This is a genomic window from Cupriavidus sp. 86D6 (genome assembly GCF_057815095.1).
This window is the reverse complement of the sequence record NZ_JBYPSB010000005.1, coordinates 226776-284446: the sequence shown is the minus strand read 5'-3', so window position 1 is coordinate 284446 and position 57671 is coordinate 226776. Positions and strand designations below refer to the sequence as shown.

Sequence of the window (57671 nt, the reverse complement as noted above, 5' to 3'; positions counted from 1 at the left end):
GTCTGCCGGAATGCCGGGGCCGTGGTCTGCCACGCCCAGCGCCATGCCGTCGCCACGGCGGCGCGCCAACAGTACCAGCGCCTTGCCCTCCGGCGCATACTTGATGGCGTTTTCGATCAGGTTCGACAACGCCTGGAACAGCAGCGCGCGGTCGCCGTACAGCTCGCGTCCCGGCTCGGCTTCGATGCGCAGCGCCATGCCGGACATCGACACCAGCGGCGCATAGTATTCAGCCAGGTCGTCGAGCAGCCCGCGCACCTCGAACCATTCGAACGCGTGCTCGCAACGTCCGGCTTCCACTTCGCCGATACGAAGCACCGCGCGGACCATGCGCTGGATACGCTCGCCTTCTTCCAGCGCGCCAAGCACGTCGTCGCGCATGGGGTCATCGACTTTCTCCGCCAGGTTGGCCAGGCGGTTGTGCATGCGCGTGAGCGGCGTGCGCAGTTCGTGGGCCAGATGGCTGCTTACGCTCTTGACCTCTTCCATCAGACGGTTCACGCGATCGAGCACATGGTTGATGTCCTGGCCCAGCAGGTCGAATTCATCGCCATCGCGCCGGCAGGGCACCGTCGCGTCGCGTTCGCCGGTCACGTAGCGGCGCAGTGCGCTGCGGATGCGGTCCACCCGGCGCATGCTTTGCACGCTGGAATAGAGCCCGATGGCCAGGCTCGACAGCAGCACCGCGAAGAGGCCCGCGCCGGCTACCAGCGGAAACACGCGCAGCCGTTCACGCATGGGCAGGATGTCGTAGCCGCTGAAGAACACGCCGCCGTCGGCCAGCGGCACCTGCACGCCGAACAACTGGGCACGTTGCGCACTGGTATCGCCCACCGTGACATTGCGCCACTGCAAGTCGCAAGGGGGCTCGCATTGCAGCGCCGCCCTGACCTTGGCATCGCCGAACAGCAACCTGCCCGATGGCGCCAGGACCAGCGACCTGCTGCCTTCGCGTTCGCGGCCGTCTTCCTGGGTCAGCGCCACGGCCAGCTGGCTGGCGTCGGCCAAGTGATGCCTGTGTTCCTTGGCACGCACATCGGCCAGCACCATGTCGCGCACGTGGCTGTGCAGCAACACGTCGATCTGATGCGCGCTCAGCAGGACCGATCCGATGGCGACCAGCAGGAAGAGGAACGCCACCAGCGAGGCATGGCGGAAAGTCCTGGTCTCCAGCAGATGAACGCGCTCAGCCCAGGACATAGCCGACCGCGCGCACCGTACGCAGCAGCGATCGCGGGAAATTGCGGTCGATCTTGCTGCGCAGCTTCGAAACGTGAACGTCGATCAGGTTCGTCTGTGGATCGAACTGGTAACCCCAGACCTTTTCCAGCAGCATCGCACGCGTGACCGTGCGGCCGACGTTGGTGGCCAGTACCTGCAGCAGTGCGAACTCCTTCTCGGTGAGATCGATCGGTTGGCCGCCTCGCGACACGCGGCGCTCGCGCCAGTCGATGCAGAGGTCTTCAAGACGCGTGACCCAGTCTGCGCCGTGCGGTAGCGCACGCCACTTGGCCAGCCCTTCCAGCCGCGCCAACAGTTCAGTGAAGTCGAAGGGCTTGCCCAGGTAATCGCCGGCGCCGGCACGCAGTCCTTCCACGCGGTCGCTTGGCTGGTCCACGGCGGACAGCACCATGACGGGGGGATGCGGATGATCGGCCAACGCACGCAGTACGCCGATGCCATCGATGCCGGGCAGCATCCGGTCCAGCAGGACGGCGTCGAAGGCTTCGTCCCGGATCAGTTCGAGCGCGTGTTCCCCGGTGTCCGTCAGGCGGCAGGCATGCCCCTGCTGTTGCAGCCTGCGCCGAGCCAATGCCTCACCCGCGGATCGTCCTCCACGATCAGAACACGCATGACAGTCTTCCCCCCTTGCCCAAGTTCACCCGCCCGTCGACCCTTCTTTCATCCGGACCTGTTGTCATCGTCCGGTTTGGGCATGATTCTACATGCGACGCATTCTCATTTGCAGGGGAATTTGCCGGAGGGTCGTCCACCCGGACATCGGCAGTGTCAAGCCCGGAAAATCGGCTGGCACCTCAAGTTTGTGGTCCGCCTGCCGTAAGCCTCCGTACTACCATTGCTCCGTGGAAGCGCCCGTCGCGACCTGGCAATGGGCTACCGGCCGGACTGCCGGCGCGATCGCGCCAGAGTCACGCGGTGCGACAACAGGGATATGTGGAGTCGATATGCTGAGATTTTTGACGATTATCTTGCTCTCGACATTGGGTTCGTCTGCGGCCAATGCCGCGCCGGATACGGGCAGTCGGCCCCAGATTCTGAGTACCGAACGCGGAATCAGCGATGGCCGGCGTGATGCGACGGTGTTGCACACCCCGCCGCTCCCCCGGGCCGGTGTCATGGCGACCCAGCCGAACGCCCCCGCCTATGACCAGCAGGTCAACGGATCTGCCCCGTACCCGTATATCGTCGCGCCATATATTCAGATACCCGGCAATACGCCGTACCCGCCTCCCCCGCGTCCCGTACCGCACGGTCGATAAATCGCGACAAACCCGGGGAAATCCAATGGCCCTTCGCGGGGCAGGAAGGGACATTCGGCGACCTGGAACACAGGGCTACGCCAGCATCAGGTCCAGGTTCTGAATCGCGGCGCCGGAAGCGCCTTTTCCAAGATTGTCGAAAACCGCAGACAGTAGTACCTGCCCGTGCGCCTTGCTGGGAAATACGCTCAGACGCAGGTCATTCGTCCCGTTGAGCGCCTGCGGGTCCAGATGCTTCACATCGCGCGACGCTTGCAGCGGCAATACATGGACATGCTCCGCCCTGGCATAGTGGCGCGCGAGGCAGTCCTGTAACGTCGCGCCATCCACCCCCGGTGCCAGCAAACGCAGCGCCAGCGGCACCGTCAGCACGATGCCCTGCCGGAACGCGCCGTAGGCAGGCATGAAAATGGGTGGCTGGCTGAGCCCGGCATGCTGCTGGATCTCGGGCGTGTGCTTGTGCGCGAGTTCCAGGCCATATACCTGGTAGGCCGGCGCGCTGGCGGCCGCCTGCCCCTCATATTCCTCCACGCCGGTGCGTCCGCGTCCGGAGTAGCCCGATACCGCATGAATGCTGATGGGGTAGTCGTCCGGTATCAGCCCGGCCTGCACCAATGGATGCAGCAGGCCAATCGCACCGGTCGGGTAGCAACCGGGGTTGGTGACCCGGCGTGCCTTCGCAATGCGCCCGGCCTGGCCCGGCGTCATCTCTGGAAATCCGTAGGTCCAGTCCGGGTGCGTACGGTGGGCGGAGCTTGCGTCGATCACGCGAACGGCGGGATTGACAATGGTGGCCACTGCCTCGCGCGCGGCGGCGTCCGGCAGGCAGAGGATGGCGATGTCGCAGGCGTTGATGGCTTCTGCGCGACGCCGCAAGTCCTTGCGCTCCGCAGCCGCCAGCGTCATCAGCCTGATATCGGTCCGGTGACGCAGCCGTTCGTGGATCAGCAATCCGGTGGTGCCTTGGTCGCCATCGATGAAAACCACGGGAGAACTCATAGGTGAAATGCTCCGCAAACTTTGGATAAGAAGAAGCAGGACGAAGAGAAAGCGCCCCTATGTTCGGCGGACCGCTACAATATGAAAAGTTGAATTTTATAACGTGAACATTCAGTTTTCCTGAATCTGGACGCCGACATGCGAGAGATCAGCCTGGACCGCCTGCGCACTCTGGTCGCCATCGCCGACCGTGGGTCGTTCGCCGATGCGGCGCGTGCATTGCATCTGGCGCCGCCAACGGTCAGCCTCCATATCGCGGAACTGGAAAACCGCATTGGGGCACCCCTGCTGTCCCGCAAGCGCGGACATGTCAGGCCGTCGGCGATCGGAGAGGTGCTGATAGAGCGCGCGCGCCGGCTCCTGGCCGATGCGGAGCGGGCCTTGGACGATATTCAACGCCAGGTGCAGGGCCTTGAAGGGCGCGTGCGGATCGGGGCCTCGACCGGCGCCATCGCGCATCTGTTGCCGCAGGCGCTCGAGGTCTTGCGCCAGCAGCATCCCGCCATCGACATTCAGGTCGCCGTGCTGACTTCGCATGAAACGCTGTCCCGGCTGGCGGATGGGACGTTGGACATCGGGCTCGTTGCCCTGCCGCAGCCACCCGTGGCCGGGCTCGTCATCAAGCCCTGGCGGCGCGATCCCGTGATGGCCTTCGTGCCCGCGCACTGGGAGTGCCCGGCCCACGTCACGCCAGAATGGCTCGCTGCCCAACCGCTCATTCTCAATGACGCGACCACGCGTCTTTCACGCCTGACGGCCGAGTGGTTCGCGACGTCCGGGCATCAGCCTGCGCCGCGCATCGAGCTTAACTTCAACGACGCGATCAAGAGTCTGGTCGCGGCTGGTTACGGTGCCGCGCTGCTGCCCCATGAGGCGACAGCGCCGCCCCCCGACCAACGCATTGTCATGCGTCCGCTGCGGCCGGCATTGTGGCGCCGGCTCGGCCTCGCGCATCGTGCCGGGCACGTCGAGCGATCCACGCAACACGTTCTGGATCTGTTGCGCGATCTGCGACTGGCGTAGGCGCTTTGGGCCTGGCAACGTCGCTCATCCCGCGCCATCTGCTAGAAGAGATAACGCAGGCCAGCGTTGAAGAGCCATCCCTGGACACCGGCGGAGCCAAGGGCGTGCTGATACGACACGCGACCGTAGAGCGACATCTTCGCGGTAGGCATGCCGTTCACGCCGAGCGACAGTTGATACGCATCGCCCAGCTTCCCCGATTCGAACCGCATGTCGCTCACCTGCACGTTGGCGCCGCCGGTGAACGCGTGCAGCAGGTCGAAGCCAAAGTACGGTGTCAGGCGACCGGCAGAGACCGCCATCGGTTTGGTCAGGCGCACCCCGGCCCGGCCGACGACCTGGTTCTGCGAGCCGATATTGACCTCCAGGTTGTCGGCGTCGATCGTGTTGCTGAACCCCACATGCTGCCCGATCAACTGCAGTTGTGGCTCAAGGTTCATGCCGTAGGGCATGGCAAACGGGAAGCCGCCTTCGATAGAGGCCGCAAACACGCTACCGTTCATCGAACTGGTCCGGCCTCGCGCGTCGGTGCTCACATCGCCATCGAACCATCCGCCTGACACGATGCCGTCAACGTACCACCCGTTGCGGCTCTGGTAGGTGCCATAGCCGTTGATGCGGTAGATCGTGGCCCGCGTCCGGCTGGCGCCATCGACGGCGATTGGCGAGAACTTGAGCCACCCGACGGACCCGGCAACACCGAAGCGCCAGATGCCGTTGTCGCGCTCTTCCTTGAACAGGTTGCCGCCGAGCTGGATGGCCGCATAGTCGCCCGTGGCGTTGTAGCCGAACTGCTGGAACGGAACGTTCGTCGCATACCTGAAGTTTCCGCCGTAGGCCCGGAAGAACATCTCGCCTGGTCCCTTGTCGCGCGCAAGGTCGCGGTCGTCGCGCACCTCGCCAAGGCGCCGGTGCAGATTGTCCAGGTCGACAATGCCGGCATGCAGAAAGGACGCGGCGGCACTGAGATAGGACGCCACCTGCGGCGCCACCTCCGGGCGGGCATCGGCGGGTAGCACTTCGTTCGGGCTTGGCGTGACAGGCCCGTCGGGCTCGACATAGGCGCTTTGCAGCCGGTAGTCCCAGTAGCCAGAGGCATTGCCCACCAGCGCCCCGCCCGGGTCCGCCGCGCCGCCTTCGGCGCCGGGCCCGTAGGCAAACAGCCGGTAGGCGACCGGAGAGTTCGCGGCGGTGACGTAGCCGCCGGGCAGCGAGAAGCTGTTCGGCGACGCCGTGCCCGCCACCTGCACCACGGAAATCCCCTCTCTCGCATCGACGATGCCATTGGGCGAAGTCACGGACCCCGGGCTCGTTGCGACGGGCTTGATATGGAGGGATGTGGCCCCCCCGGCATTGCCGGCGACCAGCAACCGGTCCGTGAACTGCTGGGACAGCATGCCGCCGGCATCGAGGAAAGTATTGAGGGCAACAACGCCATTGTTGCCCACGTAGTCGCCCGTCACCGACACCGTGCGGTACGCGCTGCCGGGGATAGGGCTCGCGGCAAGCGTGCGCAGGCGGCCAAGGGGCAGGCCGGCTGCCGCCTGCACATCGATCAGGCTGTTGTCGTTCGCGAGGGCGGTGACCACTGAATTGCCGGTGACGTTCCACCGGCTGCCGTTTGCAAGGTTCAGCGTGGACTGGCTGCCCGCTTCGGTCAGTGCAGAGCCGGTCAGCGTCGAAGCGTTGGCATTGAGGGTGGCGATGCCAGGCGTGGACGCAGCACCGTTCGCCAGGCTTTGCACCTGGAACGCCACCGGCCCACTCATGACAGAGTGGTTGGCTGCGATCGTCGCTCTCCCGCCCAGCACCCGAATGGCTGCGCCCGCGTCCGACAAGACCGAACTGCTGTTCAGCGTGACCGCCTCGGTCCCGCCCAATGGTTCCGCGAGCGGAGTGGGCGGCGCCATTACTGCCAGGACCCCGGGCGAGCCATCGTCGTTCACCGGGGCGATGGGCGCCGTTCCCACCGTGCCGCTTGCGACCGCGCTGGCCGCAGCGGCGTCCGTCACGCCGAACATGTAAAGCCCTGCGGCATTCGCGCCTTGCGCATGCAGGGTGGCGTTCGTCGCATTGAGGCGGCCACCGGCGCCGATGACTGCCGCATTCGCGCCTGCGCCGCCGGTCGTTACGCCAACGCCGGTACCCTGGGCATTCGCCCGCAGGTCCAATGAGGCGTTCGTGATATAGAGCCCATGCGCGCTGGCGGCGGTTCCTGTATCGATCCGCCCGCCCGCAAGGCTCACTGCGCTCTGCTGCCAGGCATAGAGTCCGATCCCGCCGCCCGTGGTCGTGATATCGAAGTCGCTTCCGGTGTACGGGTTGGTGCCGCCCTCGAAGACCGCGCCATGCGCATTGGCGCCCGACGTTCGCACGGTCAGGCCCGCGATATCGGCCGACGGGACGCCAATCACGCGAATCCCATAGGCGCCCTGCCCCGTTGTATTGATCGCCAGGTTGCGCGCCTTCAGCGTGCCGCCGGTGTAGGCATAGACGCCGTAGTTGTTGGTGGCCAACGTGTTCACCGTGACATCGGTCAGGTCGAGGTTCGAACCGGCGGACTGCACGCCGCGTATCGCGCCACCACCGGCAGTGAATGTCGTGCCGCTGGCGGTCAACGTCGCACCGTCCTGGAGAAAGGCCGCATAGAGGCCCCCCGACACAGCCCCGCGCGTAAGGCTTGCCGACGTTCCCAATGCCCAGAGGCCTACGCCCAGCGCACTGGAGATCGTCGTGTCCGTGGCCGCGAACGTCGCACCGCCGGCCACATAGGCACCGTGGGCGCTTGTCCCGGCCGTCACAAGCGATCCACCGGTCATCGCCAGGGACGAGCCCGCGCCGGTGAGATAGGCTGCCGTCGCACCGACGCCCTGTGTACCGAAATCGCTCTGGTTGGCCATGGCCCGGGCCGCCGCGCTGACGTATATGCCGCGCGCGTTATCGCCCGTTGTGCCGACCGTCGCGCTGTTCAGCGTGGCCGTCGTACCGTTGTAGATCCACAAGCCGTGCGCCGTGCCGCCGATCGTCGATATCCTGCCGCCGGTGACGGACAGATTCGACGCACCCGCCTGGATTCCGTACGCGCCGGCGCCCTCTGTGTTCACGCTTGTGCCATTCAACCTTGCCACGGACGTATCGACGTAAATGCCGCGCGCGCTCTCGAGCCGCGTGTTGATCGAGCCTCCGGTGGTGTCGATCGTCGAATTGTCCGTGGCGAAGACGCCGAACGCGCCAGCCCCGGTTGCCGTCACGCTAGTGTCGATGAGCGTGGCGACCGCCCGATTCCACAAACGGATACCATGGCCGTTCGCACCAGTGGCGACGAGCGTCGAATCCCTTACGGTAGCGTCGGCAAACCCGCCATAGCCGCGAATCGCATTGGCGTCCGTCCCATCAGCGGACATGTACATCCGTGCGCCCACAAATATGGAAGGCCCCGTCTCCCCCGGAATGTAAATGCCGTGTACGGTTTGCCCGTGCCCCATCGCGTAGGTAAGACGCGAGGAGTCAGCGGTGCTGCCAAGGACGGTGAGGGTGCCATTTGCCACATACAAGGCATCGTTTGGCGCCCCCGACCGATAGTCGGACTGGATGACGATATCCCCCGGCTGGGTTCCGGCGTCAGGATCGATCGTCGCTGAGCCCCCACCGGCAACCGAGACGCCGGCCCCGCCGGCACCGAATGGATACGTGCCCGTCGGATAGATGCGCGTGCTGCCCTGGATGGTCCCGTGGGTCCCGAAAAACTGGAAGGCAACGTTGTAGTCGCCCGGCCCATAGGTGCCGGACGGGGTGACGTAGGTCTGGGCCTGTGCACAGCCGGCATAGACGAGGCCCATGACGACCTGCGCCAAACAGGTCGGACGATGCCTTCTCGCGCGCGGATGACCACACGTGGACCTGGGCTTGCTTCCCGCCCTCGTCATATCGTCACCTTTTCGGGCCGATCCCTAGCCATGCGGGGAATCGCCACCAGGCCCAGACCGTGGCTGCCCGAATCCCTGGCGGACCCGGATACCCGCATAGACCGACGCCGGCCCTGGGCCGGTGACTGGCCCGTCTATGATCTGACAAATTAGCAAAAATGCAATTTAGTAATTTTTTCGAGTAACTTGTCGTATTTCTCTGCTTGCGGTTTCGCCTGATGCCGAGACGGCCGCGCGCCATCGGGTCCATTTCGCGCAGGGCGCAGAGGCCGGCGGCCATCGAGGCATGTTTCTGACCAACGATATCCATGCGCAACCCGGGCTGTTTGCGCTTTTACCGCAGATCGTGGATGCGGTCAGCGTGCCGGTTATTGCAGCGGGTGCGATTGCCGACGGAAGAAGTATTGCGGCAGCCTTTGCTCTGGGGGCGAGTGCTGTGCAATTGGGCACGGCTCACTTGATGACGCCTCAGGCCGGCAGGTCCGGCATTCACCGCGCCGCCCTGCGCACAGCACGTGACGACATGACGCGCCTGACCAATCTTTACACGGGCCGGCCGGCACGTGGATTGTTGACGCACTTCATGCGCGAGCAAGGGCCGATGAGTGCAGCAGCGCCAACGCTCCCCCTGGCAACCGGTGCGGTCGATCCGCTTCGTTTCGCGTATGAAAAAGGCGGACACAGCGATTTTTCGATTCTCTGGGCGGGCGAAGCCGCAGCAATGGCGCGGGATGAGGACGCGGGGCTTCTCACGCAACGCCTCTGGGAGGAAGCGCAACAATGCGCCGCTGGTCTTCGCTTGCACGGCGGGTGAGACCGCGGAACAGTGGCTTACCGGTGATTGCAGTTCCCGAAACGGGCCAGGCAATGCCACACCTGCTTGAGCATCTGCGGATCGTGCTGGCCGACGCGCACGGCCTCGCCGATCCGCATCGGTGTCAGCCCGTCATCGCCTGCAAGCAACGCCGCAAGTTCAGCGACAGCCCGGCCGCGGTATTCGTGCTGTTGGCGCAGCAAATCCGCTTCTGCCCGAAAACCGGCGTGCCATTCGACGCGGCAGGGCAATGCATGCGCAAGCGCCTCGACTTCCGTATTCCGGAATGATGGGTCAAGTACGATGGCGTCCACGTCGCTCGCGATGTGCACCCCGCCGTGAACATGCGCCTCGATGTAATGGTCAAGCGGATCACCCTGCCCCGCCACGGCAGCCAGACGTTCTACAAGGGCAAAGCGGTCCGCCACGCCGAAGTGACTCGGCCCATAGACACTGTCCGGGTGGCAAAACGTCGTGCGATCCAGTACGCCGGAAGCAAGCCGCAGATGCGCCGAGCCAAAGCGTGGCGCTGCGCCGGCTGGCGCATGACCCAGATTCAGCGCGCCATAGCGCGGCCGCTCGGAAGGCGATGCGGTGTCATAGGCCTGCCCGAAGATCCGGCTTTCCCATTGCCACCGATCGCCACCGGGGTAGGCGGTCAGCCCGCCATTGCTGGTGCCAGTTTCGAATTGAGATCGATACACGCCATCCTCGGCCATCACCGCCAGCAGCGGCCGCCCCCGAACCATCCGGTCCGGGTGGAAGTTCAGCGTGACCCGCCACCCCGGATCGACCGGCCGGCCTGCAGATCTCGCGGCAACGTAGGCCCAAGCACGGGCGGCAGGGGTTCGGGCGGATGACATGGTGGCGCGGAAGTTTCACGGGAACACTTGGCCAATTTTACCGGCAGCGAGCAAGCCGGCAGCTGGGCGCCGAAGTCTAGCCCCCCGCTCAGATTCCCTGTCCGCCAGACACTTCAATTCGCTGTGCATTGACCCAGCGGTTGTCCTCCGACAGCAGGCTGGCGATCATCGGACCCACGTCGTCGGCCACCCCGACGCGCCCCAACGCCGTCATCCCGGCGAAGTAATGGTTGAATGCCGGCGTGTCGCGTACTGCGCCGCCGAAGAAGTCCGTTTCGATCGCACCCGGCGCTACGGCGTTGACCGTGATCCTGCGCGGGCCAAGCTCTTTGGCCATGTAGACGGTGAGCACTTCCACGGCGCCCTTGACCGCTGCGTAGGCGGACCACCCTTCGGCCGATACGCGCGTCAGCCCCGTCGAGAGATTGACAATGTGACCGCCATCTGCAAGCAGCGGCAGCATCGTCTGGGTGAGAAAGAACACCCCCTTGAAATGCACATTGACGAGCATGTCGAACGCCGCCTCGCGCATCTCGGCGATCGGCGCTACGTCGCCATGTCCCGCGTTGTTGACAAGGTGGTCGAAGCTGTCGCGCTGCCAGGTCTGACGCAGCACGGATCTCAGCCGTTCTGCGAACCCGGGGAAAGTGGCGATATCGCCGGCATCGAGTTGCAGCGCCACCGCCTTGCGGCCCAGCTTCCGGATCTCCGTGACGACCGCGCTTGCCTCCGCTTCGCGGCTTTGGTAGGTGAGGATGACGTCGCCGCCCTTGCGGGCGATCGACAGGGCCGTGTTGCGGCCGAGGCCTCGGCTGGCGCCGGTGACGAGAGAGATCGTGGTCATGCGTACACTCCTTGGCGTGTGAGGAAAACCGGTGTCCATTCTGTCGCCTGGCACGCCTGAATCCCTTGCCTGAATCTCTTTCTTCCTTGCCTTTTTCTCCAAACGTGGTGTCCCAGTTCGTGGGAACCCGCTACGATGGCAGGTGATGAATCGCCACCCTGCCCCACGATGAGTGACCTGTTGCTTGATGCCGTGCGCCGCTATGCGGAGGCGCATGCCGGTCCCACCGGCATTGCCCGGACTCCCATTCCGGGCCTGACAGCCATCCGGGCGACGGCCCCGAGCGGCATTGACTATGCCATCTCCAGACCGCTCGCCTGCCTTGTCCTGCAAGGCAGCAAGCGCGTGGCGATGGGCAAGCAGACGTTCGACTTCAGCGCGGGCGATTCGCTGCTGATTACGTCGGACGTGCCGACGATCAGCCAGATCACGCGCGCCAGCACTGACGCGCCGTACTATTCCCTCGTGTTGGATCTCGATGTGGCGGCTATCGCCGAATTGGCAGCCGAGATAATGCCCGGGCCGGTCGCCCCCGATTCGCCTGTGCAGGTCGAACCGTCGGACGCCGACGTCGCCGATGCAGCGCTGCGGCTGATGCGGCTGATTGCGCGTCCGGCGGCAATACCAGTGCTGCAGGCACAGCTGGTGCGCGAAATCCACTACTGGCTGCTGGTGGGCAAGCATGGCCCGGTGATTCGGCAGATCGGCCGTCCGCAGAGTCACGCTCAACGTCTGGCCCGGGCCGTGGCTTTGCTGCGCACCGAGTTCGCTCAACCGCTTCCGGTTGAACGCCTCGCTTCAGCCGCTGGCATGAGCGCGTCGTCCTTTTACCAGCACTTCCGGGCAGCGACATCGCTGTCGCCGCTACAGTTTCAGAAGCAGTTGCGCCTCATCGAGGCACGTCGACTGATGACGTCCGAAGGCATTTCGGCGAGCGATGCTGCGTTTTCCGTGGGTTATGAAAGTGTCCAGCAATTTACGCGCGAGTACCGCCGGATGTTCGGCCTACCGCCGGGAAAGGACCGGGATGCGGCAATGCAAGGAGCCCAGCCCGACCGATCCACCGCGCAGGGCGAGGGAATTGCCTGCGTGGGCGATATGTTGAACGTGCGCGCGTAGGCAACCCCCGTCCTTGCGAACCTCGATGCCCAGGGAAATCCAGTCGGCGTTTCTTCACGGAATCGAAGGTGCGTCTGTCGCGCCCATGACATCACAGTGACGGTGAAAGGGCCCGCCCCAACGCGCCACCTGTGAGCGGCGATCCCGGGCACCCAAAAAAACTGGCGAAGGTTCTATCCTTGGGAAAGGGGATGGCGGGCACGAAGCCATCCTCGCTGGATCTTGGTCAGGCAACGACACCGATGGCATCATGAAGCTCATTCACGCGCCGACCGCGCTGACCGCGGTGTGCTTGATGCTGGCCGGCTGTGTTTCAACTGGCGTGGACATACGGCCGGACCAGTTGTCGAACTTCCTGCTTGGCTTCTCCACCATCGACGATGTGACCAACCAGCTCGGCACACCCTCATCCCAGGTCACGCTCAAGACAGGGTCAACCATCCTGGTTTATTCCTTCGCCACCTCCCACCCCCACGCTGAGAGTTTTATCCCGTTCATTGGTCCGCTCTTTTCCGGAGGCGAAATCCGGTCGTCGACCGTCTTGCTCGAATTTGACGAGAACGGCATTCTCAGAAGTGAACGCCGAACCACGTCGAGCGGGACGTCCGGCCTGACGGTATTGCCCGCCAATGCAATGTAGTTCGGCTTCATCCGGCGACTCACCACCTTGGCTCTCCTCAGGTAATCAAAGAAATTGGCTCGGAATCGCCCACTCGATATCACGGATGCCATGTCGTCGGGCGGACGCTCGGGTCCCGGGAGCCGGATATTGCATAGGACACTTCCTTTCCCGCTGCCAGCAACAGATCCGCATACTCGGCCAGCTTATCCCGCGTCAGCCGGCTAATGGGGCCGGAGATGCAAAGCGCCCCGGCCAACGTCCAATGGATGCCAAACACCGGGACAGCAAGACTCGAAACCTCAGGCTCTCGTTCGCCCATTGAAATGAAATAGCCATCCCTGCGGATGGTCTCGTATGGCTCGCCGCTTTCGCCTGCGAATGCCCGCAACACTCTGCCCGGCGCCCCGGTGAGGGGAAGCCGTTCCCCGACGCGCACGTGGTGCCGCACCGCGCCCGGACCTTCCACTCGCACCAGGCAGGCCCGCGTGTCTCCTTCCCGCACATAAAAGGCCGCGCTTTCGCGTGTTTCGTAGCTGATTCGCCTGAGCACCGGCTCCACCGTTTCATTCACGCGAAAAGCAGCCTGATAGCGCGCACCGAGCCACCCTGCGGCGGCGCCGAGGCGCCATTGGCCATCTTCGCGTTGGACCAGGTACTCGCTTTGCGCAAGCGTCCGCGCCGTGCGCAGAACGGTCGATTTGCCCATCCCGACGCGTCGGCTCAACTCCGACAGGGTCAACGAAGCGTCATCGGCAGAGAACGCCTCCAGAATTTGCAAGGCGCGCGTGACTGCGATGATTGTGTCTTTATCGGCACCCTCGGGGGCCTGTGCAGGCTGGGCATTCCGTTTCATGGCACGTGTTTCGCTATGGACAACGCGATTGTATAGCACGGAACAGAAATCTATAGTCGAGGCACAAATACAAGGTTCGACTGGAGACACCCTTGAACATCATCCTTCGCGTTCTGGCGGCATGCGCCATTGCTGCAGTGCCTGGCCTTCCTGCGTACGCCGCAGATACCTATCCGACCAAGCCCATTCGCCTCATCGTGCCCTTCCCGCCGGGCGGGGCGCCGGATACCTTCTCGCGCGAAATCGCCCAACAATTTAGCCGGGACCTGAAGTGGACCATCATCGTCGACAACAAGCCAGGCGCTGGCGGCAACCTCGGCGTGGAAGCTGCGGCCAAGGCATCGCCTGACGGCTACACGCTGGTATTCGGCCAGACCAGCAATCTTGCTATCAACCCGTCGCTGTACAAGAAGCTGCCGTATGACCCGACGAAAGATCTGACGCCTATCGGCTTGATTGCCTCGGCACCGCTCGCGATTGTCACCAACAACAGTTCACCGTACAAGAATCTGACCGACGTGCTTGCCGCCGCAAAAGCCAAGCCAGGCACGGTCACCTTCGGCACACCGGGCAACGGTACGGTCGCACACCTCGCCATGGAACTCCTGCAAAAGCAGGCCGGCGTGAAGATGCAGCACATCCCATACAAGGGTGCGTCGCAGGCGCTCACCGACGTTCTGAGTGGCCAGGTGGAAATCTATATTGGCTCTGTCCCGACGGTGATGGGTCAAATCAAGATGGGCAAGCTGCGCGGAATCGCAGTGACCTCTGCGAAGCGGTCGCCGCAATTGCCCAACACGCCGACCGTAGCGGAGGCGGGCGTGAAGCAATTTGACGCGGACACATGGTTCGGCCTGCTTGCACCCGCCGGCACCCCGGCACCCATCGTCACCAGACTCAACGCCGAATTGAATCGCGTACTCCAGGTCCCCGCCGTGCGTTCCAAGATCGAGGCGGAAGGCGGACAGGTCCTGGGCGGTAGTACCTCGGCGTTTGCCGGCCTATTGCAAAAGGATCTTGCTCGCTGGCGCGTCGTGGTCAGCGACTCGGGCGCGACCATCGATTAACGCATCGGCGCGCATCCGCGCGCCGGAATCCACTTTCGCAGTTTCTCGATCCGTCAGTTGCCTTGCCAACTGCGCGGCTGGCTTCACTCGCACATTTTAGGAGCAACTATGTCGCCCACCCAGCAACTCCCTGATGTCATCCGTGATTTCGAACGCGTTTCGCCCGACATCGTCAAGCAGGCGTCCGAGTTCGCGTCTTCGATCTTTGCCGATGTCGCCGGCCGACGCGGCGGCCTGCACGGGCGGATCGCGCCACTGAGCCAAAAGAGCAAGTTCTGCGGTCCGGCTGTCACCGTGGAAGTTCGCCCCGGCGATAACCTCATGATTCACGCCGCGATGGCACTGGCCAAGCCTGGCGACGTCATCATCGTTGACGGCAAAGGCGACCAAAACAGCGCGCTGATGGGCGCCATCATGGTCAATCAGTGCATTGCTCTCGGTGTGGCGGCCGTCGTTCTGGACGCTGCTGCGCGGGACGCCGAAGAGATCATCGAGACGGGCTTCCCCATGTACTCCGTCGGGCTGAATCCCAACGGGCCGACCAAGTTCGTACCCGGCCGCGTCAATCATCCGATTCAATGCGGCGGTGTTACGGTGCGCCCGGGCGACCTCGTCATCGGCGATGCAGACGGCGTGGTCGTCATCGAACGCGAAAAGGCGCCGGCTCTGATTGAAGAGGCTGCAAAGAAGGTAGCGGCGGAGCGCAAACGCATCGAAGGTATCAAGTCTGGCGAAGCACTGCGACCATCCTGGCTGGACGATGCCCTGCGTGCCGCCGGTGTGCTGAAGGCTGGAGAAACGCTGTGAGTACGTCAGCCAAGCCCGTCATCGTTGTGACCGCGGCAAACATTGCGCCACAGGCGGTCGCGCTGCTGTCCGACTTCGAACTGGTCTATGCAGGAAAAGCGGCAACCGAAGAAGAGACCGCAGAACTTTGCCGCCGATACGCGCCTGTGGCGATCATCGTCCGCACGAGCAAGATCGGCGCCATGGCGCTCGACGCGGCGCCGTCGATCCGCGTCCTGTCGAAGCACGGAAGCGGCATCGACAACATCGACCAGGAAGCTGCGAAGGCGCGCGGCGTCAAAGTGGTGGCCGCGGCGGGCGCAAATGCGGCGGCCGTGGCCGAGCAGGCGCTGGCGTTGATGCTCGCCTGCGCAAAATCGGTGGTGACGCTGGACCAGCGCACGCGCAATGGCCATTGGGACAAATCGACGCACCAAAGTCTTGAACTGCAAGGGCGCACGCTTGGTCTTGTTGGCCTGGGTGCGATCGGCCGGCGCTTCGCGCGGATCGCCAACGCCATGGATATGAAGGTGATCGGATATGACCCCTATGCCGCCGACCTGCCGACGAGCATCGAACCCGTCAGCCTGGACGCGATCTGGGAAACCTCGGATGTCATATCGTTCCACTGCCCACTGACCGCCGAGAATCTCGGCCTGCTCAACGAGGCCAGCCTGTCCCGATGCAAAGACGGCGTGATCGTCGTCAATACCGCACGCGGCGGGCTCATCGACGAAGACGCACTTCTGGCAGCCGTTGCAAGCGGCAAAGTGGCCGCGGCAGGCCTGGATTCGTTGCAGCAAGAGCCGCCACCTGCCGATCATCCCTTCTTCGGACACAGCAAGTTCATCCTCAGTCCGCACATCGGCGGCGTCACCAGCGATGCCTTCGTCAACATGGGCGTAGCCGCTGCGAAGAACGTGCTGGCCGAACTTGCGAAGCTGCAGTAAGGAGCCGACATGAGCGAAGCACCAAGGCGGTGGCAGCGTAAGCCGGACGGCAGCAATTGGGGCGAGTTTGGACCAGACGATCAACGTGGGCGCATGAACCTCGTGGATCGCGCCAAGGTACTGCAAGGCGTCGCGGAAGTACGCGAAGGCATTACGTTCTGCCTTTCGCTTCCTCTCGATTACCCGGGCGGCCAAACCATGAACGTGCGTCGGCAGCCACCGCGGCGATTCGCCGTCGTCCGGGATGGAAAGAGCGCCGGGCAGCAGGGTTTCTGCTGGTCGTACCGTTCCGAGGATCCCGATCTGACGGACGTGGTCAATGACGATGTCGTGCTCATGAGCCTGCAGTATTCCACGCAGTGGGACAGCCTGGCACACGTGGGCAGCCATTTCGATGCCGACGGTGACGGCAGCGACGAAGCCGTCTTCTACAACGGCTTCCGGGCCGGCGAGGACATCAGAGCCGGCGTCGAGACGCAAGCGCCCGAGGCATGGGCAAGATACGAGAACCCCGAAGCCGCCGCATTGAGTATTGCCGTGCTTGCCGAGCACGGCGCGCAAGGTCGCGGCGTCATGATCGACATCGAGCGTCACCTTGGGCGCAAACGGCAGGCGGTCGGCTACGACCAGCTCATGCGCATTCTGGAAGCCGATAACGTAACGGTCGAGCCGGGCGATATGGTTTGCCTCCATACCGGGTTCGCCGACACTTTGCTATCGATGAACAAGTCGCCGGACCTCAAGGTACTTCACGAATCCGGCACCGGATTGGACGGCTACGACGCGAAGCTGCTCAATTGGATCACCGATTCGCGCCTGGCATGCCTGCTGGCAGACAATCCCGCCGTGGAACTGGTTGTGCCGAAACCGCTGACGCCGTCCCCCATTCGCGGGCCCCGACTGCCGCTGCATGAACATTGCCTGTTCAAGAATGGCATCCATCTGGGCGAGCTTTGGCATTTGACACCATTGGCATACTGGCTGCGCGAGAACAAACGTAGCCGCTTCCTGCTGACCGCGCCGCCTCTGCGCCTTCCCGGTGCCGTCGGATCGCCCGCGACGCCGATCGCAACCGTCTAAACCATAACGACAGCTACAGCTTCTGGAGACAAGAATGTTCAAGCCCGTTACCCGCGCCATTGCCAGCCTCGCACTGCTGTGCGCCGCCACCAGTGCCAGCGCCGCCTATCCCGATCATCCAATTCGCCTCGTCGTTCCCTATCCGGCAGGCGGCGCGGCCGATACGGTCGCCCGCATTGTCGCCGCACCTCTGGGCACCAAGCTGGGCCAGACCATCGTTGTCGACAACCGCCCCGGCGCAAGTGGTGTGATCGGTGCCAGCGCTGTCGCCAAGGCCGCGCCGGACGGTTACACCCTGCTGCTGGACGCCACCGCATTTTCGGTCAACCCCAGCCTGCAACCGAAGCTCCCCTACGATACCGCGAAGGACTTCGCTCCCATCTCACTTGTGGTACGCGTGCCGAACCTTCTGGTGGTGCCGCCGAACTCTCCGTTCAATTCGCCCAAGGATATCGTGGCGCGTGCGAAGGCCACGCCGGGAAAACTCACCTATGCGTCCGCGGGATCGGGCACCGCACAGCACCTGGCGGCAGAACTGTTCCGTCAACAGTCGGGGCTCAACATGCTGCACGTACCCTACAAGGGCGGTGCACCAGCGTTGAGCGACCTGATGGGCGGCCAGGTCGACATGATGTTCAGCAACATGGCAGCGTCTTACCCACTGGTCTCCGGCAAGAAGTTGAAGGTACTGGCGACCACAGGCGCGAAGCGGTCTCCCGCGCTGCCAGATGTCCCTACCATCGCCGAATCGGGGCTGCCGGGCTACCAGGTGTATGAGTGGAACGGCTTGTTCGCGCCTGCCGGCACCTCGGCGGAGATCATCGACAAGATCAACAAGGCAACCATCGAGGTCTTGACACAACCCGCCGTCAAGGAACGTCTCGCGGCGATCGGCGCGGAAGCTTCTGGCGACAAGCCCCAGGAATTCCGGAAGTTCCTTGATGCCGAGCGCGAGAAATGGGCGACAGTCATTAAGCAGGGCAATATTCGCCCGGAATGATGTCGGGAAACCAGGATGGTCTGGTCGCTCAGCGGCAGGGCGTCGATCCTCCTGGCTTTCTCGCGGACGATCGAACGCGTAAACAAGCTTGTTCGCCGGTATCTGGGACAAGGAGCGGATCGTGGCTACGGATTGCCAGAACCGACGGGAAAAATCGTCTTCTTTAGCGCAGCCGGATCGATGGGTTTCACAATGTGACCATGGAACCCCGCCTCGGCAACACGGTCCCGTACGGCTGCCTCACTGAACCCGGTTAATGCGTAGAAGCGCGTATGGTTCAGCTTTGCAAACTCCCGGAGTTCTTCGATCAACGCGTATCCGTCCATATCGGGCATCGCCAGATCGATCAACGCGACATCGGGAACAAAGGTGGAAACCTTGCGGATGGCAGACACACCATCGTAGGCGACTTCTATGGCGTGCCCTTCCATTTGGAGAAGCATGCCAAGGCTGTCTGCGGCATCCTGGTTGTCGTCGACAATGAGGATGTTCAAGCCGGCGACTGGAAACTCCGTCATACAGGGCTCTTCTGATGAAGACGTTTGCGTCGCAATAGGCAACTGGATTGTGAACGTGCTTCCCTGTCCCGGCCCGGCACTGGCGGCGCTAATGGATCCGGCATGCTTTTCGATGATCGATTTGCACAGAGACAGGCCGATCCCCAGGCCGCCGGTTGCGCTATAACCGGGTTCTTCGACTTGAACAAATAGATTGAAGATGTCCGAAAGCATATCGCGCGGGATGCCACGGCCGTGGTCGGTAATGGAAATCGTGCCAATCTTGTCCCAGGCTTTGCACTCTACAGCGATCGTCGTGCCTTCGGGAGAGAATTTCGACGCGTTGTTCAGCACGTTTTGCAGGACCTGACTAAGACGCGTAAGGTCGCCGAAGACATGGAAATTCTCGCCGCATAGTTGCAAATCGATCCGCTGTTGCTTGGCGGAAAAGAGCGGCAAGCAGGCCTCCAACCCTATCTCAATCACCGTTTGAATCGGGATGACTGCGCTTCGCAACTCCAGCTTCCCCACAGCCATCCGGCCGACATCCAACAGGTCGTCGACCAGGCGGCTCAGATGACGCAGTTGCCGGAGAACAACGCTCAGATTGGCTTTGACAAGGCCCCCATCGTCCGGATGTTTTTCAATGATCGCGGTTGCGTTGAACATCGGGGCGAGAGGGTTTCTGAGCTCATGCGCTAACGTAGCCAGGAACTCATTCACTCTTCGCGCAGACGCTTCAACTTCTTCCAGGTGCCTGCGTTCGCTCATGTCGCGGGTTATCTTCGCGAAGCCCACCAAATGATGGTGCTCGTCATAAACGGCGGTGAGCGTAACGCTCGCCCAGAATTGAGTGCCGTCCTTTCGCACACGCCAGCCTTCATCTTGCACGCGGCCCTGATCCCTCGCGATGGAGAGAAGCCGTTCCGGCTTGCCCGTCATCCGATCCTCGGGCGGGTAGAAAACCGAGAAATGCTGGCCGACAATTTCGCGGCTCGCGTAGCCTTTTATGCGGTTGGCTCCAACGTTCCAACTGGCGACGCGGCCTTCCGTGTCGAGCATGAAGATTGCGTAGTCGTACACGTTCTGCACGAGAAGTCGGAACGTCGATTCACTTTCCCGCAGTCGCTCGGAGGACTCCATCTGTTGCGTGACGTCCCGAATGACCATTCCCATGCCAATCAGTACATCGTCGGCGTTGTGCACGGCCGTGATACTGTTGCTGCACCAGAAGCGGCTTCCATCCTTTCGCATCAGCCAGCCGCCATCTTCAAGCTTGCGATGACGTTGGGTCAGAAGGAGTGCCTTCTGTGGCCACCCTCGCGCGATCGCGTCCTCGGTGTATAGCCGCGAGAAGTGCAAGCCAATAGCCTCGGATGCGTCGTATCCGAGCATGCGTTGCGCCCCCCGATTCCAGCTCGTAATGACACCATTTGTATCGAGGAGGACGATTGCATAGTCGGCCACCGTATCCACGAAGGCAAGGAACAGATCCTGTTGATCTGAGGGAATATTTGACGCGGGGCTGTGGGCGGGGGGAGACATAGGGACTCGTTGATTGGTCCACTATAGTCTCGCAATGCATGAGCATCTGATGTCGGGCGCCGTCCTACTTGAAGGACCCCGACATGGGAAGCGGGGCCCGCCATTCTCGCACTTGCGTTCCAGGCCGACCAAAAGGCGCGTTCACACGCGGACCGTGCGCGCCGCCGCTCCAGCACGTATCGCCACGTCCCTCCCTACGAATCGCAGCGGGACAGGAGCGATCGGGGTCGGTCGGGGGAGGTATCCATCGATCATTTTTCCTCTCGCCGGCACGAACGTTACTCGATTCGCCACCGCGCGACGCCGAGACTCGGACCCATCCGTCTCCACCTGCAGTCTCGGCGGGCATGACCTCCACGGAAGCTCCCCCGATTGCTGATTCTAGTCACACCGCGACATACGGCAACCCGACTGGAATGGGGAGGCTGGGCGTGCGCCACCCCACAGACATTCAGGGCCGCGCCCGCTGCCTTACACCATTGGCAGTTGCCGAACTGGATTGCCAGTGAGCTGGGCGACGGCATGTGCCACGGCGGGCGCGATTGGCGGCACGGCCACTTCACCGACGCCGCTGGGTTCGGCCGTGCTCGGCACAATGTGGGTCTCGATCAAGGGGGTCTCCGCCATCTTGATCATCGGATAGTCGGTGAAGTTGGTCTGCAGGATCTGTCCGTCCTTGATCTGAATCTGGCTGTACAGTGCGGCCGTCAGCCCGAAGATAATCCCGCTTTCCATCTGCTGGGCAACGACGCCCGGATTGACCACCGTGCCGCAGTCCACGACGCAGACAACGCGATGCACACGTGGCTTGCCGTCCTTGAGCGACACCTCCGCCACCTGCGCCACCACCGAGCCGAACGCGTTGTGCAGCGCAAGCCCGCGCGCACGCGGCGAGCCGTCAGTGTGGGGGGCCAGCGGCTGTCCCCAGCCTGCCGCTCTGGCGGCCGTATCGAGCACCCTCAGTTCACGCGGGTGCGACTTCAGCAAATCGCGCCGCATAGCCAGCGGATCGAGCCCGGCGGCAGCAGCCACGTCATTCAGAAAGTTCTCCAGGAAGAAGCCGGTGTAGGAGTGGCCGACGCTGCGCCAGAACCCGATCGGTACCGGCAGCTGCACCGTCAAGTGCGCGATATGCGCATGCTCGATTTCATACGGTAGGTCGAACAACCCCTCGACGGTATAACGATCGATTCCGAGCGACGGCGCGCCGAACAGCCGCTCCAACTCGCCAGCCATGATCGACTGACCGGCGCTGCGCGAGGCGATGGCTGTCACCCGCCCGTTCTCCACGCGGGCCCTCAGCCTTGCGATGGCCTGCGGACGATAGAAGTCGTGCCGGATGTCGTCCTCGCGCGACCAGATCACCTGTACCGGACGGCCTTCGGTCTTGCAGGCAATCGAAACGGCCTGCCCGATAAAGTCCGACTCCAGGCGCCGCCCGAAGCCGCCGCCAATGAACGGGATGTCGATATGCACCTGATCCCGGCTCACGCCGGCCACCCGGGCGGCAACAAGCTGTGCCAGGGTTGCCACCTGGGTAGGCGCCCAGAGCTGAACGCGGTCTTTGCTCACCTGGGCCGTGCAGTTGATCGGCTCCATGGCGGCATGGGCCAGGTAGGGTGCGCTGTACTCGGCTTGGACGACCATTGCGCCGTCCGTGCTGGCGAAGGCGTTCAGGCTGTCGCCCGTGGAACGGTAGGTAAAGCCGCCGTTGTCGCTGTCGAGCGCACCCACCAGTTGTTGCCGGATGCCGGCGGAATCCAGTGTGGCGTGCGGCCCCTGATCCCAGACGGGTTCCAGCGTTGCCAGCGCCTGACGTGCCTGCCAGTAGTGGTCGGCCACCACCGCTACGCCTGGCGCTCCGCCGGTCGAGCCGTCAAACGGCACGACATACCGCACGCCTGCCATCGCCAGTGCTGCGTTCGACTGGAAGCCCCTGAGCTTGCCGCCAAAGACGGGGCACATGACGACCGCCGCGTACAGCATGCCCGGCGGCCGCGCATCGATGGCAAAGCGCGCGCTGCCATCCGTCTTGCCTGCGATGTCGTTACGCGGCGCCGGCTTGCCAATCCGTTGATATTGCGCAGCCGGCTTGAGCTTGACGTTGGAGGGCGGCCCCATATCGCGGGCCTTTTGCGCGACAGCGGAGAAAGGCATCTGCCTGCCGCCTGGACCGATGAGCTGGCCTTCGCGCACGGTCACCTGTGCCGCCGGCACACCCCATTCACGCGCTGCCGCTTCCACCAGCGTGGCGCGTGCAGTGGCGGCGGCCTCGCGCACCGGCTGCCAGCCGTCGGCCACGCTGCTGCTGCCGCCGGTGATAATCAGGCCGATCTCTCGCGCGCCCTTGGCCATGATCCAATGCAACGCGCGCGCCCAGGCCTTGTCCGCGTCGTCGGGATGAAGCGGCAGCGAATTGATGTCCATCACCTCGACATTCCCATAGATGCGCTCGATGGGGGACGACTCGATGCTTACCCGCGCCAGCGGAATATCGAGCTCCTCTGCGGCCAGCATCGCCAGCGCAGTGTGGATACCTTGCCCCATCTCCACGCGCGGCATGGCCAGGATGACGTCGCCTTCCCGCGTGATCTTGATCCAGCCATTCAGCGCAATCTGACCAGACGTCCCGGGGAATGCCGCGGCGTCGCCGAGCCGGCTGCGCGGCGGCATCACGCCCCAGCCGACCACCAGCGCGCCGCCCAGGCCGAGCGCCCCAAGCAGGAAGCGACGCCGCCCGCGGCGTGGGGTAGTTGTGCCGGCGCTCATGCGCTCCCCTCCCGCAATGCCTTCGCAGCGCGCTTGATGGCAGTGCGCACGCGCGGATACGTGCCGCAGCGGCAGATGTTGGTGATGGCCGCATCGATGTCGGCATCGTTCGGGTCGGGCTGCCTGGCGAGCAGGTCCGCGGCCGCCATCAACATCCCCGACTGGCAGTAGCCGCATTGTGGCACCTGCTCGTCAATCCAGGCTTGTTGCAGCGCGTGGCGCTTGCCCGGCGCGCCAGCCAGCCCTTCGATCGTGGTAACGCGCTTTCCCGCCACGGCTGCCACGGGCAGGACGCAGGAGCGCACCGCGTTCCCCTCCAGATGCACGGTACATGCGCCGCAAGCCGCCACCCCGCAGCCGAATTTGGTGCCCGTTAGGTTCAGATGGTCGCGGAGCACCCATAACAAGGGCGTGGCCGGGTCGCATTCGACGCTGACCGGCCGGTGGTTGACGTCCAGATTCATGTATTGCTTCCTTGCCCTGATCCAGGGGTCTGATGACATTCCGCCATTCAGCCGGCGGTCGCGTGGACGTGTGATGACCGGTTATCGCCTGTCCACTACGTGGGTTCTTCCCGCCGGCGCCGGCTTGCCTTTCGAAACATGGCGACGTCGTCGGGTGCCAGGCTCGAGCCTTCCATTTCCCCGGATCGGATGCGCGACAGCACCCGCTTCGCGTTGGTAGCGCAGTCGATTCCCGCTGGCTTGCCCTCGATATCAGCCAGCAGTGCATGAATGTGCGCCTTGCTCTGAGCGAGCCGCGCCTCCATTGCCTCGATGTCACGCACCTTGTTGCGCAGCGTTTCGACCAGCGACCCATGCTGCCATTCCGCCAGATCGGGAGGCAGCAGCGCGCGAATCTCGTCGAGCGTGAAGCCTGCCTGCTGCGCGCTGGCGATCAGGTTGAGCAGCAGCACGGCTTGGGATGGATAGCTTCGGTAGCCGTTCGCCTGACGCTCGACCTTCAGGAGACCGATGCCCTCGTAGAAGCGGATTCGCGAGGGGGCGAGGCCGGTCCGCTTTGCCAGTTCTCCGATCTTCATGTCTTTCACACCCCTCGTGCAGAGTTGGTGGGGCCAAACCGGCTCCCAATGTCGCTGACCATTCCCCATGGCTGAATACGTTGAAACTGCCTTCAGTCTGAACTCTAAGGTTCAACTGAACTTGAAGGTCAAGCATCCGTCAGGCACCCGCCCCGAGAACAGGCTCCTAATAGTGCCTATTCGTGCACATATTAAGCAGGAGGCACGAGAACCCCGGCCTCCCGTGGCAACCCGCTGCCAGCCAAAAATGATGTTGACATTAAAGCTGACTTCAAACTTAGAGTCGACGCACGATCCAATGACCACTACCCAACCACATGACGATCCGAAAACTGGCGGCGGCTACCGGTGTACTTCTAAGCGCCAATTCGAGCCCTATCTGGGCCGATGACGCATCGACTATCCAGCCCGCAGAGAGCACAACAATCAATATTGCCGGCCATGAGGTCCCTGTCGTAAAAGGCGGGCTGTATGACCGCTATCGCTCCAATCCGCCTCTTTCCGTCATTGCGGCGGAAGCCCCGGACGTTGACCTGAGCTGGTTCAAGGAACTCAAGAAGGAGAAGGTGGATATTGGCTTCGAATCCTATTCGCCGAATTTCTACTACAAGAACAGCAGGGTGACGATCATCTTTACCGCCGACTTGAACAGGTTGCGGGAATTGATGCCGGCGGACGTGCTCGAGAAGGTGCAACCGCTTCAGATCTGGCCCGGCCGCGGCCTTGTCGCGCTCACCGCCTACGCCTACCACTTTTGCGATAACGACGCTTACAACGAGATGGGTCTCTCGGTCATCACGAATCGGCCGGGCAGTTCCAGCCTGGGGCCCCTTACCTTGATAAGTCAGGCGATGTCCGGTGACTTCTGGGGCTACGTACTGAAGCTTCCTGTCAACACGGAGCTGGCGAGGGTACGGGGTGTTGTCGGCTATAACCTCCCCAAATGGCTGACAGGCATCCACTACCGCGAGACCGAGAAGTCAGTCATCGTCCAGATCCTCGACAGCGAAACGGGCAAAGTCGATGTCACCATCGACGCGGAAAAGCTGGGCGATCTCTCGAGCAAGATCTCGATGGTGACCCATCGCTTTACAAACGTGGACCAGCAAGGGAAATTGACCACCGGTTTTGCAACTTCCCGGCAGCTCAGCCATGCCTCCAGCACAAATGCGGGCACGGTGAGCCTCGGCTTGACGGAAGGAAGCCTGTCGACATTCATCAAGTCCTTGAAGCTCGGCAAGATGCTCAAGTACGAGTACGTCCCGGAATTCCAAAGCGCCCTGTACTCGCCCAAGCCGCTTTGATGGAAGTTTTAGTGTCGAGTTGACACCGGTGGCATCTTACGGGCAGTCCTTTGGGCCACCGTCTTATAGCATCCTCGTCCGCGGCGGACAGTGATCTCCAATGACCACTTCAGGTTCATCCGCGGCACTGCGACACCCCGCCACACCCCTCCACCCCATCCGCCCCGCGCACGCCTCTAAGTTTTGTTCTAAACTTTCACAAATTTCTGAAAATTCAAAACAGACAATGCAGCTCTCGCCCCTGGTCCAGCGATTTGTCCTCCACTTCGGTGAGATGGGCAGCCGCTGGGGGATCAACCGCACGGTTGGTCAGATCTATGCCCTCCTCTTTACCGCCGCGCGGCCGCTGAATGCGGACGAGATCGCGGAATCACTTGGGTTTTCACGCTCCAATGTCAGCATCGGGCTCAAGGAACTGGAATCCTGGAACCTGGTGAAGCTGTCGCACCAGCCCGGCGACCGCCGCGAGTATTTCTCCGCGCCCGACGATGTCTGGGCGATCTTCCGCACGCTGGCCGAGGAACGTCGCCGGCGCGAGATCGATCCCACGTTGTCGATGCTGCGCGAAGTCCAGCTGGAGACGCCGCTGTCCGACGAAGACCGGCACGCCCAGGCCCGCATGAAGGAGATGTACGGGCTGATCCTGCTGGTCACGACGTGGTTCGGCGACATGCAGAAGCTCGATGTCGCCACCCTCGAAAAGCTGATGCGCCTGGGCTCGCGCGTCACCAAGCTGCTGGACGTCAAGGACCGGCTGACCTCTGCCATCGGCATGGGCGGCGCCGCGAAAGACAAGACTGCCAAGGCCGACAAGGCCCCGGCGAAGTCCGCCAGCAGCAAGCCCCCTGCAAAGTCTGCCCGCCCCCGCAAGGAGTAACCCGTGTTTGCAAGTGTCGATCCGGTGATACTGGCGCGCATCCAGTTCGCCGCGAATATCACGTTCCACATCCTGTTCCCCACCATCAGCATCTCGCTGGCGTGGGTGCTGCTGTTCTTCAAGCTGCGCTACAACAAGACCCGCGATGAAAGCTGGATGGACGCCTACCGCGTCTGGGTCAAGATCTTCGCGCTGACGTTCGCGCTGGGCGTGGTCAGCGGCATCACCATGAGCTTCCAGTTCGGCACCAACTGGCCCGGCTACATGGAAACCGTCGGCAACATCGCCGGCCCGTTGCTGGCCTACGAGGTGCTGACCGCGTTCTTCCTGGAAGCCACCTTCCTCGGCATCATGCTGTTCGGCATGCGGCGCGTGGGCAATCGCATGCACACCATCGCCACGCTGCTGGTGGCCGGCGGCACCACGCTGTCGGCATTCTGGATCCTGGCGCTGAACTCGTGGATGCAAACCCCGGCCGGCTTCGAGATGATCGACGGCCGCGCGCATGTCACAAGCTGGCTCGAAGTCATCTTCAACCCGTCGTTCCCCTACCGGCTCGTGCACATGCTGCTGGCGTCGGGCCTGACCGTGGCCTTCCTGCTGGCCGGCATTTCGGCCTATCGCTGGCTTCGCCACGACCGCGGCCGCGAAGTCATGCATTCGCTGCGCACCGGCGTGACGCTGGCGGCGTTGCTGATTCCGCTGCAGATCGTGGCCGGCGACCTGCACGGGCTGAACACGCTGCATCACCAGCCGGCCAAGATCGCGGCCATGGAAGGTATCTGGAAGACCGAAAAGGGCGCGCCGGCCGTGCTGTTCGGCCTGCCCAATGCGACCACGCAGTCGAATGACTTCGAGATCGCGATTCCCAAGCTCGCCTCGATCTACCTGACCCACAAGGTCGACGGCGAGATCAAGGGCATCGACGCCTTTGCCGATCGGCATCCGCCCGTGGCACCGCTGTTCTTCGCCTTCCGCATCATGGTGGGGGTTGGCCTGCTGATGCTGGCCGTGTCGTGGCTGGGCACCTGGCAGCTCCGCCGGCAGGGCGCGCCGTCGCCGTGGCTGGCACGCGTGCTGGTGGCGATGACGTTCTCGGGCTGGATCGCGCTGGTGGCGGGCTGGTATGTGACCGAGATCGGCCGGCAGCCCTATCTGGTCTACGGCGTGCTGACCACCGCCCAGGCCGCCTCGAAGGTGCCCGCCGCCATGATCGGCAGCACCCTGGCCATGTATCTGTCGCTGTATCTGGCGCTGATCGTCGCCTACATATCGGTGGTCTTCCACCTGGCCCGCAAGGCGGGCAAGTACGCCGCGTCCGGCCCCGCCGAGGGCACGCCGCAACCCGTCATCGGCCAACCCAGGAGCGCGCAATGAACCCGGCCACGATTCACGACCTGACCCAGCCGGCCGGCTGCCTGCCGCTGGTGTTCCTGGCGCTGATGGGCCTGTCGATGCTGATCTACGTGATCCTCGACGGCTACGACCTGGGCGTGGGCGTGCTGCTGCGCCGCGCCGACGATGCCGACAAGGACACCATGATCGCGTCGATCGGCCCGTTCTGGGATGCCAACGAAACCTGGCTTGTGCTCGGCGTGGGGCTGCTGCTGACGGCATTCCCGCTGGCCCACGGCGTCATCCTGACCAACCTGTACCTGCCCGTGGCGTTGATGCTGGCCGGACTGATCATCCGCGGCGTGGCGTTCGACTTCCGCGTCAAGGCGCGCGATCCGCACAAGCCGTGGTGGAACTTCGCGTTCTATGCGGGCTCGCTGCTGGCCAGCTTCTCGCAGGGGCTGATGCTGGGCCTCTATATCACCGGCTTCCGCTACGACCTGCCCAACCTGCTGTTCGCCGTGGCCGTGGGGCTTTGCCTGGTGGCCGGCTACTGCCTGCTGGGCGCCACGTGGCTGATCATGAAGACCACGGGAAGCCTGCAGTTGCGTGCCATCTACTGGGCCCGGCGCAGCCTGTGGCTGACGGCGGCCGGCGTGGCGGCGATCTCGGTGGTCACGCCGATGGTCAGCACGCGCATCTTCGACAAGTGGTTTGCGCTGCCGAACATCATCATGCTGGCGCCAATCCCGTTGCTGACGATGGGCCTTTTCGTGGTCATCGAGCGGTTCCTGCGCCGCATGCGCAACCTGCACGCCAACGGCAACGACCGCTGGTGCTGGCTGCCGTTCGCCGGGACGGCCGTGATCTTCCTGCTGGCATTCAACGGCCTGGCCTACAGCCTCTTTCCGTACCTCGTGGTCGATCGCATCGACATCTGGCAAGCGGCCAGCGCGCCGGAATCGCTGATGGTCATCCTGCTGGGCGCCGCGGTGGTGCTGCCGACGATCCTGGGCTATACGGCCTACGCCTACCGCGTGTTCTGGGGCAAGGCCACCGACCTGCGCTACGACTGACGGCCATCGCGCGGCCAACGGCCGTGGCGGCACGGCGGGTGTATGCTGGCAATAGCCAGACAACACCCGCCTTTTTCGTTCCGCACCTTGTCCGCCTCGCCCGACCCCACCCACCGTGCGCCCGCGGGCGCTACCACCGGCCCGCTCATGCGTCGCCTGCGCAGCCACGCCGGCAATCAGGTTCGCGCGCTTACGCGCAGCAATTCCGGGCTGACGCTCGACTACGACAATCCGCCCGGTGATCCCGGCCTGTTCGGTCCGGACGCTGTCTGCTGGCGCGTGCATGCCGATTTCCCGGCGATGCTGGCCGGCGGCGTCAGCGCGCTGTTGTTGCAGGCCCTACACCCGCGCGCACTGGCCGGCGTGTGGGACCACTCCAGCTTCCGCACCGACATGCAGGGCCGCCTGGGGCGCACCGCGCAGTTCATCGCCGGCACCACCTACGGCAGCCGGGCCGACGCGATGCTGCTGATCGAACGGGTGAAGCGCATCCACGCGTCGATCCAGGGCACGGCACCCGATGGCCAGCCCTACGCCGCCGACGACCCCGACCTGCTGACGTGGGTGCACGTGGCGGAGGTGTCGAGCTTCATGGCCGGATACCTGCGCTACGTGGGGCCGCTGTCCGTAGCCGAGCAGGATCGGTATTTCGCGGAAGCGGCGACGGTCGCGGCGTTACTGGGCGCACCGGACGTGCCGCGCTCGCGCGCCGGGGTCGATGCCTATCTGGAAGCCCAGCGTCCCGGTCTGGTGAACAGCGACCGGACAAAGGAAGTGGTCCGGCTGATCATGGCGATGCCGGTGGCCAACCCACTGCTGGTGCCGGCCGTGCGAACCATGGCCGATGCCGGCGTGGCGCTGCTGCCACCCTGGGCGCGCCAGATGCTTGGTCTGCACCGCCCTTCACTGCGCCGCTCGCTGGCGCTGGCCGGCATGCGCGGACTGGCGCCCACGCTGCGCTGGGCGCTGGGGCCCGGCCTGGCGGCACGTGCCAGACGGCGGGTACAGGCGCAGCCGGCCGCCTGATTACTCCGCAGTAGCCGCCGCCTTGGCTGCGGCGGCGGGGCTGCCGCGCAGCGTCGTTTCCTTCAGGCGGGCCACGAAGAACGGCGCGATCAACGAGACCGCCGCGCTCATCAGGAACAGCACGCGGAACGCATGCTCGGCGGCCACGCGCACGGCGGCGGCATCGCCCTGGTCGCCGCCGGACATCGCCCGGCGGAACATGCTCATCAGCACATCCTCGCCGCCGCGCATGTCCGATACGGCCACGCCGCTATGGCGCAGCAGCGCGATCAGCACCGTGGTAAGCACGGCCACGCCGACAGCACCGCCCAGCAGCCGCGAAAACGCTGTCAGCGCCGTGGCGATCCCCACCTGCTGGGGCGGCACGGCGTTCTGCGTCGCCACCAGCCCGCTGGGCAGCTGCAGGCCGATCGACAGGCCCAGTATGATCATCACCAGCGCCGCCAGCGTCACCGATTGCGGTGGCGTGAATGCCAGCGCCACGATGGCCACGGGCGCCACGAGGCAGCCCGTCATCTGCAGCGGCTTGTAGCGGCCGCTCCACGACATCAGCCGGCCTGAAATATATGCGCCGAACGGAATGGCCAGCGTCAGCGGCACCAGCCGCAGCGCGGCCGTGTCGGCAGCCGCCCCGCCCACCACCTGAAAGCGCAGCGGCAGCAGCACCGACATCGCGATCAGCTGGAAGAAGCACAGGAACAGCGTCAGGCAGCAGATGGCCACGGTGGGCACGCCCAGCATGGCAAGCGGAATCACCGGATCGGCGGCGCGGCGCTCCTGCCACACGAACACCACCATGCCGATCAGGCCCGCTGCCAGCAGGCCGACCGTTTGCGGTTCCAGCGGCGAATGGCCCTGCCCCAGACGGGTCAGGAACACCAGCACGCCGGACAGGCCGCCGCCGAACAGGAACGCGCCCAGGTAGTCGATCCTGTGCTTGCGGCCAGTGACGGGCAGATGGCGCAGCGCGCGGCGCACCACCACCAGCGCGATCAGGGCCAGCGGGATGTTGATCCAGAAAATCCAGCGCCACGACAGGAAGTGCGCCAGGTAGCCGCCGATCACCGGCCCCGCCATGCTGGCCACGGCCCACACGCCGCTGACATAGCCCTGGTACTTGCCGCGTTCGCGCAGCGGCACCACGTCGGCGATGGTGGCCTGCGACACCGAAATCAGCCCGCCGCCGCCCAGGCCCTGCAGGATGCGCGCGACGATCAGCATCGGCATGGTCGTGGCCAGTGCACAGGCGATCGAAGCCAGCAGGAACAGGATGATCGAGAACGTCAGCACCGAGCGGCGCCCCAGCACATCGGACAGCTTGCCGTAGATCGGCGTCACCACCGTCGACGCCACCAGATAGGCCGAAATCACCCAGGCCATGTCCTCGAAACCATTGAGCTGCAGCGCGATGTCGGGCAGCACCACGGCCACGATCGACTGTTCGAGCGCGCCGAGCAGGATGGCCAGCATCAGGCCGAAGATGACCTGCATGACGGGGACGTCAGCCGGGGGAGCGTCGGGGGAAAGCCGGGATGAGGGCGCTGCGGACATGGTGTGGCCTGGCTGGCAGATGAAGGCCCGGACGGGCTTCGCTGCTCTTTTGTCGGTGAAGGAGAGCCGCTATTTTAGGCGACTGCTGAAAACCGCGCTTGTCGTTTCCCGTTCAACGCCCGCTTTGGACCCGGAACCGAGGCGTGAAAGAGACACCATCATCACTTTTATGACAAGGGTTCACAGCATGCGCGTACTGCCTGGCGCAACCAGCGGTGGGCGGGATCGGTGTCGCGCCGCGCATGCCAGGCCTGCTGAAATGGCACCGATGGCAGCGCCACGGGTGGCGCGAACGCGCACAGCCCCGGCTGGGGCGGCGCGGCGGACAGCGTCCGGGCGGCCACCGTCAGGATCAGGTCGGTGCCGGCCACCACGTCCAGCGCCGCGCTCCAGTGCGGCAGGACCACCGCGACATGGCGGTCCAGGCCCGCTGCCGCCAGGGCGGCGTCGATATCGCTCGGCGCATCGAGCCGCATCGCCACCAGCACGTGGGGACGGGCCAGCCACGCCTCGCGCGCCAGGTCGCCGTGCGCGGGCAGTGTGGCGCCGTCCGCCACGCTAATGTAGTAGTCCTCGAACAGCAGGTCGACACAGATATCGCGCGGCAGATGCGGAAACACGCCCAGCGCCAGGTCGATCTCGCCGTCGGCCAGCTTGGCGAGCATGGCTTCGCGGCTGGCCTGCACGGCGGCCAGGTCGATGCCGGGCGCCTCGCTGCGCAGGTGGCGCACCAGCGTCGGCAGGATGATGCGCGCACCATAGTCGGACAGCGCCAGGCGGAACGTGCGCCGGGCCTGGGCCGGATCGAAGGCGGATGTGCGCAGCAGGCCGTTGAGCTGGCTCAGCGCATCTTCCAGCGGCGGCAGCAGTTCGCGCGCGCGCGCCGTTAGCACCAGGCCGGCGTCGCGCCGCACCAGCAGAGGATCGTCGAACAGGTCGCGCAACTGGGCCAGCGCGTGGCTGACCGCCGGCTGGCTCTTGTGCAGCCGTAGCGCCGCGCGCGTGACGTGCTGCTCCGTCAGCAACGCGTGCAGCGTCAACAGCAGGTTCATGTCGAGGCGGCGCAGGTCATCCATGCGGCGAATGTCTCAGGTAAGGATTGCGAATTTCCCTGGCGGCCCAGCCGCGGGCACCATGGGTGCTTCGTTCTTGAACCGGAGACTTTACATGACGGCACCTTTGGCCACGCCGCTGGCATCCACCTGGATGCCGATGGGCATCGCGCTGCTTGCCGGCGCCATGATCCCGTTCCAGGCCGGCACCAACGCCACGCTGGGCCGCTCGCTCGGCCATCCGCTGTGGGCCACGGTGCTGTCGCTGCTACTGAGCTTGCTGGTGGTACTGCCGGTGCTGTGGGGCATGCGGGCGCCACCGCCGGCGCTGGCCGGCGCCCTGCACGGGCCGTGGTGGCAGTGGATCGGCGGCGTGTTCGGCGTGATCTACATTACGGCCGCGCTGATCCTGGCGCCCCGTGTGGGCACCGCGAACTTCATCGTCGGCGTCGTGGCCGGCCAGGTGCTGGCTTCGCTGCTGATCGATCACCTGGGGCTGGTGGGGCTGCCCAGCCGGCCCGTCACCTGGATGCGCCTGGCCGGGGTGGGACTGGTGCTGGCCGGGATGGCAGTCATGCAATGGCAGCCATGGGACGTGGCCACGCAAGCAGACGGCGCCGCGTCTGGCGCCGCCTCGCTGCGCAACCACCAGCGTTAAAACGTCTCCCAGTCGCCGGTATCGGCCGTGGCCGGGGTCGGCGCGGCGGCGGGCCGACGGCGGGCGGGCGTGGCCAGCACGGGTTCCTTGCGCTGATGCGTCACTGGCGAGCGCGGCGCGGCCGGCCTGGCGCCGTGGCGCGACAGCACCGGTTCGGCCTTGGCCTTGCGCTGCACGGGCGGCCGCGTCGCGGCGGGCACGGCGGCCACGCGGGTCGGCGCCCGCGCCGTCACCGGCGCCTGTGCAGCCACCGGGGCCGGCCTGGCCGGCTGGACCGGCTTGGCTGGCTTGACCGGCAAGGCCCGCTTCACCGGCTCGGCGGCGGGCGCGGGCAATGCCCGGGCGGGCTTTGCAGCCATGGCGCGCGCAGGCCTGGCGACCGCCATCGCGGCCGCGCGCGGCGTTGCCGGCTGCCGCGCAAAGGGCTCGGCGGTTGCAATGCCGCCCTGCCCCAAGTCGAACCGCGCCACCTCGGTCACCAGGCCGCCGGCCTGCTGCAGCAGGCTTTCGGCCGCAGCACTGGCTTCTTCCACCAGCGCGGCGTTCTGCTGCGTCACGCTTTCCATCTGGGTAATCGCCAGGCTCACCTGTTCGATACCGGCGGTCTGCTCTTCGCTGGCCGACGAGATCTCGCCCATGATGTCGGTCACGCGGCGTACGGCGGTCACGATGTCGTCCATCGTCTTGCCGGCCGCCTCCACCTGTTTGGCACCGTCCTGCACCTGGCGCACGGACCCATTGATCAGTTCGCCGATTTCCTTGGCCGCCGACGACGACCGCTGGGCCAGGCTGCGGACTTCGGCCGCCACCACGCTGAAGCCCCGGCCCTGCTCGCCGGCGCGAGCGGCTTCCACGGCCGCGTTCAGCGCCAGGATATTGGTCTGGAATGCAATGCCCTCGATCACGCCGATGATTTCCGACACGCGGGCCGACGACTTCGAGATCCCGTCCATCGTATCCACCACGCTGCGCACCGCGCGGCCGCCTTCGGTGGCCACTTCGGAAGCGTTGACGGCAAGCTGGTTGGCCTGCCGCGCGTTCTCGGCGTTCTGGCGCACGGTCGATGTCAGCTGTTCCATCGATGCAGCGGTCTGCTCCAGCGAGGCCGCCTGCTCTTCGGTACGCTGCGACAGGTCGGTGTTGCCACTGGCGATTTCGCGGGCGGCGGTGTCGATTGAACCGGCTGCCTGCTGGATGCCACGCACCAGCGTGCCCAGCTGCCCGAAGGCACGTTCCAGTGCGCCGAGCATGCGGCCCATTTCGTCGTGGCTGCGCACCTGGATCGCGTGGCCAAGCTGGCCCTGCGCCAGCGCCTCGGCCGCATCCAGCGCCTGGTGAGCGGGACGCGTCACCGAACGCGCCAGCCCGATGCCAAGCAGTGCGGCGATGACGGCAGCCACCGCCGACATGCCGATCAGCACGTTGCGCGTGAAGACATACTGCGCCGAGGCCTCGTCGACCGCCGCCATGGCCATCTTGCGGCCCAGTTCGGCGGCGGCATCGAGACTGTCGAAGTACGCCGCCTGGGCCGCCGGCAGGGTCACCACCAGTCCAGCACGGGCGCCATCGAAGGCGCCGCCACGCAGTTGCTGCATGACGAGGTCGAGCTGGCCGTTGTAGTTGGCGCGCACCTGCATCAGTTGCTCGAACCTGGCACTGGAATCGGCGCTGGGTGAAGCCCGCATGACCTTGCCCAGGTCTTCGAGCGTGGCGCTGACCTGTTCCCGGATCTTGCCGATCTTCTCGGCGTTCTGCTCCGCCAGCGCCGGGTCTTCGGTCAGGGCGGTGTCGCGCACCAGGATGCCGATCGCCAGCACCCGTTCCTTGGCCAGCTTCAGATCCAGCACGCGCAACAGCCGTTGTTCCACGGCCTGGTGCATCGCGTCGTTCATGCCGCCCAGCGCCCTCACGCCTACCGTGGCCACCACGGCCAGCAGCAGCACCACCACGGCGAATGCCAGCGACATCCGCGCGCCGATCCCCATTTTCCGCAAGCCCATGACTTCGTACCTTTCGTCTGTCGGGTTGTATTTGTACGCGCTGCGTCCGCCCGAGGCGGGGCGTCGCACGGCACGGTAACGGCGGGCCGAACGCTGCACTTGAGCGAATAAATGAAATGGGGGGAAAAGTCGCTGCTCTTCCACAAATTGGGGGCGCAGCGCATGGCGTCTAATCTGCCTCAGGCACTTCGATCCCGTCGCAAATGGACGGGCGAGGCACAACGCCGGAAACGGCGGATGGCTTCGAAGGATGCGGGCTCAAAAAAAAGAAGCCCACGCGCGGGGTGCTCGTAGGCTTTCAGGACTGCTATGAAGGGACCGGCTGTACCCGGTCCCGAACCGCGAATATAAACCTGCTTACATGAGGTGTAAATCGCGTTTCTATCAGGGATTCCCCTGATGGCGGGTGTAACGCGTGCATCACTCGTATGCCAAAAGTGATGCACTAGGACACTTTTAGACTTATCGATGAATAACGGACGCTTCCCGGAAACCTTTAGCTGGCGCGGGTTGTGGAGAATGCGCTGGCCTGACAGACTCGCAGCGAATCGATATGTGCTACACGAATCACAAAAGTGCGGCAACTAAATAAGTAGAGCAAATCCTCTAGGCCCAGCCCCGCAGGGGGTTCGTCAACGCTTGTAAAACTTTGTTACTCTCCCGCCTGAAGTATTCCCCTTCTCTCCTGGCAGAGACGACCCCACCGGGTAGCAGGGCAGCGTGCATCACTTTGCTCGAACGCCTGTCCGCCGCAATCATGTCGTCGTGTCCCTGCACCGGTTCCGAGAGCGAATGTTTCAATTCTCGCCGCGATCAGGCTGCAGTAACCGTCACTTTTAGTGCGACGGCACGCAAAGTCCCTGGTAATCGGACCGTTGTCAGCCGCCAGAACCCTCGCGGGCTCTTCCGGAGAAGTTGTGAAGAAGGAAATCAAGGCTCCCAGACCCAGCAGAAAGCTGCAGCAGTTGCAGTTCGCCGCGCACAGCGCCAGCCGTGCCGCGGTGGTCGTGCATCTGTCGAATGGCACGCGGCTCAATGGCATCGTGCTGGCGTCGGACAATTACATGATCCTGCTCGGGCGGACCGCCGAGGATCCCACCCCGACATTGATCTACAAGCGCGCCATCACGGTGGTAACCCCCGCCCACGCGTCGACCGACGCCGTGGCGATGCTGGACGCCGACGTATCGCCGGATTTCGTGCGGATCTTCATTCCGCGTACCCGCAAGCGCCGCTGACCGCCCGGCCCACCGCGGGGCTGGCCGCCGCCGGCGGCATCGCCTCCGCCTCTATATATATAGCGGGCCACAACGGGCCCAATGGCGGGCAGGGCAGCCGCCATACACCAGATCGGCCTACGCCCGCAACACGCGCAAAAGTCACTCTAAAGTCTTCTCACCCACGGTCGATAACCTTTGCAACGGAGGCACTCTACGCCCTGCACTGCAGGCAGCCAACGTTACGGCACCCGCCGGAATGCCTAAAACATTGCAAATAGGAGTCGTACCATGGCGCAAGTCATCAACACCAACATTCTGTCGCTGCAAACGCAGAGCAACCTGAACACGTCGCAATCGTCGCTGAACAGCGCGATCCAACGTCTGTCGTCGGGCCTGCGCATCAACAGCGCCAAGGACGATGCTGCTGGTCAAGCCATCGCCAACCGCTTCACCGCCAACATCAAGGGCCTGACGCAAGCTTCGCGTAACGCCAACGACGGTATCTCGATCGCTCAAACGACCGAAGGCGCGCTGAGCGAAGTCAACAACAACCTGCAACGTGTGCGTGAACTGTCGGTGCAAGCCGCCAACGGCACGAACTCGTCGTCGGACCTGAAGTCGATCCAGGACGAAATCAAGCAGCGTCTGTCGGAAATCGACCGCGTGTCGGCTCAAACCCAGTTCAACGGCGTGAAGGTTCTGGCCAAGAACCAGAACATGTCGATCCAGGTTGGCGCCAACGACAGCGAAACGATTTCGATCGCCCTGAAGCAAATCACGTCCGCTACCCTGGGCGTTGCTGGCTTCAGCGTCGCCGGCCCGCAAGGCGCAACGGCTTCGATCGGTTCGGCCGCTGCTCAAGCTGCTCTGGGCTCGGCCACGCCGGTGACCGGCGCTTCGGCAACCGGCGTCTCCGCCGCCGACATCCAGCGCGCTCTGGGCCTGAACACCTCGGCTGCCGTGAACGCACAGAACGTGGTGGCTGACTCGAACGGCAACTGGTTCGTGCAAGTGAGCATGACCGGCCTGACCGCCGCCGACGACGCCGCTCTGTCGTCGAAGGGCTTCGCTGGCAACGGTACCGCCACGTCCGCCACGATGTACATCGCCGTCAAGCCGACCGACGCATCGATCAACGGCCAGACCGCCGGCTTCACGCTGACCGGTTCGTCGCTGCAAGCTTCGGACTTCCAGCAACCGGCCACGACCAACCCGCTGGCCACGCTGGACAAGGCCCTGGCAACGGTTGACAACCTGCGCTCGAGCCTGGGTGCTGTGCAGAACCGCTTCGAATCGACGATCAACAACCTGAGCACGACGGTGAACAACCTGTCGGCTTCGCGTTCGCGCATCGAAGACGCTGACTACGCAACGGAAGTGTCGAACATGACCCGCGCGCAGATCCTGCAACAAGCTGGTACGTCGGTGCTGTCGCAAGCGAACCAGACCACGCAAAACGTGCTGTCGCTGCTGCGTTAATCGCCGCGCCGCAAGAAACCGGGCCGCAAGGCCCGGTTTTTTTGCCGGAGTGTTTTGCAGGCAGACCACTGCCTGCAAAGCATTTCAACCGTAGAGTTTTTCCTGCCCTACCGGACGGAGCTGACCATGGCATCTTCCACCCCCGTATCCATGCCGGCACGCATCACCGCCGAACCCGTGGCTGTCAGCCCGGCACCCGCCGTGCCGGCCACCGCCGCCGACGCCGTGCGCCCGGCCGCCGCAGCCCAGGACACCGGCAGCCATGCCGGCTCGGGCAATACCCCCGGCAACATGGCAGCCGCCGTGGAAGAACTCGTCGACGTGCTCAAGACCACGTCGATCGGCCTGCGGTTCGAGATCGACGACACCACCCACCGCGTCATCACCAAGGTCGTGGACAAGGAAACCGGCGACCTGATTCGCCAGTTGCCCAGCGAGGAGGTGCTGCGCTTCGCGCGCGCCATCGACAAGCTCCAGGGGCTGTTCGTCAGCCACGCCGTCTGATTCACCGCAAGCCCCATCAGTTGAAGCGATAACAACAGGTAGAAAAACATGTCCGGAATCTCCTCCATCGGCATCGGCTCCAATCTGCAGTTGCAGGACCTGCTCGACAAGATCCAAACGAACGAGAACACCGCGCTCGACCAGATCAACACCGAGGCCACCAGCTACCAGTCGCAGCTGAGCGGCTACGGCACCATCAAGAGCGTGCTGGACGCCTACTCGGCCGCAGCCAAGACGCTGGCCACCGCATCGACGTTCGGCGCCGTGAAGGCGGCGGTCGGCAACAGCAGCGTGCTGTCCGCCACCACTGGCACCAACGCCGTGGCGGGCAACTACAACATCAACGTGACCTCGCTGGCCCAGGCCCAGAGCCTGGTGTCGAAGCAGGTGGCGGACCAGACCGCCGCAGTCGGCGCCGGCACGATCACGATCGACTTCGGCGCCAACCTGGCCACCGGCGGCACGCCGACCAGCACCAAGACCGTGACGATCGGCTCGGACACTTCGCTGCAAGGCATTCGGGACTCGATCAACAAGGCCGGCATCGGCGTGACGGCCAGCATCATCAATGACGGCAGCGGCACGCCCTACCACCTGGTACTGACGTCGGACAAGACCGGCACGCAGTCGCAGATGCGCGTCTCCGCGGACAACAGCGCCGTGAACGACATCGTCGGCTACGATCCGGCCGTGGCCACGCAGCCGAGCGGCATGCAGGAGAAGGTCAAGGCTGCCGACGCCGCGCTGACGATCAACGGCATCGACATCACCAGCCAGACCAACACCGTGTCCGAAGCGGCGCAGGGCGTGACCCTGACGCTGACTGGCACCGGCACCACCAGCATGAGCGTGACGCGCGACGACGCGTCGATCAAGAACGCCGTCCTGGGCTTTGTCACTGCCTACAACAACGTGCTGTCGGCCGCCAAGACGCTGACGGCCTTCGATACGTCCTCCGGCAGCAAGGGCGCCCTGAACGGCGACAGCACGCTGCGCAACATCCAGACGCAGATGCGCGCGATGCTGACCACCCCGATGTCGGACGGCAAGGGCGGCATGGTCACGCTGTCCGACATGGGTGTCGAATTCAGCCTGGACAGCTCGAACTCGGGCTCGCTGAAGGTGAACGACGACAAGCTGACGAAGGCCATCGCCAACAACCTCACCGGCATGACCGCCTTCTTCTCGGGCACCAGCGGCTCGACGGGCATGGGCAAGACCATCACCAGCTATATCGACGGTCTGAACGCCACCGGCGGCGCGCTCAGCGCAGCCACCGACAGCCTGACGACGACGCTGAAAGACCTGGAAACCAAGTACAGCGCAACGCAGACCCGGATCACCGCCACCATGGACCGCTACCGCGCCCAGTTCACACAGCTTGACCTGCTGGTCTCGCAGATGAACCAGACCAGCAGCTACCTGACGCAGCAGTTCTCGGCCCTGACGTCCAGCAGCAAGAAGTAACCACACGGAGTTTCTCAATGTTCGCGCGCCAAGGTATCAACGCCTATGCCCAGGTCGGGGTCCAGACCGGGGTGATGAGTGCCAGTCCGCACAAGCTGATCGTGATGCTGTACGACGGCGCACGATCGGCCATCGCCCGGGCAAAGTTCCATCTGGAAAACGGCGAGCTCGAAGCGCGCGGCAATGCGATCTCCAAGGCCATCAACATCATCGACAACGGCCTGCGCGCGGTGCTGGACCACGAGGTGGGCGGCGAAGTCTCCGCCAATCTCGAATCGCTGTATGAATACATGACGCGCCGCCTGATGCTGGCCAACCTGCACAGCGACGCCGACATGCTGTCCGAGGTGGACGCCCTGCTCGAGAACCTGTCCTCGGCATGGGCCGCCATCGATCCGGCCGCCCCCGCAGACGCCACGCCGGCAGAGCCCGCCGTGGCATCACCCCCCGTTTTGCAGGACAACTGATGATGTTTGCCATGTCCCCCATCGTTCGCAGCTACGAAGAGCTCCTGGTGCTCTCCGAGCAGATGCTCGACGCCGCACGCGCGTCGAACTGGGATGCGCTGACCGATCTGCAGAAGGTCTATATGGCCGAAGTGGATCGCCTGCGCCTGCTCGACCACAGCGTGCCGTTCACCGACAACGAGCGCCTGCGCCGCTTCCAGCTGCTGGAACGCATCCTGGCCTACGATGCCCGCATCCGCGACCTGACCATGCCGCGCCTGGCCGAACTGGGCAACCTGCTCAACAACTCGCGCCGCAAGCTCGAACTGACCGCCGCCTACGGCGCCCTCTGAAGCACGCGCCCACCGGCTGACGGCGGGAACGGCGCGACGCGTATCGCATCCGCTACCATCGCTGACACGCGTCCATGACCGGCATCCAGATTCCTACCAGCCTGATTCCGCATCAGGCACCCGACCCGCAGCTATCGCGTCCCGCGCTGGCCATCGACAAGCTCGCCGCGCTGATACCCGTGCAGGAGGTGTCGCAAGGCGACGTGCAGTCGTCGACCGGCGAGACCGCCCAGGCCCGCCAGCCGAACGCGCTGATGCCGGGCGGCACCGATCCGCGCCTGGCCGGGCAGACCACTTCCACGCGCGAGACGCTGAGCTTTGCCGCCAAGGCGATCCTCGATCTGTTCGAAGCCGGCGATGCCGTACCGGCGCGTGCGAATTCGCCGCTGCTGGCCACATCGCCTTCAGGCGAGCCGGGCGCCACGCAGGACCTGGCCAGCGCGCTGGCGCGCTTTGTCGACCAGAGCGGACTGTTCTATGAATCGCATCTGACGCAATGGGTGATGGGCCAGCGCCCCTTGTCCACGCTGCTGCAGGAACCGCAGGCCGCGTTGCGCAATCCGGCCCAGAGCCAGACTGCACCGCCGCAAGGCCAGCCGGCAGCGGGCTCGCCCGCCGCGCCGGCACCTGCCGCCTTGCTGCCCTATGGCGGTCCGGCCGCACCCAGCGCCCTGCCCCCGCCCAGCGCGACGATCCTGGCCGAACTGACACGCCCGGTCATCTATCCGTTATCTACCGGCGTGCCGGCCCATGGTTCGCACGGCCACCCGCACGCGGCCGAGACGGCACCGAACCTGTCCAATACCGCGACGGGACCGCAGACGCCGCAGAGCGCCGCCGCCGAGCAGCGCCTGGCCGCGCATGCATCCGCCGCCGCGCACGCCTATCAGGTCACGGCCGAGATCTCGCACGAGGGCCACCACGCCGCACAGGCCCAGCGTGCCGCTATCGTCGCCAGCTGGAATGCGCCCGACGGCAGCACCGCGGCCGCCCAGGCGCAGCCCGATCCCGGCCCGCCCATTCATCCGTCCAGCGAGGGCGTGGTGCGCCAGCAGCTGGAACTGCTGGCCTCGCAACAGTTCCGCGCCACGATCGACGCGTGGCCCGGCATGCCCGTCGACTGGGAAATCACGCGCGAGCACGACCGCGAGGCGGGTGGCGCTTCGGCCGAGCCAGCTACCTGGAGCACCCGCCTGCGGCTGAACCTGCAGGCACTGGGCAGCGTCGATGCGGTACTGACGCTGGGCGCGCAGGGGCTGGAGGCCCGCTTCGTTGCCGCCGATCGGGATGCCGCCGAACGCCTGATCCAGGGCCGCGCGGACTTTCGTACCCAGCTGGAGGCGCGCGGCATCTCGCTGCTAAACATGAATGTGTCGACCCAGGACGGCCCGTCCACGCCCACCGTCATCGCCCTGCCAGCATGAGCGACCACCCGTCCGATCGCGGCGCCGCCGTCGCGCTTTCCTACCAGACCCACGACAACGCGCCGCGCGTGGTGGCCAAGGGCTACGGCATGTCCGCCGAGGCCATCATCGCCCGCGCCCGCGACGCCGGCGTCTACGTGCACGGGTCCCCGGCGCTGGTCAACCTGCTGATGCAGGTGGATCTGGACAGCCAGATCCCGCCGCAGCTCTATGTGGCCGTGGCCGAACTGCTGGCGTGGCTGCACCGGATGGACGGTTCGGACGTCGGCGCCGCCGAGGGCATTCCCGCCCTGCGCTGAGCCCCATTTTCGTGCCATCCGCCACGCCACGCCGGGCGCCGCAAACGGCACCCCTGCGGCGCCCTGCTTGAAATAGCGCCAATTTCGGCCCGTGTTCCGGCCGCTGGCGCAGAACGTCCCTTGTTACTGTGCAGGCATCGATCAGCCCGTCCGTTTCGCACGGGTCGACACCGCGCCTTCGCACACAACGCCATGAACAAGAACGTTTCGATGGGTCCCGCGCAGCGGATGATCCAGCACGCCTGGAATGCCTACAACGCCAACAAGTATGCGGAAGCCCTGAAGCACGCGCGGGCCGCCAAGCGCATTTCCGGGACCATGCCCGATGGCTATTACCTCGAATCGCTGGCGCTTTCGGGCCTGAACCACAACGAAGAGGCACTGCGCCTGGCCGAGGCGGGGGTGCGCCGCTTTCCGAACCACTCGGGCTTCCTGGGCTTGTGCGGCGCGCTCGAAGTCCAGCTGGAGCACTACGAAAAGGGCATCCCGCTGCTGAAGCGCAGTCTTGAACTGCAGCCCGCGTCGGGCCATCTCTGGCAGACGCTGGGCACGGCCAGCTTCTACAACGGCGACTATTTCGAAGCGCGTCTGGCGGGCGAAAAGGCCGCGGCGCTGCTGCCCAACGACCCGGTCGCGGTTGGCAACTACGCGGCGGCATTGCGCGAATCGGGCAGCACGATCGAAGCGATCCCGGTCTTTCGCCACGCTTGCGCCCTCGATCCCACGCAGCGCGTGAACCGGTCGAACCTGCTGTTCTCGCTGCTCTATGACGAAACCATCGGCGCCGAGGAATTGCGCCGCGAGGCCACGGACTGGGCGCAGACACTGGCTCGCACGAAAATCGACGGCCCGGAAATGCAGCCCAGCGAAGGCGAGCGCATCCGGATCGGCATCCTGTCGAACGACCTGCGCCGCCACGCCTGCGCATACTTCCTGATCCCGCTGATCGCCAACCTGGACCGCACCCGCTTCGAGGTGCACCTGTTCTCGCTGTCGAACGTCAACGACAACATCACGAAGAAGATCCGCGTCTACGCCGAAGGCTTCCACAGCCTCTTCAAGATGTCCGAGGCCGAAGTCGTCAAGGCGGTGCGTGCCCAGCGGTGCGACGTGATGATCGACCTTGGCGGCTACACCGGCGCGTCGCCGCTGACCTACATGGTGCAGCGTCTGGCGCCGAAGCAGCTCACCTGGCTCGGCTACCCCGGCACCACGGGCATGGCGCAGATCGAGTACCGGGTGACGGACTGGACGGCCGACCCCGAAGGCTTCGACCACAACTACACCGAAAAGCTGCTGCGTGCGCCGGTGTTCAGTGCATTCCACCCGATCGTCACCAACCCGCTGAACATTTACGACGCCCGCTACCGCGTGCAGCCGACGCCGGCGCTCGCCAACGGCTATATCACCTTCGGCTCGTGCAACACCATCGCCAAGCTCGGTCCCAAGACCATGCGGCTGTGGAGCGCCGTGCTGGCGCGCTGCCCGAACTCCCGGATGCTGGTGGAAGCAGCCGGCTGCGACAAGGACGGCGTCCGCGAGATGCTGTACGAACGCATGGCCGCCTACGGCATCGACACCTCGCGCGTGGAGCTGATCAACCGCGACGGCAACAACCAGTACGTGACCTATCACCGGATAGACATCGCACTCGACACCGCACCGGTCACGGGCGGCACCACGACCTGCGATGCCATCTGGATGGGCGTGCCCGTGGTGAGCTTCGCCGGGGGGACGTTCCACCAGCGCGTGTCGGCGCCATTCCTGCACGCCGCCGGCCTGGACGAACTGATCTGCGACACCGAGGAACGCTACGTGGAAGTGGCCTGCGCGCTGGCGGCCGACGTGCAGCAGCTCGACATCATCCGCCAGTCGATCCGCCCGCGCGCCGAAAGCAGCGAAATGTTTGACGCCCCGCGCTTTGCCGCGTGGTTCGAGGACCAGCTGGCCGAGATGTGCAGCGAGACCAAGCCGGTGGCGCCACGCACCGAGCCGCGCCAGTCGGGCATCTACTTCAACGGCCAGTGGTATCCGGCCGAAACGTTGCTGATGTCGGTGGCCGCCCACATCCACCTGGGCGAATGGCAGGCCGTGCACAACGTGCTGGAAAACCTGACATCGACCTGGTATCGCCACTGGGCCGTGGCCTATGGCCTGGCCGAGTACAAGTACCACAACGGCGCGCCGGACACGGCGATCGAACTGCTGGTGGAAGCCATCGGCATGCGCCCCTACGCGCTGCCGCTGTACCGCAAGCTGGCCGCGTGGCTCGACGAGCAGCAGCTCGACAAGTCCGGCCTGGCGGCGCTGCTGCAGGAACAGTTCGGCCTGACGATGGCCGCGCTGGAAGCCTCGCCGCCGCCCAACGCCTTCGAAGTGCTCGGCATTTCGCTGGATCTGCCCGTCGCCGAACCCGCCACCGCAGAAGCAGAGGTAACCGCATGAAAGCCGTCATCCTGGCCGGTGGCCTTGGCACCCGGATCTCTGAAGAATCGCACCTGCGCCCGAAGCCGATGATCGAGATCGGCGGCAAGCCGATCCTGTGGCACATCATGAAGATGTACTCGGCGCATGGCGTGAACGAGTTCGTGATCTGCCTGGGCTACAAGGGCTACGTCATCAAGGAATACTTCGCCAACTACTTCCTGCACATGTCGGACGTGACGTTCGACATGCGCGAGAACCGCATGGCCGTGCACCATCGCAAGGCGGAGCCGTGGAGCGTGACGCTGGTGGACACCGGCGAGGAATCGATGACCGGGGGCCGCCTGCGCCGCGTGCGCGAATACCTGACGCCGGGCGAGGCATTCTGCTTTACCTACGGCGACGGCGTTTCCGACATCGACATCAGCCGCGAAATTGCGTTCCACCGCTCGCACGGCCGCCGCGCCACCGTCGCCGCCGTGCAGCCGCCGGGCCGCTATGGCGCGCTGGAACGTGGCGACAGCGAACTGGTCAGCGGCTTCACCGAGAAACCGCGTGGCGACGGCGCCTGGATCAATGGCGGATTTTTCGTGCTGCAGCCCGAAGTGATCGACTTGATCGAGGACGACAGCATGTCGTGGGAAGAGGCCCCGATGCGCGAACTGGCCCGCAGCGGCCAGATGGCCGCCTTCGAACACACCGGCTTCTGGCAGCCGATGGACACGCTGCGCGAGAAGAACCTGCTGGAGGACCTGTGGCAATCGGGCAAGGCACCGTGGAAGATCTGGTAACGGCCGGCAACCCCGCCGGCGTGTTCGCGGCCTATCGCGGCCGGCGCGTCTTTGTCACAGGCCACACCGGCTTCAAGGGCGCCTGGCTGGCCCTGCTGCTGGCGCGCTTCGACGCGCAGGTGAGCGGCTACGCGCTGGCGCCGAACACCGAGCCGAGCCTGTTCGATGCCGCCGACGTGCGCGCGGCGCTGGTGCGCCATACCGTTGCCGATATCCGTGACGCCGCCACGCTCGCGCGGGCCATGCAGGACGCGCAGCCCGAGATCGTGCTGCACCTGGCCGCCCAGCCACTGGTGCGCGCCAGCTATCGCGATCCAGCGCAGACGTGGTCGACCAACGTCATGGGCACCGTCAACGTGCTGGACGCCGTGCGCGCGTGCGCGTCGGTGCGCGCCGTGATCGTGGTCACGACCGACAAGTGCTACGACAACAAGGAATGGCTCTGGGGCTACCGCGAGACCGACCCGCTCGGCGGTCATGATCCCTACAGTGCCAGCAAGGCCGGCACCGAACTGGTGGCCGCCAGCTATCGCAAGGCATTTCTGGCCGAACGTGGCGTGCTGCTGGCGACGGCGCGCGCGGGCAACGTGATCGGCGGCGGCGACTGGTCCGAAGACCGCCTGATCCCCGACGCCGCGCGTGCGGCCGCGGCCGGAGGCACGCTGGAGATCCGCAGCCCGCAGGCCACCCGCCCGTGGCAACACGTGCTGGAAGCCCTGCACGGCTACCTGCGCCTGGGCAGCCGCCTGCTCGATGGCGACGCCGCCATGGCCGACGCTTTCAATTTCGGGCCCGAGCCGCGCGACAACCTGCCGGTCGCCACCGTGCTGGCCGGCCTGCAGTCGCATTGGCCGGAACTCGACTGGAAACACTGCCCCCCGCCGGGCGCCGCGCCCCACGAGGCGCGCAACCTGTATCTCGACGCCGCGCGCGCCCGCACCGAACTGGGCTGGATGCCACGCTGGACGCTGCAAGAGGCGCTGGCCGCCACGGCCAGCTGGTATCGCACCGTCCAGATGGACCCGACCCAGGCGCGCGCCATCACTGAACGACAAATCGGCCAATTCTGCGCATGACCGCTCAACCCAACGCTCACCCCGCGAACTGCCGCGCCTGTGGCGCGCCGCTGACGCACACCATGGTGGACCTCGGCCTGTCACCGGTCTCCAACGCCTTCATCAGGCCCGAGAACATCGCCCAGGGCGAGATGTTCTATCCGCTGCACGCGATGGTTTGCGACAGCTGCTGGCTGGTGCAGTTGCGCGACGCCACGCCGGCCGAGACCCATTTCCACGACGATTACGTGTACTTCTCGTCGTTCTCCACCTCGTGGCTCGACCACGCGCGCCGCTATGTCGAGTCGATGACCGCCCGCTTCGGGCTGGGACCGCAAAGCCGTGTGATGGAGATCGCAAGCAATGACGGCTACCTGCTGCAGTATTTCCACCAGAACGGCGTGCCCTGCCTGGGCATCGAGCCATCGGCCAACACCGGTGCCGCCGCCCGCGCCAAGGGCATCGACAGCCGCGAACTGTTCTTCGGCGAGCGCACCGCCCGTGCGCTGAGCGTGGAAGGCTGGCAGGTGGACCTGCTGCTGGGCAACAACGTGCTGGCCCATGTACCCGACATCAATGACTTCGTCGGCGGCATGCCGCGGGTACTCAAGCCCGAAGGCGTGGTGACGCTGGAGTTCCCGCACCTGCTGCGCCTGCTGGAGCAAAACCAGTTCGACACGCTGTACCACGAGCACTATTCGTACCTGTCGCTGACCGCCCTGGTGCCGATCCTGGCGCGTGCCGGCCTGCGCGTATTCGACATCGAGCACCTGCCCACGCACGGCGGCAGCCTGCGCCTGTTTGCGTGCCACCAGCATGCGAAGCACGACACCACGGCGGCCGTGCAGGCCTGCCTGGACGAGGAAACGCGTGGCGGCCTGAACGCCACCGCGCGCTACACGGCATTCGCCGAGGGCGTGCGCCGGGCGCGCATCGACCTGCTGGCCTTCCTGATCGACGCACGCCGCCAAGGCAAGCGGGTGGCCGCGTATGGCGCGGCCGCCAAAGGCAACACGCTGCTGAACTACTGCGGCATCGATGCCGACCTGGTGGAGTACGTGGTGGACCGCAACCCCGCCAAGCAGGACAAGCTGCTGCCCGGTTCGCGCATCCCCGTGTTCGCGCCCGAGATCATCGACAGCCGCAAGCCGGACTACCTGCTGATCCTGCCCTGGAACATCAAGGACGAGGTAACGGCGCAGATGGCCGGCATCCGGGCCTGGGGCGGCCGCTTCGTGGTGGCCATCCCCGAAACCGTGGTGCTGCCGTGATCTTCACGCCTGCCCGCATCGCCGGTGCCTGGATCGTCGACCCGGAACCACTGGCCGACGACCGTGGCTTCTTCGCGCGCACGGTCTGCGTGGACGCGTTCGCGGCCCACGGCATCGATGCGCATTTCGTGCAGCAGAGCGTGTCGCGCAACACGCGGGCGGGCATCCTGCGCGGCATGCACTTCCAGCGCGGGCCGCACGCCGAAGACAAGCTCGTGCGCGTGACCACCGGCGCGGTCCATGACGTGATCCTGGACCTGCGCCCCGAGTCGCCCACGTACCTGCAATGGCAGGCCGTGGTGCTCGATGCCGAGGCACAGCGGGCGATCTTTATTCCGAAAGGCGTGGCGCATGGCTTCCAGACCATGACGCCGCTGTCCGAGGTGTTTTACCAGATGACGGTGCCGTTCGCGCCCGGCAGCAGTGCCGGCGTGCGCTGGGACGATCCCGCCATCGGCATTGCCTGGCCCGGTTGCGCGGATCGCCTGATCTCCGCCAAGGACCTCGCCTTGCCCACGCTGGCCGAACTGGCCGCGCAACCCCAACTTTCACCCTGAACACTGACTACCCCCTAGCGGAGCCACCCATGACGACTGAACATTTGCAGAAGCTTTCCGACGCATTGCGCACGGTGGGCGGCAGCGCTGCCGCCCGAGACAAGGTCATTGCCCTGTGCAAGAGCATCGAGCAGGACCTGGACGCCTACGAAGGCAGCGTGCGCGACGACATCACCGGCCCGATCGTCGATGCGATGTACAACGAGACCTCGCGCCTGCGCAAGACGCTGGCCGACGGCACGGTCTTCGAGTTCCTGTACCGGACCAAGATCGCCCGCGACTTCCTGATGAGCACCCCGGCCGCACCGGACCACGTGTGGGAACCGCAGACCACCAAGCTACTGGTCAAGCTGTGCGAGCGCGGCGGCCATGCCGTGGTGGGCGGCGCCTACTTCGGCGACCAGGTGATCCTGATGGCCCGCCAGCTGGCCCGTGCCGGCGGCACTTGCCACGCTTTCGAGCCCAACGCCGACCAGCTTGGCATGCTGCGCAACAACGCGGCGCTGAACAAGGTGGAGAACATCCGCAGCTGGCGCCTGGGCCTGTGGTCGGACAGCACCACGCAACTGCGCCTGGAAGGCCACGATTCGTTCGCGCATGCCGTGCACAGCACCGGCCCCGCCGGCGACGACAGCTTCAAGACGGTGACGATCGATGACTATTGCGCCGAGCAGAACCTGGACAAGCTCGGCCTGATCATGCTCGACATCGAAGGTGCGGAGCTGAACGTCTTCAAGGGCGCCGCGAAGCAACTGGCACGCCCTGCCGGCGAAGCGCCGAACCTCGTGTTCGAAGTGCACCGCCACTATGTGGACTGGAGCCGCGGCCTGGAGAACGCCGAGATCATCCAGCTGCTCAAGGGCTATGGCTATCACGTGTACGCAGTGCGCGACTTCAACTCGAACGTCGACATGCAGGGCCGCCCGGTGGAACTGGTGCCGGTGGACAACGTGTACCTGGAAGGCCCCGCGCACGGCTTCAACATGGTGGCCGTGAAGGACCCGACGCTGCTGCAAGGTCAGGGCTTTGCCGTCGTGCCGGGCGTCAGCCCCAAGCTGCTGTGGCACCGTGACCCGGCGCTGCACCATCCGGCCAACTGAGGATCGCAATGCGTTGCACGGTAATCGGCGGCGCCGGCTTTGTCGGTCGTCGCCTGGCCGACACGCTGCGGCGTGCCGGCCACGAGGTCTGGGTGCCGGCGCGCGGCGACCGCGCGCTGTTCACCCGCGACCTGGGGCACGTCTACTACTGCGCGGGGCTCACCGCGGACTACGCCGCACGGCCCTACGACACGGTGGCCGCGCACGTCACGTTGCTGGCCGACGTGCTGCGCGCCAACCGCTACGAGCACCTTGTGTACCTGTCGTCGACCCGTCTCTACGACACGTCCCAGCTGCCCGTGGGCGATGAAGCGGCAGCCCTGACGCTCCAGCCAGCCAATCCGCGCGCGCTGTATGACTTCTCGAAGGGACTGGGCGAAAACCTGTGCCTGACCGTGGCAGCCGGCCGCACCGCCGTGGCCCGCCTTTCGTGCGTGTTCGACTGGGCGCCGGCGTCGCCGGGATTCCTGTCGGAATGGCTGATGCGCGCCGCCACCGAGCGCACGTTCCGGCTCGACAGCGACTCCGGCTTCGTGCGCGACTACATCCATCTCGATGACGTGGTGGATGCGCTGGTTGCCATTTCCACGCGCCACGCCGGCGGCATCTTCAATGTCGCCAGCGGCGAGAACGTATCGAACGGCGATCTGGCCGAGGTTTTCAACGCGGGCGGCTGGGACATTGCCCTGGCACGCCACTCACCGGTGCAACGGGCCGCGGCATGCAGCACGGCGGCACTGCGCGCGCTTGGCGTGGCACCGCGCGACGTGCGTTCGGTGGTGGCACGCTACCTGGAAGGGGTTCGCCCATGGAACTGATCGGACAGACCCGCGAATCGCTCGCGGCCTATACCTGCGCGCAGGTGGCCAATCTGGTGCCGGACGGCCGTGGCGATGCGCTGCTGCCCGTGGTGTCGCGCCATATCGACGAGGCGCTGGCCCGCACCGGCCGTTGCATCGACGCGGTGCGCATGTGGCGCCCCGGTCAGTTCAACTACCTGCATTCGTCGCAGTATTGCCAGTACCTGTACTACCTGGCCAATACGATCTGGCGCCAGGAGCGCAACGGCGAGGCATGCACGAAGCTGTTCCTGCTCAACAAGGCCCTCAACGCCATCGACCTGTTCTACGAGATCGAAATGCCTGAGGTGTTCTTCATCGGCCACTCGGTGGGCATCGTGCTGGCCAAGGCCACCTACGGCAACTACCTGGTGCTGTACCAGAATTCCACGGTGGGCAAGAATCACGGCGTGGCGCCCGTCATTGGCGAAGGCGTGGTGATGTATCCGAACACGGCCATCATCGGCCGCAGCCACGTGCGCGACAATTCGGTGGTGGCCCAGGGCGTGAGCGTGCTCAACCGCGAAACGCCCGGCAACTGCCTGGTCTATGCCGGGCACGCCGGCGGCCTGGTGTGCAAGCCGGCCGGGGAGCGCGCGGCCGAGGAATACTTCCGCGTCTGAACCGTGCTCCTGCCCGCCCGGGCGGGACCCTCCTGCTTGGCAAAAAAGCAATAAAGGCCATGCCGCTTTCGCGCGCATGGCCTTTTCGTGCGTGGCGCGCCGTGGCGCGCCGGTCGCATACCGGACGTCAGACCGGCATGTTCATCATTTCCTGATAGGCAGCCGCCAGGCGGTTACGCACCTGCACGGTGGTCTGGAACGAGATGTTGGCCTTCTGCATGTCGATCATCACGTCGTTGAGCGACACGCCGGGCTTGCCCACTTCAAAGGCCTCGGCCTGGCCGTAGGCGCGTTCCTGGGTGGCGTTCAGGCGTTGCAGCGAGCGTTGCAGTTCGCCCGCAAAGCCAGCCGTGGCAGCCGAATTCGCGGCCTGGGAGGTGGTTCCGCCGCCAGCCACCTGCGCCAGGCCGCGCAGTTGGTGGAGCATGCCCTCGATGGAAGAAATGGTCATGGCACGTACAGGTTGGTCAGTCGGGACAGGATCAATGTGACGAAAACACTACTCGCCATCCTGTTTCAGCCCTCGCACTGTACTGGCCGCCCGCCTCGTTCCAAAGGCTGAAATCGGCGGAAAAACATCGCCTATTCAGCCGATTGTTCCTCGCCCGTCTGCCCGATCATCGCTACCGTGCCGGATCTGGCGGATCGACGCGTTTCTTGTCTCGCCGCCTGACTCCATGGAATTCAACTAACGCGGGGAGTGCGCGTGTTTTTTCAGCAGCGTAAAGTGAGCCGTGCCGAGATGATTAACGGCAGCGAAGGCCTGAGTGGTAAGGGCAGGGAATGCCCGGCCAAGCCGGAGACGCGCGCATGAACGCGGCCGCCACCCTGCCGAACGGCGCGGCCCTGGTCGAAAAGCTCAAGGGCAATCCGCGTCTGCCCCTGATGCTGGGCGGCGCGGCGCTGGTTGCCGCCATTGCCGTGGGCGTCATGTGGTCGCGCCAGCCGGACTACAAGGTGCTGTACACCAACCTGTCCGAGCGCGACGGTGGTGCAGTGATCCAGTCGCTGCAGCAGATGAACGTGCCGTACAAGTTCGCCGAAGGCGGCGGCGCCGTCATGGTGCCGGCCGACAAGGTTGCCGAGACGCGCCTGCGCCTGGCCAGCCAGGGCCTGCCCAAGAGCGGTACCACGGGCATGGAACTGATGGACAACCAGAAGTTCGGCATCAGCCAGTTTGCCGAGCAGGTGAACTACCAGCGCGGCCTGGAAGGCGAGTTGGCCCGTTCGATCGAATCGATCGGCGCCGTGCAGTCGGCCCGCGTGCACCTGGCCATCCCCAAGCCCACGCTGTTCGTGCGCGAACGCCAGAAGCCCACCGCGTCGGTGGTGCTGCAGCTCTACCCGGGCCGGGCCGTTGACGAAGGCCAGGTGGCCGCGATCACGCACCTGGTGTCGTCGAGCGTGCCCGAACTGACCCCGAAATCGATCTCCATCGTCGACCAGCACGGCAACCTGCTGTCCGGCAGCAGCGACCGTTCGATGGACGCCACCCAGCTCAAGTTCGTGCAGCAGGTGGAACAGAGCTACGTCAAGCGCGTGGAATCGATCCTGGCCCCGATCCTCGGCAAGGACAACGTCCACGCCCAGGTCACGGCCGATATCGACTTCTCGTCGGTCGAACATACCGACGAGAGCTTCAAGCCGAACCAGGACCCGACCAAGGCGGCCATCCGCAGCCAGCAGACCAGCGAATCGAACCAGCAGGGTGGTTCCGGCGTGGGTGGCGTGCCCGGCGCGCTGTCCAACCAGCCGCCCGCCGCCGCCGTGGCCCCGGTCACCACGCCGCAGCCGCCGCGCCAGCCCGGCCAGCCGAACCCGCCGGCCCAGGCACAGCCGAACCAGGCCACGCAGACCGCCGAAAAGACCGGCCCGAGCAGCAACCGCCGCGACGCCACCACCAACTACGAGCTCGACCGTACCGTGCGCCACGTGCAGCAGGCGCCGGGCGGCGTGAAGCGCCTGTCGGTGGCCGTGGTGGTGAACTACCGCAGCAAGGTCGACGCCAAGGGCAAGCCGGTCACCGAGGCGCTGTCCGCCAAGGAACTGGCCCAGATCGAGAACCTGACCAAGGAAGCGATGGGCTTCTCGGCAGATCGCGGCGATTCGCTGAACGTGGTCAACAGCCCGTTCACGGCCGACAACAAGACGGAACCGGAACTGCCGCTGTGGAAGCAGCCGCAGATGATCGACCTGGCCAAGACCGGTGTCGGCTACCTGCTGCTGGCCCTGCTGGCGATGTTCCTGTGGTTCAAGGTGGCGCGTCCGGTGCTGCGCAAGTACACCACGCCGGCCCTGCCTGCCACCACCGAGGCCACGGACGCCACCGCAGCCGAAGCCGCGCTGCCGCCGCCGGAAGAGGAAACCAATCCGGAAGTGCTGCGCCTGGCCGCGAAATATGAAAGCGATCTCGCCCTGGTGCGTGACGCCGCGCAACGCGACCCGCGCCTGGTCGCCAGCGTAATCAAGACCTGGATGGCAAATGACGAAGGCTAACGCTAGCAAGGGAGCGGCCGACAAGGGCCTGCAGAAGAGCGCCATCCTGATGATGGCGGTGGGCGAGGATTCGGCCGCCGAGGTGTTCAAGCACCTGTCGCCGCGCGAAGTGCAGCAGCTGGGCTCCGCCATGGCCAACCTGTCGGCCGTGACCCGCGAGGAAATGGCCGAGGTGCTGGCCGAGTTCCGCGGCGAGACCGAGCAGTACCTGGCCCTGAACGTCGATTCGAGCTCGTTCATCAAGAGCGTGCTGAACAAGGCGCTGGGCGAGGAACGGGCGCTGTCGGTGATCGAGGACATCCTGGAATCGCGCGACCCGGGCGGTGGCATCGATTCGCTGAACTGGATGGAAGCCAACACGGTGGCCGAACTGATCAAGGACGAACACCCGCAGATCATCGCCACCATCCTGATCCACCTGGACCGCCAGAAGTCGTCCGAAGTGCTGGGCTTCTTCACCGAACGCCTGCGCAACGACGTGGTGCTGCGTATCGCCACGTTCGGCGGCGTGCAGCCGGGCGCGCTGCAGGAACTGACCGACGTGCTGACCAAGCTGCTGGCAGGCCAGAGCCTGAAGCGCAGCCGCATGGGCGGTGTCCGCACGGCGGCCGAGATCATCAACCTGATGAGCACGGCCCACGAGGAAGCGGTGATCGACGGCGTGCGTTCGCACGATGCGGACCTGGCGCAGAAGATCATCGACGAGATGTTCCTGTTCGAGAACCTGATGGAAGTGGACGACCGCGGCATCCAGCGCGTGCTCAAGGAAGTGGCCACCGAATCGCTTATCGTCGCGCTCAAGGGCGCGCAGCAGGAACTGCGCGACAAGTTCATCCGCAACATGTCGACGCGTGCCGGCGAAATGCTGCGCGAGGACCTGGAAGCCCTGGGTCCGGTGCGTGTGTCGCAGGTCGAGGCCGAACAGAAGGCCATCCTGCAGGTGGTGAGACGCCTGGCCGAGGCCGGCGAAGTCCAGATTGGCGGAGGCGACGATGCCTACGTTTGAACGCGGCTTTGCCGCAGGCCGCGGCCCGGGCCGCGGCGATCCCGGGTTCTATGGCGCGCCCAGCGCGCCCCAGGGCGCCGGCGGCCTTTCGGAGAAGCCATCCGGCGGGCTCTCCGGTGGACTCACCAATGTCCACCGCAGCGACGAAGGCTTCCAGGGTTTCGAGGCGCCCGTGCGATCGAGCCTGGGCGGCGACGCCTGGAAACGCTGGCAGCCCGAATCGCTTGACCCGCGCGACGCCCTGAAGAAAGCGCTGGCCGCGCAGTTGCCGGTCGAGCCCCCGCCTCCGCCGCCGATCGACTTTGCCGCGCTGGACGCCATGCGCGACGGCGCGCGCAAGGAAGGCTATGCACAGGGCTACACCCAGGGCCAGACCCAGGGCTACGGCGACGGCCACCGCGAAGGCTATGCCCGCGGGCTGGAATCGGCCCGCAGCGAAGCCGCCCGCCTGCACGAACTGGCCGGCAACTTCCGCGACGCGCTGGGCCGTGTCGATACGGAGATCTCCGACGCGCTGATTTCGCTGGCGCTCGACGTGGCACGCCAGCTGGTGCGCAAGACGATGGAAATCGATCCGGCCGCGCTGGTGCCAGCCGCGCGCGAACTGATCAACGCCGAGCCGCCGCTGTCCGGCGCGCCCTGCCTGCTGCTCAACCCCGAAGACGTGACGCTGGTGGAAACCCACCTGAAGGGCGAACTCGAAGCCGCCGGCTGGACCGTGCGCGCCGATGCCACCGTGGCGCGCGGCGGCTGCATCGCCAGCGCCGCCAGCGGCGAACTCGACGGCACGCTGGCCACGCGCTGGGAGCGCGTGATCAAGGCTCTGGGCCGCAACGATCCGTGGGAGCCCCCGCATGCATGATCCCCAGGCCACGGCGCCAGACACCGCCTCCGCTGCAGCCCATACCGGCCGCTGGCGCGATGCGCTGGCCACCGCTTCGTCGAACATCGCCGAGATCGACAGCAAGCGTGCCTGCGGCCGCCTGACGCGTGCCGCCGGCCTGGTGCTGGAAGCCGTGGGTCTGCGCATGCCCGTGGGCAGCGACTGCCTGATCGAACTGCCGGGCGGCCAGCATTCGCATGGCGGCCCGCGCACGGCCGAAGCCGAAGTCGTGGGCTTTGGCGCCGATCGCCTCTACCTGATGCCGCAATCCGACGTGGCCGGCCTGGTGCCGGGCGCCCGCGTCTATCCGCTGGAACCGTCGCCGCTGCCCAAGGGCGTGAGCGCCCCGCGCGAGCCGGGCTCCAAGCGCCTGCCGGTGGGCGATGGCCTGCTGGGCCGGGTGCTGGACGCGGCCGGACGTCCGCTTGACGGGCTGGGCCCGATCACCGCCGCCAGCGAAGTGCCGCTGTCGGGCGCGCAGATCAACCCGCTGATGCGTGCCCCGATCGAAACGGTGCTCGATACCGGCGTGCGCGCCATCAACGGCATGCTGACCGTTGGCCGCGGCCAGCGCATGGGCCTGTTCGCAGGCTCCGGCGTGGGCAAGTCCGTGCTGCTGGGCATGATGGCCCGCTACACGAACGCCGACGTGATCGTGGTTGGCCTGATCGGCGAACGCGGCCGCGAAGTGAAGGAATTCATCGAGAACATCCTCGGCGAGGAAGGCCGCAAGCGATCGGTGGTGGTGGCCGCGCCCGCCGATTGCTCGCCGCTGCTGCGCATGCAGGGCGCCGCCTACGCGACGCGCCTGGCAGAGTATTTCCGCGACAAGGGCCAGCACGTGCTGCTGATCATGGATTCGCTGACCCGTTACGCGATGGCCCAGCGCGAGATCGCCCTGGCCATCGGCGAGCCGCCGGCCACCAAGGGCTATCCGCCTTCGGTGTTCGCCAAGCTGCCGACGCTGGTCGAGCGTACCGGCAACGGCCCCGAAGGCGGCGGCTCGATTACCGCCTTCTATACCGTGCTGACCGAAGGCGACGACCAGCAGGACCCGATTGCCGATTCGGCGCGCGCCATTCTCGACGGCCATATCGTGCTGTCGCGCAGCCTGGCCGAAGCAGGCCACTATCCGGCCATCGACGTGGAAGCGTCGATCAGCCGTGCCATGACCGCCTTGATCGAACCGCCGCAATTTGCCTCCGTGCGGCGATTCAAGCAGTTGATGTCGCGCTACCAGCGCAATCGCGACCTGATCAGCGTGGGCGCCTACGTGCCCGGCAACGATCCGGAGCTGGACCTCGCGATCCGCCTGCATCCGCGCATGGAGGCATTCCTGCAGCAGGACATCCACGAGCGCGCCGACTACGAGGTGTCGATCGCCCAGCTGCACGCGACCATCGGAGCAACCCACCATGGCTAAGACATCGCCGATCCACACCCTGGCCGACATCGCCCAGGACAATACGGACAAGGCCACGCGCGAGCTGGGCCGGCTGCAGGGCCTGCGCACGCAAGCCGAGCAGCAGTTGCACGCGCTGACCGAGTACCGTCACGAGTACCGCGCGCGCATGCAGGTCATTGCGGCCGAAGGCATGACGTCCAGCCGATGGCAGGATTTCTCGCGCTTTCTCGACTCGCTGGACCATGCCATCCGCCAGCAGACCGCCGCGCTGGACAAGGCCGAGGCCGACCTGCTGGCCGGCCGCGCCAACTGGCAACAGCAGAAGCGCCGCCAGAATTCCTTCGACACGCTGATCACGCGTGCCGAAGTGCGCGAACAACAGATCGCCACGCGCCGCGAACAGCGGGCCAACGACGAATACGCGGCCCGCATCGCACGCCAGCCGGCGAGCGGCCAGAACTGACCTGCCAAAGACCACAATGATCGATATCAGCCAGATCGTCGGCAACACCGCCGCAGCCCTCGGGAACCTCAAGTCGCCGGACGCCGGCAAGGTTGGCGATGCCAACCCGTTCCAGGATGCGCTGTCGCGCGCACGCCAGGATGGTCAGCAATCCGCGCCGGCCGCCGCGCAGGCGAAGGTGCCGGCCAAGGACGGCAAGCAGGCCGACGCATCGAAGGGCAGCGCCGCGCAAAAGCCGCAGCAGCCCGCCGCCAACAATGCGCTGCCGCAGAAGGACACCGGCAAGGTGGCCGCCAAGGGCCAGCCGAAGACCGACGAGGCGAAGGATGGCGAGACCGACGACACCGCATCGACCGATGCCGCTGCGGCCGCCGCCGCACTGGCCGC

Annotated in this window: 51 protein-coding genes and 1 pseudogene (2 of these 52 cut by a window edge); 37 read left to right on the top strand and 15 right to left on the bottom strand. The window is 65.3% G+C overall.

The genetic code is table 11. From position 1 onward, the window contains the following. The 3 genes from AC3G88_RS14675 to argC form a co-directional block, all read right to left on the bottom strand. Nucleotides 1–1200: the 5' portion of a sensor histidine kinase gene (locus tag AC3G88_RS14675; protein WP_488772023.1), read on the bottom strand. It extends 243 nt beyond the left edge of the window; the window shows 1200 of its 1443 coding nt (coding positions 1–1200); the start codon lies at nt 1198–1200; the stop codon falls past the left edge of the window. Continuing rightward, entirely contained in the window at nt 1187–1813 is a 627-nt protein-coding gene (locus tag AC3G88_RS14670; protein ID WP_488893462.1) for a response regulator transcription factor, read from the bottom strand. Before AC3G88_RS14670 ends, AC3G88_RS14675 begins: the two co-directional genes overlap by 14 nt. A gap of 763 nt (nt 1814–2576) precedes the next feature. Further along, complete coding sequence (gene argC / locus AC3G88_RS14665) at nt 2577–3500, bottom strand: N-acetyl-gamma-glutamyl-phosphate reductase (RefSeq protein WP_488772025.1); 924 nt, start codon at nt 3498–3500, stop codon at nt 2577–2579. 138 nt (nt 3501–3638) lie between these two features. On the opposite strand from argC, the gene AC3G88_RS14660 reads away from it, so the two are divergent. After that, the gene (locus tag AC3G88_RS14660) at nt 3639–4523 is read left to right on the top strand and encodes a LysR family transcriptional regulator (protein WP_488772026.1); all 885 of its coding nucleotides are present in this window, start codon (nt 3639–3641) and stop codon (nt 4521–4523) included. A 41-nt stretch (nt 4524–4564) separates the two neighbouring features. On the opposite strand, the gene AC3G88_RS14655 is transcribed toward AC3G88_RS14660, so the two are convergent. Next, nucleotides 4565–8362 (bottom strand): autotransporter outer membrane beta-barrel domain-containing protein, encoded by a 3798-nt coding sequence (locus AC3G88_RS14655; RefSeq protein ID WP_488772027.1) that lies wholly within the window; start codon nt 8360–8362, stop codon nt 4565–4567. A 340-nt stretch (nt 8363–8702) separates the two neighbouring features. Between AC3G88_RS14655 and AC3G88_RS14650 the strand changes: the two are divergent. Next, nucleotides 8703–9263, top strand: a pseudogene (locus tag AC3G88_RS14650) (NAD(P)H-dependent flavin oxidoreductase); the annotation flags it as partial. Between the two features lie 17 nt (nt 9264–9280). On the opposite strand, the gene AC3G88_RS14645 reads toward AC3G88_RS14650, so the two are convergent. Together AC3G88_RS14645 and AC3G88_RS14640 are read right to left on the bottom strand one after the other, a co-directional pair. Beyond that, the gene (locus AC3G88_RS14645) at nt 9281–10126 is read right to left on the bottom strand and encodes a DUF3626 domain-containing protein (RefSeq protein WP_488772029.1); all 846 of its coding nucleotides are present in this window, start codon (nt 10124–10126) and stop codon (nt 9281–9283) included. Between the two features lie 88 nt (nt 10127–10214). Continuing rightward, nucleotides 10215–10970, bottom strand: a complete 756-nt coding sequence (locus AC3G88_RS14640; protein ID WP_488772030.1) for an SDR family NAD(P)-dependent oxidoreductase — start codon at nt 10968–10970, stop codon at nt 10215–10217. A gap of 168 nt (nt 10971–11138) precedes the next feature. On the opposite strand from AC3G88_RS14640, the gene AC3G88_RS14635 reads away from it, so the two are divergent. After that, entirely contained in the window at nt 11139–12089 is a 951-nt protein-coding gene (locus AC3G88_RS14635; protein ID WP_488893461.1) for an AraC family transcriptional regulator, read from the top strand. 250 nt (nt 12090–12339) lie between these two features. Beyond that, nucleotides 12340–12729 carry a hypothetical protein gene (locus tag AC3G88_RS14630; protein ID WP_488772032.1) on the top strand — a complete coding sequence of 130 codons (390 nt, stop codon included), beginning with the start codon at nt 12340–12342 and terminating at the stop codon, nt 12727–12729. 79 nt (nt 12730–12808) lie between these two features. Here the strand turns inward: AC3G88_RS14630 and AC3G88_RS14625 are convergent, their stop codons facing one another. Beyond that, entirely contained in the window at nt 12809–13564 is a 756-nt protein-coding gene (locus AC3G88_RS14625) for an IclR family transcriptional regulator (RefSeq protein WP_488772033.1), read from the bottom strand. Nucleotides 13565–13665: 101 nt separating this feature from the next. Between AC3G88_RS14625 and AC3G88_RS14620 the strand changes: the two genes are divergently transcribed. The 5 genes from AC3G88_RS14620 (at nt 13666) to AC3G88_RS14600 (ending at nt 18447) form a co-directional block, all read left to right on the top strand. Then, complete coding sequence (locus AC3G88_RS14620; RefSeq protein WP_488772372.1) at nt 13666–14631, top strand: Bug family tripartite tricarboxylate transporter substrate binding protein; 966 nt, start codon at nt 13666–13668, stop codon at nt 14629–14631. Between the two features lie 108 nt (nt 14632–14739). Beyond that, the gene (locus tag AC3G88_RS14615; RefSeq protein ID WP_488772034.1) at nt 14740–15438 is read left to right on the top strand and encodes an RraA family protein; all 699 of its coding nucleotides are present in this window, start codon (nt 14740–14742) and stop codon (nt 15436–15438) included. Continuing rightward, nucleotides 15435–16367: a hydroxyacid dehydrogenase gene (locus AC3G88_RS14610; protein ID WP_488772035.1), complete on the top strand. Its 933-nt coding sequence runs from the start codon at nt 15435–15437 to the stop codon at nt 16365–16367. The genes AC3G88_RS14615 and AC3G88_RS14610 overlap by 4 nt, the downstream gene beginning before the upstream one ends. Nucleotides 16368–16376: 9 nt before the next feature. Next, entirely contained in the window at nt 16377–17447 is a 1071-nt protein-coding gene (locus AC3G88_RS14605) for a cyclase family protein (RefSeq protein ID WP_488772036.1), read from the top strand. Nucleotides 17448–17481: 34 nt separating this feature from the next. Next, on the top strand, nt 17482–18447 hold the full coding sequence (locus AC3G88_RS14600) for a tripartite tricarboxylate transporter substrate binding protein (RefSeq protein ID WP_488772037.1): 966 nt from the start codon (nt 17482–17484) through the stop codon (nt 18445–18447). A gap of 125 nt (nt 18448–18572) precedes the next feature. On the opposite strand, the gene AC3G88_RS14595 is transcribed toward AC3G88_RS14600, so the two are convergent. From AC3G88_RS14595 to AC3G88_RS14580, 4 genes are all read right to left on the bottom strand, one after another. Continuing rightward, complete coding sequence (locus tag AC3G88_RS14595; RefSeq protein ID WP_488772038.1) at nt 18573–20489, bottom strand: hybrid sensor histidine kinase/response regulator; 1917 nt, start codon at nt 20487–20489, stop codon at nt 18573–18575. A 471-nt stretch (nt 20490–20960) separates the two neighbouring features. Next, on the bottom strand, nt 20961–23258 hold the full coding sequence (locus AC3G88_RS14590) for a xanthine dehydrogenase family protein molybdopterin-binding subunit (protein WP_488772039.1): 2298 nt from the start codon (nt 23256–23258) through the stop codon (nt 20961–20963). Continuing rightward, complete coding sequence (locus tag AC3G88_RS14585; RefSeq protein WP_488772040.1) at nt 23255–23722, bottom strand: (2Fe-2S)-binding protein; 468 nt, start codon at nt 23720–23722, stop codon at nt 23255–23257. The genes AC3G88_RS14590 and AC3G88_RS14585 overlap by 4 nt, the downstream gene beginning before the upstream one ends. 95 nt (nt 23723–23817) lie before the next feature. After that, complete coding sequence (locus AC3G88_RS14580; protein ID WP_488772041.1) at nt 23818–24300, bottom strand: MerR family transcriptional regulator; 483 nt, start codon at nt 24298–24300, stop codon at nt 23818–23820. Between the two features lie 317 nt (nt 24301–24617). On the opposite strand from AC3G88_RS14580, the gene AC3G88_RS14575 reads away from it, so the two are divergent. The 5 genes from AC3G88_RS14575 to AC3G88_RS14555 all read left to right on the top strand — a co-directional run bounded on the left by AC3G88_RS14575 (nt 24618) and on the right by AC3G88_RS14555 (nt 29918). Then, on the top strand, nt 24618–25604 hold the full coding sequence (locus AC3G88_RS14575; protein ID WP_488772042.1) for an acetoacetate decarboxylase (ADC): 987 nt from the start codon (nt 24618–24620) through the stop codon (nt 25602–25604). A gap of 226 nt (nt 25605–25830) precedes the next feature. Next, nucleotides 25831–26481, top strand: coding sequence for a GbsR/MarR family transcriptional regulator (locus AC3G88_RS14570; RefSeq protein WP_488772043.1), 651 nt, complete (start codon nt 25831–25833; stop codon nt 26479–26481). Between the two features lie 3 nt (nt 26482–26484). Continuing rightward, nucleotides 26485–27858, top strand: coding sequence for a cytochrome ubiquinol oxidase subunit I (locus AC3G88_RS14565; protein WP_488893460.1), 1374 nt, complete (start codon nt 26485–26487; stop codon nt 27856–27858). After that, on the top strand, nt 27855–28892 hold the full coding sequence (locus AC3G88_RS14560; RefSeq protein ID WP_488772045.1) for a cytochrome d ubiquinol oxidase subunit II: 1038 nt from the start codon (nt 27855–27857) through the stop codon (nt 28890–28892). The genes AC3G88_RS14565 and AC3G88_RS14560 overlap by 4 nt, the downstream gene beginning before the upstream one ends. Nucleotides 28893–29039: 147 nt before the next feature. Next, nucleotides 29040–29918: an oxygenase MpaB family protein gene (locus AC3G88_RS14555; RefSeq protein ID WP_400393204.1), complete on the top strand. Its 879-nt coding sequence runs from the start codon at nt 29040–29042 to the stop codon at nt 29916–29918. Here AC3G88_RS14555 and AC3G88_RS14550 read toward each other — a convergent pair whose 3' ends face one another. Both AC3G88_RS14550 and AC3G88_RS14545 read right to left on the bottom strand, forming a co-directional pair. Then, the gene (locus tag AC3G88_RS14550; RefSeq protein WP_488772046.1) at nt 29919–31469 is read right to left on the bottom strand and encodes an MDR family MFS transporter; all 1551 of its coding nucleotides are present in this window, start codon (nt 31467–31469) and stop codon (nt 29919–29921) included. Between the two features lie 167 nt (nt 31470–31636). Next, nucleotides 31637–32545 (bottom strand): LysR family transcriptional regulator, encoded by a 909-nt coding sequence (locus AC3G88_RS14545; RefSeq protein WP_488772048.1) that lies wholly within the window; start codon nt 32543–32545, stop codon nt 31637–31639. 91 nt (nt 32546–32636) lie between these two features. Between AC3G88_RS14545 and AC3G88_RS14540 the strand changes: the two genes are divergently transcribed. After that, complete coding sequence (locus AC3G88_RS14540; RefSeq protein WP_488772049.1) at nt 32637–33179, top strand: DMT family transporter; 543 nt, start codon at nt 32637–32639, stop codon at nt 33177–33179. Here the strand turns inward: AC3G88_RS14540 and AC3G88_RS14535 are convergent. Next, the gene (locus AC3G88_RS14535; RefSeq protein WP_488772050.1) at nt 33176–35179 is read right to left on the bottom strand and encodes a methyl-accepting chemotaxis protein; all 2004 of its coding nucleotides are present in this window, start codon (nt 35177–35179) and stop codon (nt 33176–33178) included. The genes AC3G88_RS14540 and AC3G88_RS14535 overlap by 4 nt on opposite strands. A 917-nt stretch (nt 35180–36096) precedes the next feature. On the opposite strand from AC3G88_RS14535, the gene AC3G88_RS14530 reads away from it, so the two are divergent. From AC3G88_RS14530 to AC3G88_RS14455, 16 genes are all read left to right on the top strand, one after another. Next, nucleotides 36097–36417 carry an RNA chaperone Hfq gene (locus AC3G88_RS14530; protein WP_092599433.1) on the top strand — a complete coding sequence of 107 codons (321 nt, stop codon included), beginning with the start codon at nt 36097–36099 and terminating at the stop codon, nt 36415–36417. Nucleotides 36418–36687: 270 nt separating this feature from the next. After that, the gene (locus AC3G88_RS14525; RefSeq protein WP_488772051.1) at nt 36688–37878 is read left to right on the top strand and encodes a FliC/FljB family flagellin; all 1191 of its coding nucleotides are present in this window, start codon (nt 36688–36690) and stop codon (nt 37876–37878) included. Between the two features lie 126 nt (nt 37879–38004). Further along, on the top strand, nt 38005–38382 hold the full coding sequence (locus AC3G88_RS14520; RefSeq protein WP_488772052.1) for a flagellar protein FlaG: 378 nt from the start codon (nt 38005–38007) through the stop codon (nt 38380–38382). Nucleotides 38383–38430: 48 nt separating this feature from the next. After that, entirely contained in the window at nt 38431–39849 is a 1419-nt protein-coding gene (fliD, locus tag AC3G88_RS14515; protein ID WP_488893459.1) for a flagellar filament capping protein FliD, read from the top strand. Nucleotides 39850–39866: 17 nt separating this feature from the next. Then, nucleotides 39867–40316, top strand: a complete 450-nt coding sequence (gene fliS / locus AC3G88_RS14510) for a flagellar export chaperone FliS (RefSeq protein WP_487522346.1) — start codon at nt 39867–39869, stop codon at nt 40314–40316. 2 nt (nt 40317–40318) lie between these two features. Then, a complete protein-coding gene (locus tag AC3G88_RS14505; protein WP_488772373.1) occupies nt 40319–40648 on the top strand; it encodes a flagellar protein FliT in 330 nt (109 codons plus the stop codon). A gap of 74 nt (nt 40649–40722) precedes the next feature. After that, nucleotides 40723–42072 carry a flagellar hook-length control protein FliK gene (gene fliK / locus AC3G88_RS14500; RefSeq protein ID WP_488772055.1) on the top strand — a complete coding sequence of 450 codons (1350 nt, stop codon included), beginning with the start codon at nt 40723–40725 and terminating at the stop codon, nt 42070–42072. Next, nucleotides 42069–42371, top strand: a complete 303-nt coding sequence (locus tag AC3G88_RS14495) for an EscU/YscU/HrcU family type III secretion system export apparatus switch protein (protein ID WP_488772056.1) — start codon at nt 42069–42071, stop codon at nt 42369–42371. Before fliK ends, AC3G88_RS14495 begins: the two co-directional genes overlap by 4 nt. Nucleotides 42372–42563: 192 nt before the next feature. Then, nucleotides 42564–44816, top strand: a complete 2253-nt coding sequence (locus AC3G88_RS14490) for an O-linked N-acetylglucosamine transferase, SPINDLY family protein (protein WP_488772057.1) — start codon at nt 42564–42566, stop codon at nt 44814–44816. Then, entirely contained in the window at nt 44813–45586 is a 774-nt protein-coding gene (gene rfbF, locus AC3G88_RS14485; protein ID WP_488772058.1) for a glucose-1-phosphate cytidylyltransferase, read from the top strand. Before AC3G88_RS14490 ends, rfbF begins: the two co-directional genes overlap by 4 nt. Before the next feature lie 20 nt (nt 45587–45606). Further along, complete coding sequence (rfbG, locus tag AC3G88_RS14480) at nt 45607–46662, top strand: CDP-glucose 4,6-dehydratase (protein WP_488893472.1); 1056 nt, start codon at nt 45607–45609, stop codon at nt 46660–46662. Beyond that, a complete protein-coding gene (locus AC3G88_RS14475) occupies nt 46659–47912 on the top strand; it encodes a methyltransferase domain-containing protein (RefSeq protein WP_488772059.1) in 1254 nt (417 codons plus the stop codon). The genes rfbG and AC3G88_RS14475 overlap by 4 nt, the downstream gene beginning before the upstream one ends. Then, entirely contained in the window at nt 47909–48469 is a 561-nt protein-coding gene (gene rfbC, locus AC3G88_RS14470; protein ID WP_488772060.1) for a dTDP-4-dehydrorhamnose 3,5-epimerase, read from the top strand. Before AC3G88_RS14475 ends, rfbC begins: the two co-directional genes overlap by 4 nt. Nucleotides 48470–48498: 29 nt before the next feature. Further along, nucleotides 48499–49569: an FkbM family methyltransferase gene (locus tag AC3G88_RS14465; RefSeq protein ID WP_488772061.1), complete on the top strand. Its 1071-nt coding sequence runs from the start codon at nt 48499–48501 to the stop codon at nt 49567–49569. A gap of 8 nt (nt 49570–49577) precedes the next feature. After that, a complete protein-coding gene (locus tag AC3G88_RS14460) occupies nt 49578–50387 on the top strand; it encodes an NAD-dependent epimerase/dehydratase family protein (protein ID WP_488772062.1) in 810 nt (269 codons plus the stop codon). Continuing rightward, nucleotides 50378–51031, top strand: coding sequence for an LbetaH domain-containing protein (locus AC3G88_RS14455; protein ID WP_488772063.1), 654 nt, complete (start codon nt 50378–50380; stop codon nt 51029–51031). The genes AC3G88_RS14460 and AC3G88_RS14455 overlap by 10 nt, the downstream gene beginning before the upstream one ends. A 127-nt stretch (nt 51032–51158) precedes the next feature. Here the strand turns inward: AC3G88_RS14455 and fliE are convergent, their stop codons facing one another. Further along, nucleotides 51159–51482, bottom strand: a complete 324-nt coding sequence (gene fliE, locus AC3G88_RS14450) for a flagellar hook-basal body complex protein FliE (protein WP_400394289.1) — start codon at nt 51480–51482, stop codon at nt 51159–51161. Nucleotides 51483–51841: 359 nt separating this feature from the next. On the opposite strand from fliE, the gene fliF reads away from it, so the two are divergent. The 6 genes in view from fliF to AC3G88_RS14420 are tightly spaced (at most 16 nt apart) and all read left to right on the top strand, a layout consistent with a single transcriptional unit that may run on beyond the window. Further along, nucleotides 51842–53527 carry a flagellar basal-body MS-ring/collar protein FliF gene (gene fliF, locus AC3G88_RS14445; protein WP_400394287.1) on the top strand — a complete coding sequence of 562 codons (1686 nt, stop codon included), beginning with the start codon at nt 51842–51844 and terminating at the stop codon, nt 53525–53527. Beyond that, entirely contained in the window at nt 53514–54533 is a 1020-nt protein-coding gene (fliG, locus tag AC3G88_RS14440; RefSeq protein WP_153945877.1) for a flagellar motor switch protein FliG, read from the top strand. Before fliF ends, fliG begins: the two co-directional genes overlap by 14 nt. Further along, nucleotides 54520–55395 (top strand): flagellar assembly protein FliH, encoded by an 876-nt coding sequence (fliH, locus tag AC3G88_RS14435; protein WP_488772064.1) that lies wholly within the window; start codon nt 54520–54522, stop codon nt 55393–55395. The genes fliG and fliH overlap by 14 nt, the downstream gene beginning before the upstream one ends. Continuing rightward, entirely contained in the window at nt 55388–56839 is a 1452-nt protein-coding gene (fliI, locus tag AC3G88_RS14430) for a flagellar protein export ATPase FliI (protein ID WP_488772065.1), read from the top strand. Before fliH ends, fliI begins: the two co-directional genes overlap by 8 nt. Then, nucleotides 56832–57284 carry a flagellar export protein FliJ gene (gene fliJ, locus AC3G88_RS14425; protein WP_488772066.1) on the top strand — a complete coding sequence of 151 codons (453 nt, stop codon included), beginning with the start codon at nt 56832–56834 and terminating at the stop codon, nt 57282–57284. The genes fliI and fliJ overlap by 8 nt, the downstream gene beginning before the upstream one ends. A gap of 16 nt (nt 57285–57300) precedes the next feature. Beyond that, nucleotides 57301–57671: the start of a flagellar hook-length control protein FliK gene (locus AC3G88_RS14420; RefSeq protein ID WP_488772067.1), read on the top strand. Its footprint extends 1129 nt past the window's final position; only the first 371 of its 1500 coding nucleotides appear in the window; it begins with the start codon at nt 57301–57303; its stop codon lies beyond the right edge, outside the window.

What these genes read in the sequence shown, in the direction of transcription:
- argC (WP_488772025.1), bottom strand. Translation starts at nt 3,500, where the DNA reads ATGAGTTCTCCCGTGGTTTTCATCGATGGCGACCAAGGCACCACCGGA.
- AC3G88_RS14660 (WP_488772026.1), top strand. Translation starts at nt 3,639, where the DNA reads ATGCGAGAGATCAGCCTGGACCGCCTGCGCACTCTGGTCGCCATCGCC.
- AC3G88_RS14655 (WP_488772027.1), bottom strand. Translation starts at nt 8,362, where the DNA reads ATGGGCCTCGTCTATGCCGGCTGTGCACAGGCCCAGACCTACGTCACC.
- AC3G88_RS14645 (WP_488772029.1), bottom strand. Translation starts at nt 10,126, where the DNA reads ATGTCATCCGCCCGAACCCCTGCCGCCCGTGCTTGGGCCTACGTTGCC.
- AC3G88_RS14640 (WP_488772030.1), bottom strand. Translation starts at nt 10,970, where the DNA reads ATGACCACGATCTCTCTCGTCACCGGCGCCAGCCGAGGCCTCGGCCGC.
- AC3G88_RS14635 (WP_488893461.1), top strand. Translation starts at nt 11,139, where the DNA reads ATGAGTGACCTGTTGCTTGATGCCGTGCGCCGCTATGCGGAGGCGCAT.
- AC3G88_RS14630 (WP_488772032.1), top strand. Translation starts at nt 12,340, where the DNA reads ATGAAGCTCATTCACGCGCCGACCGCGCTGACCGCGGTGTGCTTGATG.
- AC3G88_RS14625 (WP_488772033.1), bottom strand. Translation starts at nt 13,564, where the DNA reads ATGAAACGGAATGCCCAGCCTGCACAGGCCCCCGAGGGTGCCGATAAA.
- AC3G88_RS14615 (WP_488772034.1), top strand. Translation starts at nt 14,740, where the DNA reads ATGTCGCCCACCCAGCAACTCCCTGATGTCATCCGTGATTTCGAACGC.
- AC3G88_RS14605 (WP_488772036.1), top strand. Translation starts at nt 16,377, where the DNA reads ATGAGCGAAGCACCAAGGCGGTGGCAGCGTAAGCCGGACGGCAGCAAT.
- AC3G88_RS14600 (WP_488772037.1), top strand. Translation starts at nt 17,482, where the DNA reads ATGTTCAAGCCCGTTACCCGCGCCATTGCCAGCCTCGCACTGCTGTGC.
- AC3G88_RS14595 (WP_488772038.1), bottom strand. Translation starts at nt 20,489, where the DNA reads ATGTCTCCCCCCGCCCACAGCCCCGCGTCAAATATTCCCTCAGATCAA.
- AC3G88_RS14590 (WP_488772039.1), bottom strand. Translation starts at nt 23,258, where the DNA reads ATGAGCGCCGGCACAACTACCCCACGCCGCGGGCGGCGTCGCTTCCTG.
- AC3G88_RS14585 (WP_488772040.1), bottom strand. Translation starts at nt 23,722, where the DNA reads ATGAATCTGGACGTCAACCACCGGCCGGTCAGCGTCGAATGCGACCCG.
- AC3G88_RS14580 (WP_488772041.1), bottom strand. Translation starts at nt 24,300, where the DNA reads ATGAAGATCGGAGAACTGGCAAAGCGGACCGGCCTCGCCCCCTCGCGA.
- AC3G88_RS14575 (WP_488772042.1), top strand. Translation starts at nt 24,618, where the DNA reads ATGACGATCCGAAAACTGGCGGCGGCTACCGGTGTACTTCTAAGCGCC.
- AC3G88_RS14570 (WP_488772043.1), top strand. Translation starts at nt 25,831, where the DNA reads ATGCAGCTCTCGCCCCTGGTCCAGCGATTTGTCCTCCACTTCGGTGAG.
- AC3G88_RS14560 (WP_488772045.1), top strand. Translation starts at nt 27,855, where the DNA reads ATGAACCCGGCCACGATTCACGACCTGACCCAGCCGGCCGGCTGCCTG.
- AC3G88_RS14555 (WP_400393204.1), top strand. Translation starts at nt 29,040, where the DNA reads ATGCGTCGCCTGCGCAGCCACGCCGGCAATCAGGTTCGCGCGCTTACG.
- AC3G88_RS14550 (WP_488772046.1), bottom strand. Translation starts at nt 31,469, where the DNA reads ATGTCCGCAGCGCCCTCATCCCGGCTTTCCCCCGACGCTCCCCCGGCT.
- AC3G88_RS14545 (WP_488772048.1), bottom strand. Translation starts at nt 32,545, where the DNA reads ATGGATGACCTGCGCCGCCTCGACATGAACCTGCTGTTGACGCTGCAC.
- AC3G88_RS14540 (WP_488772049.1), top strand. Translation starts at nt 32,637, where the DNA reads ATGACGGCACCTTTGGCCACGCCGCTGGCATCCACCTGGATGCCGATG.
- AC3G88_RS14535 (WP_488772050.1), bottom strand. Translation starts at nt 35,179, where the DNA reads ATGGGCTTGCGGAAAATGGGGATCGGCGCGCGGATGTCGCTGGCATTC.
- AC3G88_RS14525 (WP_488772051.1), top strand. Translation starts at nt 36,688, where the DNA reads ATGGCGCAAGTCATCAACACCAACATTCTGTCGCTGCAAACGCAGAGC.
- AC3G88_RS14520 (WP_488772052.1), top strand. Translation starts at nt 38,005, where the DNA reads ATGGCATCTTCCACCCCCGTATCCATGCCGGCACGCATCACCGCCGAA.
- fliD (WP_488893459.1), top strand. Translation starts at nt 38,431, where the DNA reads ATGTCCGGAATCTCCTCCATCGGCATCGGCTCCAATCTGCAGTTGCAG.
- fliS (WP_487522346.1), top strand. Translation starts at nt 39,867, where the DNA reads ATGTTCGCGCGCCAAGGTATCAACGCCTATGCCCAGGTCGGGGTCCAG.
- AC3G88_RS14505 (WP_488772373.1), top strand. Translation starts at nt 40,319, where the DNA reads ATGTTTGCCATGTCCCCCATCGTTCGCAGCTACGAAGAGCTCCTGGTG.
- fliK (WP_488772055.1), top strand. Translation starts at nt 40,723, where the DNA reads ATGACCGGCATCCAGATTCCTACCAGCCTGATTCCGCATCAGGCACCC.
- AC3G88_RS14495 (WP_488772056.1), top strand. Translation starts at nt 42,069, where the DNA reads ATGAGCGACCACCCGTCCGATCGCGGCGCCGCCGTCGCGCTTTCCTAC.
- AC3G88_RS14490 (WP_488772057.1), top strand. Translation starts at nt 42,564, where the DNA reads ATGAACAAGAACGTTTCGATGGGTCCCGCGCAGCGGATGATCCAGCAC.
- rfbF (WP_488772058.1), top strand. Translation starts at nt 44,813, where the DNA reads ATGAAAGCCGTCATCCTGGCCGGTGGCCTTGGCACCCGGATCTCTGAA.
- AC3G88_RS14475 (WP_488772059.1), top strand. Translation starts at nt 46,659, where the DNA reads ATGACCGCTCAACCCAACGCTCACCCCGCGAACTGCCGCGCCTGTGGC.
- AC3G88_RS14465 (WP_488772061.1), top strand. Translation starts at nt 48,499, where the DNA reads ATGACGACTGAACATTTGCAGAAGCTTTCCGACGCATTGCGCACGGTG.
- AC3G88_RS14460 (WP_488772062.1), top strand. Translation starts at nt 49,578, where the DNA reads ATGCGTTGCACGGTAATCGGCGGCGCCGGCTTTGTCGGTCGTCGCCTG.
- AC3G88_RS14455 (WP_488772063.1), top strand. Translation starts at nt 50,378, where the DNA reads ATGGAACTGATCGGACAGACCCGCGAATCGCTCGCGGCCTATACCTGC.
- fliE (WP_400394289.1), bottom strand. Translation starts at nt 51,482, where the DNA reads ATGACCATTTCTTCCATCGAGGGCATGCTCCACCAACTGCGCGGCCTG.
- fliF (WP_400394287.1), top strand. Translation starts at nt 51,842, where the DNA reads ATGAACGCGGCCGCCACCCTGCCGAACGGCGCGGCCCTGGTCGAAAAG.
- fliG (WP_153945877.1), top strand. Translation starts at nt 53,514, where the DNA reads ATGACGAAGGCTAACGCTAGCAAGGGAGCGGCCGACAAGGGCCTGCAG.
- fliH (WP_488772064.1), top strand. Translation starts at nt 54,520, where the DNA reads ATGCCTACGTTTGAACGCGGCTTTGCCGCAGGCCGCGGCCCGGGCCGC.
- fliI (WP_488772065.1), top strand. Translation starts at nt 55,388, where the DNA reads ATGCATGATCCCCAGGCCACGGCGCCAGACACCGCCTCCGCTGCAGCC.
- fliJ (WP_488772066.1), top strand. Translation starts at nt 56,832, where the DNA reads ATGGCTAAGACATCGCCGATCCACACCCTGGCCGACATCGCCCAGGAC.